General features: G+C 45.0%; 53 protein-coding genes, 1 tRNA gene and 2 rRNA genes (1 of these 56 running past the window's edge). 13 read left to right on the forward strand and 43 right to left on the reverse strand.

Going from position 1 to position 57,671, the window contains the following annotated elements:
• The 15 genes from A5883_RS12310 to pth form a co-directional block, all read right to left on the reverse strand.
• Positions 1-2,487 (reverse strand): 23S ribosomal RNA (locus tag A5883_RS12310); the annotation flags it as partial.
• A 179-nt stretch (positions 2,488-2,666) separates the two neighbouring features.
• Positions 2,667-2,739: transfer RNA gene (locus tag A5883_RS12315), tRNA-Ala, on the reverse strand.
• A gap of 76 nt (positions 2,740-2,815) precedes the next feature.
• Positions 2,816-4,374, reverse strand: a 16S ribosomal RNA gene (locus A5883_RS12320).
• A 661-nt stretch (positions 4,375-5,035) separates the two neighbouring features.
• Entirely contained in the window at positions 5,036-6,529 is a 1,494-nt protein-coding gene (gene lysS, locus A5883_RS12325) for a lysine--tRNA ligase (protein ID WP_005230758.1), read from the reverse strand.
• 96 nt (positions 6,530-6,625) lie between these two features.
• Positions 6,626-7,639 carry a tRNA dihydrouridine synthase DusB gene (gene dusB / locus A5883_RS12330; protein ID WP_086338746.1) on the reverse strand — a complete coding sequence of 338 codons (1,014 nt, stop codon included), beginning with the start codon at positions 7,637-7,639 and terminating at the stop codon, positions 6,626-6,628.
• Entirely contained in the window at positions 7,640-8,521 is an 882-nt protein-coding gene (gene hslO, locus A5883_RS12335; protein WP_005230756.1) for an Hsp33 family molecular chaperone HslO, read from the reverse strand. It abuts the gene before it with no gap.
• Positions 8,522-8,663: 142 nt separating this feature from the next.
• Positions 8,664-10,772 carry an ATP-dependent zinc metalloprotease FtsH gene (gene ftsH / locus A5883_RS12340; RefSeq protein ID WP_010749000.1) on the reverse strand — a complete coding sequence of 703 codons (2,109 nt, stop codon included), beginning with the start codon at positions 10,770-10,772 and terminating at the stop codon, positions 8,664-8,666.
• 73 nt (positions 10,773-10,845) lie between these two features.
• Positions 10,846-11,391 carry a hypoxanthine phosphoribosyltransferase gene (gene hpt / locus A5883_RS12345; RefSeq protein WP_005230750.1) on the reverse strand — a complete coding sequence of 182 codons (546 nt, stop codon included), beginning with the start codon at positions 11,389-11,391 and terminating at the stop codon, positions 10,846-10,848.
• A gap of 19 nt (positions 11,392-11,410) precedes the next feature.
• Positions 11,411-12,811 (reverse strand): tRNA lysidine(34) synthetase TilS, encoded by a 1,401-nt coding sequence (gene tilS, locus A5883_RS12350; RefSeq protein ID WP_086338747.1) that lies wholly within the window; start codon positions 12,809-12,811, stop codon positions 11,411-11,413.
• A gap of 100 nt (positions 12,812-12,911) precedes the next feature.
• Entirely contained in the window at positions 12,912-13,355 is a 444-nt protein-coding gene (locus A5883_RS12355; RefSeq protein WP_010748998.1) for a S1 domain-containing RNA-binding protein, read from the reverse strand.
• Positions 13,356-13,429: 74 nt separating this feature from the next.
• Entirely contained in the window at positions 13,430-13,876 is a 447-nt protein-coding gene (locus A5883_RS12360) for an FtsB family cell division protein (RefSeq protein ID WP_005230746.1), read from the reverse strand.
• Between the two features lie 83 nt (positions 13,877-13,959).
• Entirely contained in the window at positions 13,960-14,226 is a 267-nt protein-coding gene (locus tag A5883_RS12365) for an RNA-binding S4 domain-containing protein (RefSeq protein WP_005230745.1), read from the reverse strand.
• Positions 14,213-15,844 (reverse strand): polysaccharide biosynthesis protein, encoded by a 1,632-nt coding sequence (locus A5883_RS12370; RefSeq protein WP_086338748.1) that lies wholly within the window; start codon positions 15,842-15,844, stop codon positions 14,213-14,215. Before A5883_RS12370 ends, A5883_RS12365 begins: the two co-directional genes overlap by 14 nt.
• 15 nt (positions 15,845-15,859) lie before the next feature.
• Complete coding sequence (gene mfd, locus A5883_RS12375; protein WP_016608449.1) at positions 15,860-19,378, reverse strand: transcription-repair coupling factor; 3,519 nt, start codon at positions 19,376-19,378, stop codon at positions 15,860-15,862.
• Between the two features lie 11 nt (positions 19,379-19,389).
• A complete protein-coding gene (gene pth, locus A5883_RS12380) occupies positions 19,390-19,950 on the reverse strand; it encodes an aminoacyl-tRNA hydrolase (protein WP_015510502.1) in 561 nt (186 codons plus the stop codon).
• Between the two features lie 355 nt (positions 19,951-20,305).
• Here pth and A5883_RS12385 point away from each other — a divergent pair, with 355 nt between their 5' ends.
• From A5883_RS12385 to A5883_RS12395, 3 genes are all read left to right on the forward strand, one after another.
• Complete coding sequence (locus tag A5883_RS12385) at positions 20,306-21,289, forward strand: L-lactate dehydrogenase (RefSeq protein ID WP_005230720.1); 984 nt, start codon at positions 20,306-20,308, stop codon at positions 21,287-21,289.
• Between the two features lie 284 nt (positions 21,290-21,573).
• A complete protein-coding gene (locus tag A5883_RS12390) occupies positions 21,574-22,971 on the forward strand; it encodes a L,D-transpeptidase family protein (RefSeq protein WP_074536490.1) in 1,398 nt (465 codons plus the stop codon).
• A 155-nt stretch (positions 22,972-23,126) separates the two neighbouring features.
• The gene (locus A5883_RS12395) at positions 23,127-23,426 is read left to right on the forward strand and encodes a hypothetical protein (RefSeq protein ID WP_086338749.1); all 300 of its coding nucleotides are present in this window, start codon (positions 23,127-23,129) and stop codon (positions 23,424-23,426) included.
• A gap of 62 nt (positions 23,427-23,488) precedes the next feature.
• On the opposite strand, the gene A5883_RS12400 is transcribed toward A5883_RS12395, so the two are convergent.
• On the reverse strand, positions 23,489-23,857 hold the full coding sequence (locus A5883_RS12400) for a winged helix-turn-helix transcriptional regulator (RefSeq protein WP_016608452.1): 369 nt from the start codon (positions 23,855-23,857) through the stop codon (positions 23,489-23,491).
• 97 nt (positions 23,858-23,954) lie between these two features.
• On the opposite strand from A5883_RS12400, the gene A5883_RS12405 reads away from it, so the two are divergent.
• The 3 genes from A5883_RS12405 (at position 23,955) to A5883_RS12415 (ending at position 25,844) form a co-directional block, all read left to right on the forward strand.
• The gene (locus tag A5883_RS12405) at positions 23,955-24,833 is read left to right on the forward strand and encodes an aldo/keto reductase (protein ID WP_375838819.1); all 879 of its coding nucleotides are present in this window, start codon (positions 23,955-23,957) and stop codon (positions 24,831-24,833) included.
• Positions 24,834-24,872: 39 nt separating this feature from the next.
• Entirely contained in the window at positions 24,873-25,355 is a 483-nt protein-coding gene (locus tag A5883_RS12410) for a VOC family protein (protein WP_086338751.1), read from the forward strand.
• Positions 25,356-25,514: 159 nt separating this feature from the next.
• Positions 25,515-25,844 (forward strand): SdpI family protein, encoded by a 330-nt coding sequence (locus A5883_RS12415; RefSeq protein WP_016608455.1) that lies wholly within the window; start codon positions 25,515-25,517, stop codon positions 25,842-25,844.
• Positions 25,845-25,877: 33 nt separating this feature from the next.
• Here A5883_RS12415 and A5883_RS12420 read toward each other — a convergent pair whose 3' ends face one another.
• The 8 genes from A5883_RS12420 to arcA form a co-directional block, all read right to left on the reverse strand.
• On the reverse strand, positions 25,878-26,573 hold the full coding sequence (locus tag A5883_RS12420; RefSeq protein WP_086338752.1) for a YoaK family protein: 696 nt from the start codon (positions 26,571-26,573) through the stop codon (positions 25,878-25,880).
• 63 nt (positions 26,574-26,636) lie between these two features.
• On the reverse strand, positions 26,637-27,152 hold the full coding sequence (locus A5883_RS12425) for a VanZ family protein (protein WP_086338753.1): 516 nt from the start codon (positions 27,150-27,152) through the stop codon (positions 26,637-26,639).
• 214 nt (positions 27,153-27,366) lie between these two features.
• On the reverse strand, positions 27,367-27,873 hold the full coding sequence (locus tag A5883_RS12430; RefSeq protein WP_005230706.1) for an arginine repressor: 507 nt from the start codon (positions 27,871-27,873) through the stop codon (positions 27,367-27,369).
• A gap of 77 nt (positions 27,874-27,950) precedes the next feature.
• Positions 27,951-29,402 (reverse strand): YfcC family protein, encoded by a 1,452-nt coding sequence (locus tag A5883_RS12435; RefSeq protein WP_086338754.1) that lies wholly within the window; start codon positions 29,400-29,402, stop codon positions 27,951-27,953.
• 63 nt (positions 29,403-29,465) lie between these two features.
• Positions 29,466-30,155, reverse strand: a complete 690-nt coding sequence (locus A5883_RS12440; RefSeq protein ID WP_005230704.1) for a Crp/Fnr family transcriptional regulator — start codon at positions 30,153-30,155, stop codon at positions 29,466-29,468.
• A gap of 41 nt (positions 30,156-30,196) precedes the next feature.
• The gene (gene arcC / locus A5883_RS12445; RefSeq protein WP_086338755.1) at positions 30,197-31,132 is read right to left on the reverse strand and encodes a carbamate kinase; all 936 of its coding nucleotides are present in this window, start codon (positions 31,130-31,132) and stop codon (positions 30,197-30,199) included.
• 17 nt (positions 31,133-31,149) lie between these two features.
• Positions 31,150-32,169, reverse strand: a complete 1,020-nt coding sequence (gene argF / locus A5883_RS12450) for an ornithine carbamoyltransferase (protein ID WP_086338756.1) — start codon at positions 32,167-32,169, stop codon at positions 31,150-31,152.
• A gap of 19 nt (positions 32,170-32,188) precedes the next feature.
• Positions 32,189-33,412, reverse strand: a complete 1,224-nt coding sequence (gene arcA, locus A5883_RS12455) for an arginine deiminase (protein ID WP_010748983.1) — start codon at positions 33,410-33,412, stop codon at positions 32,189-32,191.
• A 399-nt stretch (positions 33,413-33,811) separates the two neighbouring features.
• Here arcA and A5883_RS12460 point away from each other — a divergent pair, with 399 nt between their 5' ends.
• Complete coding sequence (locus tag A5883_RS12460) at positions 33,812-35,617, forward strand: M3 family oligoendopeptidase (protein WP_010748984.1); 1,806 nt, start codon at positions 33,812-33,814, stop codon at positions 35,615-35,617.
• 47 nt (positions 35,618-35,664) lie between these two features.
• Here A5883_RS12460 and A5883_RS12465 read toward each other — a convergent pair whose 3' ends face one another.
• The 4 genes from A5883_RS12465 to A5883_RS12485 form a co-directional block, all read right to left on the reverse strand.
• Entirely contained in the window at positions 35,665-36,132 is a 468-nt protein-coding gene (locus A5883_RS12465; RefSeq protein WP_010748985.1) for a TspO/MBR family protein, read from the reverse strand.
• A 141-nt stretch (positions 36,133-36,273) separates the two neighbouring features.
• Entirely contained in the window at positions 36,274-37,107 is an 834-nt protein-coding gene (locus A5883_RS12470) for a glycosyltransferase family 8 protein (RefSeq protein ID WP_086338757.1), read from the reverse strand.
• 226 nt (positions 37,108-37,333) lie between these two features.
• Positions 37,334-37,855 (reverse strand): NADPH-dependent FMN reductase, encoded by a 522-nt coding sequence (locus A5883_RS12480; protein ID WP_086338758.1) that lies wholly within the window; start codon positions 37,853-37,855, stop codon positions 37,334-37,336.
• 36 nt (positions 37,856-37,891) lie between these two features.
• Positions 37,892-38,497, reverse strand: a complete 606-nt coding sequence (locus A5883_RS12485; RefSeq protein ID WP_010748988.1) for an NADPH-dependent FMN reductase — start codon at positions 38,495-38,497, stop codon at positions 37,892-37,894.
• A 201-nt stretch (positions 38,498-38,698) separates the two neighbouring features.
• Here A5883_RS12485 and A5883_RS12490 point away from each other — a divergent pair, with 201 nt between their 5' ends.
• Positions 38,699-39,553, forward strand: coding sequence for a MarR family transcriptional regulator (locus A5883_RS12490; protein ID WP_086338759.1), 855 nt, complete (start codon positions 38,699-38,701; stop codon positions 39,551-39,553).
• A gap of 59 nt (positions 39,554-39,612) precedes the next feature.
• Complete coding sequence (locus A5883_RS12495) at positions 39,613-41,364, forward strand: ABC transporter ATP-binding protein (protein ID WP_016608470.1); 1,752 nt, start codon at positions 39,613-39,615, stop codon at positions 41,362-41,364.
• A 41-nt stretch (positions 41,365-41,405) separates the two neighbouring features.
• Here A5883_RS12495 and A5883_RS12500 read toward each other — a convergent pair whose 3' ends face one another.
• Positions 41,406-41,771, reverse strand: a complete 366-nt coding sequence (locus A5883_RS12500) for a hypothetical protein (RefSeq protein WP_086338760.1) — start codon at positions 41,769-41,771, stop codon at positions 41,406-41,408.
• Between the two features lie 162 nt (positions 41,772-41,933).
• Between A5883_RS12500 and A5883_RS12505 the strand changes: the two genes are divergently transcribed.
• Together A5883_RS12505 and A5883_RS12510 are read left to right on the forward strand one after the other, a co-directional pair.
• Positions 41,934-42,266, forward strand: coding sequence for a helix-turn-helix domain-containing protein (locus tag A5883_RS12505; RefSeq protein WP_015510522.1), 333 nt, complete (start codon positions 41,934-41,936; stop codon positions 42,264-42,266).
• Between the two features lie 5 nt (positions 42,267-42,271).
• The gene (locus tag A5883_RS12510) at positions 42,272-42,748 is read left to right on the forward strand and encodes an ImmA/IrrE family metallo-endopeptidase (protein ID WP_034858679.1); all 477 of its coding nucleotides are present in this window, start codon (positions 42,272-42,274) and stop codon (positions 42,746-42,748) included.
• A gap of 68 nt (positions 42,749-42,816) precedes the next feature.
• Here the strand turns inward: A5883_RS12510 and A5883_RS12515 are convergent, their stop codons facing one another.
• The 5 genes from A5883_RS12515 to A5883_RS12535 form a co-directional block, all read right to left on the reverse strand.
• The gene (locus A5883_RS12515; RefSeq protein ID WP_010748973.1) at positions 42,817-43,629 is read right to left on the reverse strand and encodes a metallophosphoesterase family protein; all 813 of its coding nucleotides are present in this window, start codon (positions 43,627-43,629) and stop codon (positions 42,817-42,819) included.
• A gap of 4 nt (positions 43,630-43,633) precedes the next feature.
• Positions 43,634-44,416 (reverse strand): phosphonate ABC transporter, permease protein PhnE, encoded by a 783-nt coding sequence (phnE, locus tag A5883_RS12520; protein WP_010748972.1) that lies wholly within the window; start codon positions 44,414-44,416, stop codon positions 43,634-43,636.
• Positions 44,413-45,192 (reverse strand): phosphonate ABC transporter, permease protein PhnE, encoded by a 780-nt coding sequence (gene phnE, locus A5883_RS12525; protein ID WP_086338761.1) that lies wholly within the window; start codon positions 45,190-45,192, stop codon positions 44,413-44,415. Before phnE (A5883_RS12525) ends, phnE (A5883_RS12520) begins: the two co-directional genes overlap by 4 nt.
• Positions 45,164-45,955, reverse strand: coding sequence for a phosphonate ABC transporter ATP-binding protein (gene phnC / locus A5883_RS12530; RefSeq protein WP_005230661.1), 792 nt, complete (start codon positions 45,953-45,955; stop codon positions 45,164-45,166). Before phnC ends, phnE (A5883_RS12525) begins: the two co-directional genes overlap by 29 nt.
• Before the next feature lie 160 nt (positions 45,956-46,115).
• A complete protein-coding gene (locus A5883_RS12535) occupies positions 46,116-47,048 on the reverse strand; it encodes a phosphate/phosphite/phosphonate ABC transporter substrate-binding protein (protein ID WP_086338762.1) in 933 nt (310 codons plus the stop codon).
• Positions 47,049-47,244: 196 nt separating this feature from the next.
• Here A5883_RS12535 and A5883_RS12540 point away from each other — a divergent pair, with 196 nt between their 5' ends.
• Entirely contained in the window at positions 47,245-47,916 is a 672-nt protein-coding gene (locus tag A5883_RS12540; RefSeq protein WP_086338763.1) for a cyclic nucleotide-binding domain-containing protein, read from the forward strand.
• 187 nt (positions 47,917-48,103) lie between these two features.
• On the opposite strand, the gene A5883_RS12545 is transcribed toward A5883_RS12540, so the two are convergent.
• The 8 genes from A5883_RS12545 to A5883_RS12580 form a co-directional block, all read right to left on the reverse strand.
• Positions 48,104-49,975: a beta-glucoside-specific PTS transporter subunit IIABC gene (locus tag A5883_RS12545; RefSeq protein WP_086338764.1), complete on the reverse strand. Its 1,872-nt coding sequence runs from the start codon at positions 49,973-49,975 to the stop codon at positions 48,104-48,106.
• Positions 49,976-50,113: 138 nt separating this feature from the next.
• Entirely contained in the window at positions 50,114-50,956 is an 843-nt protein-coding gene (gene licT / locus A5883_RS12550) for a BglG family transcription antiterminator LicT (protein WP_016608476.1), read from the reverse strand.
• Positions 50,957-51,234: 278 nt separating this feature from the next.
• Complete coding sequence (gene rarD / locus A5883_RS12555) at positions 51,235-52,140, reverse strand: EamA family transporter RarD (RefSeq protein ID WP_086338765.1); 906 nt, start codon at positions 52,138-52,140, stop codon at positions 51,235-51,237.
• A 156-nt stretch (positions 52,141-52,296) separates the two neighbouring features.
• The gene (locus tag A5883_RS12560) at positions 52,297-53,733 is read right to left on the reverse strand and encodes an MDR family MFS transporter (protein ID WP_254777721.1); all 1,437 of its coding nucleotides are present in this window, start codon (positions 53,731-53,733) and stop codon (positions 52,297-52,299) included.
• Complete coding sequence (locus A5883_RS12565; protein WP_005230651.1) at positions 53,730-54,170, reverse strand: MarR family winged helix-turn-helix transcriptional regulator; 441 nt, start codon at positions 54,168-54,170, stop codon at positions 53,730-53,732. The genes A5883_RS12560 and A5883_RS12565 overlap by 4 nt, the downstream gene beginning before the upstream one ends.
• Before the next feature lie 150 nt (positions 54,171-54,320).
• Positions 54,321-55,307: a tRNA dihydrouridine synthase gene (locus tag A5883_RS12570; RefSeq protein ID WP_005230648.1), complete on the reverse strand. Its 987-nt coding sequence runs from the start codon at positions 55,305-55,307 to the stop codon at positions 54,321-54,323.
• Positions 55,308-55,442: 135 nt separating this feature from the next.
• On the reverse strand, positions 55,443-55,967 hold the full coding sequence (locus A5883_RS12575) for an SWIM zinc finger family protein (RefSeq protein WP_074934166.1): 525 nt from the start codon (positions 55,965-55,967) through the stop codon (positions 55,443-55,445).
• Positions 55,968-56,028: 61 nt separating this feature from the next.
• A complete protein-coding gene (locus A5883_RS12580; RefSeq protein WP_176324005.1) occupies positions 56,029-56,589 on the reverse strand; it encodes a TIGR00730 family Rossman fold protein in 561 nt (186 codons plus the stop codon).
• Between the two features lie 86 nt (positions 56,590-56,675).
• Between A5883_RS12580 and A5883_RS12585 the strand changes: the two genes are divergently transcribed.
• Positions 56,676-57,017 (forward strand): MazG nucleotide pyrophosphohydrolase domain-containing protein, encoded by a 342-nt coding sequence (locus tag A5883_RS12585; protein ID WP_015510530.1) that lies wholly within the window; start codon positions 56,676-56,678, stop codon positions 57,015-57,017.
• Positions 57,018-57,166: 149 nt separating this feature from the next.
• Here the strand turns inward: A5883_RS12585 and A5883_RS12590 are convergent, their stop codons facing one another.
• Positions 57,167-57,671, reverse strand: partial view of an ABC transporter substrate-binding protein gene (locus A5883_RS12590; RefSeq protein ID WP_010748956.1) — the 3' portion only. The gene runs 509 nt beyond the window's last position; 505 of the gene's 1,014 nt are visible here — the last part of the coding sequence; the start codon falls outside the window, past its right edge — the gene reads right to left on this strand; it ends in the stop codon at positions 57,167-57,169.

The raw sequence follows: 57,671 nt of genomic DNA on the forward strand, positions 1-57,671 counted from the left end.
CTCTTGGGGGAGATAAGCCTGTTATCCCCAGGGTAGCTTTTATCCGTTGAGCGATGGCCCTTCCATGCGGAACCACCGGATCACTAAGCCCGACTTTCGTCCCTGCTCGAGTTGTAGCTCTCGCAGTCAAGCTCCCTTCTGCCTTTACACTCTTCGAATGATTTCCAACCATTCTGAGGGAACCTTTGGGCGCCTCCGTTACCTTTTAGGAGGCGACCGCCCCAGTCAAACTGCCCATCTGACACTGTCTCCCAGCCCGATAAGGGCTGCGGGTTAGAGTGGCCATAACGCAAGGGTAGTATCCCACCATTGCCTCCATCGAAACTGGCGTCCCGATCTCTACGGCTCCTACCTATCCTGTACATGCGGTACAGACACTCAATATCAAACTACAGTAAAGCTCCATGGGGTCTTTCCGTCCTGTCGCGGGTAACCTGCATCTTCACAGGTACTAAAATTTCACCGAGTCTCTCGTTGAGACAGTGCCCAAATCGTTACGCCTTTCGTGCGGGTCGGAACTTACCCGACAAGGAATTTCGCTACCTTAGGACCGTTATAGTTACGGCCGCCGTTTACTGGGGCTTCAATTCGTACCTTCGCTTACGCTAAGCACTCCTCTTAACCTTCCAGCACCGGGCAGGCGTCAGCCCCTATACGTCATCTTTCGATTTTGCAGAGACCTGTGTTTTTGATAAACAGTCGCTTGGGCCTATTCACTGCGGCTGCTCGTTAGAGCAGCACCCCTTCTCCCGAAGTTACGGGGTCATTTTGCCGAGTTCCTTAACGAGAGTTCTCTCGCTCACCTTAGGATTCTCTCCTCGACTACCTGTGTCGGTTTGCGGTACGGGCCGTTGTTTTCTCACTAGAAGCTTTTCTTGGCAGTGTGACATCAGAAGCTTCGGTACTATTATTTCCCTCCTCATCACAGCTTGTCCGTATAGGTAGAAGCATTTGACTCCTACCAAGACTTACTGCTTGAACAGACATATCCATCAGTCTGCACTTCTTAGCCTCCTGCGTCCCTCCATTGCTCAAACAAAAACAACGGGTACAGGAATATCAACCTGTTGTCCATCGCCTACGCCTGTCGGCCTCGGCTTAGGTCCCGACTAACCCTGGGCGGACGAGCCTTCCCCAGGAAACCTTAGTCATTCGGTGGACAGGATTCTCACCTGTCTTTCGCTACTCATACCGGCATTCTCACTTCTAAGCGCTCCAGCAGTCCTCACGATCTGCCTTCAACGCCCTTAGAACGCTCTCCTACCAATGCACCTAATGGTGCACTCCACAGCTTCGGTAAACTATTTAGCCCCGGTACATTTTCGGCGCAGGGTCACTCGACTAGTGAGCTATTACGCACTCTTTAAATGGTGGCTGCTTCTAAGCCAACATCCTAGTTGTCTGTGCAACCCCACATCCTTTTCCACTTAATAGTTATTTGGGGACCTTAGCTGGTGGTCTGGGCTGTTTCCCTTTCGACTATGGATCTTATCACTCACAGTCTGACTCCCGGATATGAATGAATGGCATTCGGAGTTTATCTGAATTCGGTAACCCGAGATGGGCCCCTAGTCCAAACAGTGCTCTACCTCCATCATTCTCAATTCCGAGGCTAGCCCTAAAGCTATTTCGGAGAGAACCAGCTATCTCCAAGTTCGTTTGGAATTTCTCCGCTACCCACACCTCATCCCCGCACTTTTCAACGTACGTGGGTTCGGTCCTCCAGTGCGTTTTACCGCACCTTCAACCTGGACATGGGTAGATCACATGGTTTCGGGTCTACGACAACATACTCATTCGCCCTATTCAGACTCGCTTTCGCTACGGCTCCGTCTCTTCAACTTAACCTCGCATGCTATCGTAACTCGCCGGTTCATTCTACAAAAGGCACGCTATCACCCATTAACGGGCTCTAACTTGTTGTAGGCACACGGTTTCAGGATCTATTTCACTCCCCTTCCGGGGTGCTTTTCACCTTTCCCTCACGGTACTGGTTCACTATCGGTCACTAGGGAGTATTTAGCCTTGGGAGATGGTCCTCCCGGATTCCGACGGAATTCCTCGTGTTCCGCCGTACTCAGGATCCTCCTAGGTGTTATCCAAATTTCGCCTACGGGGTTTTTACCCTCTTTGACATACTTTTCCAAGTATTTCGACTATCTGAATAGACTACCATATCGGAGTCCTACAACCCCAACAAGCAAGCTTGTTGGTTTGGGCTTTTCCCGTTTCGCTCGCCGCTACTCAGGGAATCGAATTTTCTTTCTCTTCCTGCAGGTACTTAGATGTTTCAGTTCTCTGCGTCTACCTCGACTGCGCTATGTATTCACGCAGACGTAACATCCTATAAAAGATGCTGGGTTCCCCCATTCGGAAATCTCTGGATCATAGCTTACTTACAGCTCCCCAAAGCATATCGGTGTTAGTCCCGTCCTTCATCGGCTCCTAGTGCCAAGGCATCCACCGTGCGCCCTTATTCACTTAACCTTTGACCTTACGGTCGGTTTTGAGTACTTCTTCTAGCGATAGAAGGTTGCTCAAGAAAATAAGCGTTGAACTTATTAAAAAACTCTTTTAACATTTCAACTCGGTGTGTGTTACTTGTTTTGATTATTTCTTCGATATCCAGTTTTCAATGAACAAAGCTTAACGACCATTGTCGTTAATGGAGCCTAGCGGGATCGAACCGCTGACCTCCTGCGTGCAAAGCAGGCGCTCTCCCAGCTGAGCTAAGGCCCCGGGTATTTACTTGAGAGTAGACCTCTCAAAACTGAACAAAGGCAAACGATGTGTAGTCTTCCGAAATATTCCTTAGAAAGGAGGTGATCCAGCCGCACCTTCCGATACGGCTACCTTGTTACGACTTCACCCCAATCATCTATCCCACCTTAGGCGGCTGGCTCCAAAAGGTTACCTCACCGACTTCGGGTGTTACAAACTCTCGTGGTGTGACGGGCGGTGTGTACAAGGCCCGGGAACGTATTCACCGCGGCGTGCTGATCCGCGATTACTAGCGATTCCGGCTTCATGTAGGCGAGTTGCAGCCTACAATCCGAACTGAGAGAAGCTTTAAGAGATTAGCTTAGCCTCGCGACTTCGCAACTCGTTGTACTTCCCATTGTAGCACGTGTGTAGCCCAGGTCATAAGGGGCATGATGATTTGACGTCATCCCCACCTTCCTCCGGTTTGTCACCGGCAGTCTCGCTAGAGTGCCCAACTAAATGATGGCAACTAACAATAAGGGTTGCGCTCGTTGCGGGACTTAACCCAACATCTCACGACACGAGCTGACGACAACCATGCACCACCTGTCACTTTGCCCCCGAAGGGGAAGCTCTATCTCTAGAGTGGTCAAAGGATGTCAAGACCTGGTAAGGTTCTTCGCGTTGCTTCGAATTAAACCACATGCTCCACCGCTTGTGCGGGCCCCCGTCAATTCCTTTGAGTTTCAACCTTGCGGTCGTACTCCCCAGGCGGAGTGCTTAATGCGTTTGCTGCAGCACTGAAGGGCGGAAACCCTCCAACACTTAGCACTCATCGTTTACGGCGTGGACTACCAGGGTATCTAATCCTGTTCGCTCCCCACGCTTTCGAGCCTCAGCGTCAGTTACAGACCAGAGAGCCGCCTTCGCCACTGGTGTTCCTCCATATATCTACGCATTTCACCGCTACACATGGAATTCCACTCTCCTCTTCTGCACTCAAGTCTCCCAGTTTCCAATGACCCTCCCCGGTTGAGCCGGGGGCTTTCACATCAGACTTAAGAAACCGCCTGCGCTCGCTTTACGCCCAATAAATCCGGACAACGCTTGCCACCTACGTATTACCGCGGCTGCTGGCACGTAGTTAGCCGTGGCTTTCTGGTTAGATACCGTCAAGGGATGAACGTTTTACTCTCATCCTTATTCTTCTCTAACAACAGAGTTTTACGATCCGAAAACCTTCTTCACTCACGCGGCGTTGCTCGGTCAGACTTTCGTCCATTGCCGAAGATTCCCTACTGCTGCCTCCCGTAGGAGTCTGGGCCGTGTCTCAGTCCCAGTGTGGCCGATCACCCTCTCAGGTCGGCTATGCATCGTTGCCTTGGTGAGCCGTTACCTCACCAACTAGCTAATGCACCGCGGGTCCATCCATCAGTGACGCAAAAGCGCCTTTCAACTTTCTTCCATGCGGAAAATAGTGTTATACGGTATTAGCACCTGTTTCCAAGTGTTATCCCCTTCTGATGGGCAGGTTACCCACGTGTTACTCACCCGTTCGCCACTCTTTTTCTTTCGGTGGAGCAAGCTCCGGTGAAAGAAAAAGCGTTCGACTTGCATGTATTAGGCACGCCGCCAGCGTTCGTCCTGAGCCAGGATCAAACTCTCATAATGATTTGTTTGAATGACCATACGGTCATTAAGCTCATAAAAATTAACTTTGCTAGCTATTGCTTGCATGTATTTGTTTCAATAAATTGAAACGTCCTACACATTGGTTCGTTTGCTTGCTTTGTTCAGTTTTCAAAGGTCTACCGTGCTGTGTTAGCAACTTTTATATCATATCAGAGTGACATTTAATTGTCAACTCTTTTTTAAAAGTTTTTTTCGCTCGTTGTTTTTCAACTTCGTAGCGGCTGTCTCAGCGACTTAATTAGAATAACAAATGATTTGTTATTTGTCAACAACTTTTTTCAATTAATTTTGTTGATCTATCAACATCAATTAACTATTTTAAAATTGCGACTTCGTTATAATATCATCTGTCGAGCTGTGCGTCAACTACTTTTTTCAATTCTTTTTAGGAATTCATTTAGTCATTTGGCACATGTAATAATATACCAACTAAATCCCTTGCGGTCAATCATTTTCTATGGCTTTTTTCAATTTTTACAAACCCGTCTAATCGCATTGGATCCAGCTTTTATCGTTCGCATTTAATCCGTTTTCTGGCAACTTTCGTGGCGTTTTTCCCTCTAATTCCTCGCTGTTTTTCTCCCTGATCCAGCAGACAAGAAAAAAAGCCGCCCACCTCTTGCGAGTGGACGGAGTTTTTTTATCTCATTGTTGGGAATAATAAAACGTCGCGAATCGATTGCGCATCTGTCAACAGCATCACTAAGCGATCGATCCCGATCCCTAATCCACCAGTTGGCGGCATACCGTATTCAAGTGCTTCTAAGAAATCTTCATCCACCCCATGGGCTTCATCATTTCCTGCTTCGCGCTCTTTTTCTTGCCCTTCAAAACGTTCTCTTTGATCAATTGGATCATTTAGTTCCGTGAAGGCATTCGCAAATTCACGACCAACGATAAATAATTCAAAGCGGTCGGTAAAGCGTTCATCTTCTGGATTCTTTTTCGCTAATGGCGAAACTTCCACTGGATGACCGAAGACAAAGGTTGGCTGCTGTAACGTTTCTTCAACAAATGTCTCAAAGAATTCATTGATGATATGGCCAACAGTCATGGCATCAGTGATTTCAACATGATGTTCTTTCGCTAAGCTGCGGGCTTCTTCAACGGACATTGGTTGCCAGAAATCAACACCTGTTTGATTTTTGATTGCATCGACCATATGGATTCGTGCAAAGTCGCTAGCTAGATCGACTTCTTGTCCATCGTATTGGATCGTTGCTGTATGCAAGACTTTTTCAGCAGCATTACGGATAATGCCTTCGGTCAGATCCATCACATCTTTGAAATCTGTATATGCCGTATACGCTTCTAGCATTGTAAACTCAGGATTATGGGTCGTATCGATCCCTTCATTTCGGAAAACGCGACCGATCTCATAGACTTTTTCCATGCCGCCCACGATCAATCGTTTTAAGTGAAGCTCAAGAGCGATCCGTAAATACAGATCCATGTCTAAGGCATTGTGGTGGGTAATGAAGGGACGAGCCGCTGCACCACCTGCTTGATTATGCAATACTGGCGTTTCGACTTCGATATACCCATGACCGTCAAGGTAACGACGAATTTCGCTGATGATTTGGCTTCGTTTCATGAAACGATCAAAGCTTTCTTTATTACTGATCAAATCCAAGTAACGTTGACGGTAGCGTTGTTCTACGTTCGTCAAGCCATGGTATTTGTCAGGCAATGGACGCAATGCTTTTGATAAGATCACGATTTCTTTGGCTTTGATGGTCACTTCACCGGTATCGGTCTTCATGATTTCACCAGATACGCCGAAGAAATCACCTAAGTCTGCGTGTTTGAATACTTCGTAAGGTTCATCCCCTACTTGGTCTTTACGTACATATATTTGAATACGGCCTTCGCGGTCTTGTAAATGTGCAAAACCAGCCTTACCTTTTCCACGTTTTGTAACGATTCTTCCTGCAATGCTTGCTGAAAGATTCATTTCGGCTAATTCTTCTTTGGTTCTTTGATCAAATAACTCATGTAACTCGGCAGAATTATGGGTGCGTTCGAATCGCTTGCCAAAAGGATCAATGCCTTCTTCCCGTAGTTTTTCCATCTTTTCACGGCGAACCAACATTTGATCATTCAATTCTTCTTGTGTTTGTCGTTCCTCTGTCACGAGTTTTCCTCCATTCTTAACTTGGGTTTCCTTCTTATAATGCCAATGATGACGCAAAAAATCAAGCCGAACTTTCGAATCGACTTGATTTGTTTCTTATTCCTTAAGAGTTGCTAGCGGCTGTTTTTCGGTCTTTTCCACAAATGCATCTAATAAATCAAAAATCGTCTGCTTATCTTCCGCTTGGTTGATAGCTGCCTTCACTTTGGCTGCCCGCGAAATACCTTTTAAGTAGTACGCAGCATGTTGACGGAATTCTCGCGAAGCGATTTTTTCCCCTTTTAGCTCAGCCAAACGTTCTAAATGAAGTTTCGCTGTCGAAATTTTTTCTCGCGGTGTTGGTTCTGGCAATAACTCGCCTGTCTCCAAGTATTGCTTGGTGCGGTGGATCATCCATGGATTGCCTAACGCTGCCCGTCCGATCATCACTGCATCTGCACCGACTTCTTCCAACATTCGCTTGGCATCTTCAGGGGTTTTGACATCGCCGTTGCCCATAAAGGGAATCGTGATACTTTGCTTCACTTGTTTCAACACGTCCCAATCAGCCGATCCTTCATACATCTGTACACGGGTTCTGCCATGCATACCGATCGCTGCGGCACCCGCTGCTTCTGCGGCTTGGGCATTTTCAACCGCAAAGATGTGCTGCTCATCCCAGCCGATCCGCATTTTTACGGTAACGGGCTTGCCGATCGCACTGGAAACAGCATGGACCATTTCATAAACCTTGTCGGGATCTAAAAGCCACTTCGCACCAGCTTCTGCTTTGATGATTTTGTTTACAGGACACCCCATGTTGATATCAATGATATCGGCAGTTGTGTTTTCTGCGACAAATTGCGCTGCTTCTACTAAGGATGCTTTATTCCCACCAAAAATCTGAATACTAAGAGGATGCTCGGTCTCGTCAATAAATAGCATCTCAAGGGTCTTCTTGTTCCGCAGTTGAATCCCTCGATCACTGATCATCTCACAGACGACTAAACCCGCGCCAAATTCTTTGACTGTCACACGAAACGCAGAATTGGTGATCCCTGCCATTGGCGCAACGACGACGCGGTTGGGAATCTCAACCGAGCCGATCTGCCATGTTTGTCTATCTTTCACTTACGCTTCCGCCTCTTTCTTCAATGCCGCCAATTCCGTTTCATCAAAATGATACTTGTTGCCACAAAACGAGCAGACTGCCTCTGCCCCGTGGTCTTCATCGATCATCGCTTGGATCTCATCAGCCCCCAAGGTAATGATCGCCGTCGCAAATTTTTCTTTCGTGCAATCACAATGGAACTGGACTGGCATTTTTTCTAGTACTTCGATCGTCGTGTCTGGCAACAATGTCGCTAAGATCTCTTCTGGTGATTGTCCTTCATCGATCAAGGTTGATACTCGAGGCAATTCTCCCAAACGTTTTTCGATGGCATCAATGATCTCTTCACTGGCACCAGGCATGATCTGCAGCATAAAGCCACCGGCTGCCCGAATTGAATCATCGGTTTCTACTAATACACTCAGACCAACAGCAGAAGGAATCTGTTCTGACACTGCTAAATAATAAGTAAAGTCTTCCCCAAGCTCCCCAGAGACGATCGGTGTTTGTCCAGAGAAGGGTTCTTTTAGCCCTAAGTCTTTGATCACGGTAAAGATCCCTTGGTCACCCACTGCGCCCCGAACGTCCAATTTCCCTTGAGGGTTCAACGGCAGACTGATCTGCGGATTTTTTATGTATCCTTTTACGTCCCCACGGCCATTGCTGTCTACGACGATTGCCCCAGCAGGACCATTTCCTTGAATTTTGACGGTCAATTTGTCTTCCCCTTTTAAGGTACTGCCTAATAACAAACTTCCCACCATCGCTCGCCCTAAAGCAGCGGATGCCGTATTCCATGTTTCATGGCGTCGTTGTGCTTCGGCGATCGTTTCTGTTGCCGATACTGCATATGCTCGGACGAAGCCGTCATATGCTAGTGCTTTTACTAAATAATCCTTCATCTTGATTCTCCTTTTTATTCATTAATGAATCATACTAGGAAGCGCCGCTTTTTTCAACTGAATGTGTTTGAATTTAAGGAAAGTCTTCTTAAATAGAAACAAAAAGGCACCGAGTTTCCTCGGTGCCTTGATACGTCTTGTTTTAGGCGTTATCATCTTTGTTTTCTTGATCAGTCGGTTGACTTTCGCTATTGCGGCGAACGTCTTCCAATTGTTGATCAAAATCGTTTGATGGTGCATCTTCGCTGTGTTTTTCTGCAGCTTGCTTCTCTGCATCTTTTTCTTCCAGCGCACGTTTCGCTTCTTCAAACGTTTGAGCTTTTTCACTAGGATACTCAGAGCTTTCGGTTCCTTCAGGCATTTTGCCTTCTTCAAACAAGGATTTGATTGCTTTGGCATCTAATGTTTCATGTTCAAGCAGTTTTTCAGCGATCAATTTGTGCTGTGCACGGTGTTCTTCAATGATTTCATGGGCTTTTTGATGAGCATCCATTAAAATCTTGCGAACTTCTTGATCGATTTCAAAGGCAACTTGTTCAGAGTAAGCTTTTGTTTGACCATAATCACGACCAACAAAGACTTGATGGTTTCCTTCATATTGAACTGGACCTAACTTGTCACTCATTCCATATTCTGTCACCATGCTTCTTGCAAGCGCAGTTGCTTGTTCAAAGTCATTGGAAGCACCCGTTGATTGTACACCGAAGATGATTTCTTCAGCCGTACGACCACCAAGCAACCCAACGATTTGTTCAAACATATCTTCTTTGGTCATCAAGAATTGATCTTCTTTCGGCAAGGCGATCATGTAACCACCCGCACGTCCCCGAGGAATGATCGTTACTTTGTGTACCACACGGGCACGACTCAAGACTAACCCAACAATGGTATGTCCTGCTTCATGGTAAGCAACCATTTCACGTTCGCGTTTGTTGATGACCCGGTCTTTCTTCGCAGGACCAGCGATCACGCGGTCTTCTGCTTCATCGATATCTGAAGCATCGATTTTTTTCTTGTTACGACGAGCAGCAACTAATGCCGCTTCGTTCAAGACGTTTTCCAGATCCGCACCGGCAAAGCCTGGTGTTTGTTGGGCAACGACTTTCAAATCAACATCATCTGATAAAGGTTTGTTGCGGGCATGGACACGGAGGATCGCTTCACGACCTTTCACGTCTGGACGACCAACCAAAATCTGACGGTCAAAACGACCTGGACGTAGCAACGCTGGATCTAAAACATCCGAACGGTTCGTTGCGGCAATGACGATCACGCCTTCATTCCCATCAAAACCATCCATTTCAACCAACAACTGGTTCAATGTTTGTTCCCGCTCATCATGTCCGCCACCCATACCGGCACCACGTTGGCGACCGACGGCATCGATTTCATCGATAAAGATGATGGCTGGTGCATTTTTCTTCGCTGTTTCAAATAAGTCACGCACCCGGCTTGCACCGACACCGACAAACATTTCAACGAAATCTGAACCAGAGATCGAGTAAAACGGTACGCCAGCTTCACCAGCAACGGCTTTGGCTAGTAATGTTTTCCCGGTTCCTGGAGGCCCCTCAAGTAAGACACCTGCTGGGATACGAGCACCTAATTCAACGAAGCGTCGAGGGTCTTTCAAGAATTCCACGACTTCGACAAGCTCTTGTTTTTCTTCTTCTGCACCGGCTACGTCTGAAAAACGCACGCGGTTGGCTTTTTTATCCGCTTCTTTGGCTTTAGATTTGCCAAAGTTCATCACACGGCCGCCACCGCCACCGCCGCCACCTTGTTGGCTCATCATCATGTAGAAGAAGAAAATGATGATCACAAGTGGTAAGAAGCTAACCAAAAGCGATAACCAAATGCCGCTGTTGGATTCTTCTTCGATCGTGGTTTTGACCCCTTCTGCCGAGGCCAAACTGGTGACTTCGCTTAGTGTGGAATCATTCGGTAAAATGATCGTTGAAAAGCGGGTCGAACTCGCCTGTGTATTACCTAAAACAGACAAGCTGTTGTCATTGCTGACGGTTTGTTCTTCATTGTATTCACCCACGATTCGATACACACCGTTAGCGGGTTGAACAGTAAACTGTTTGATCTTCCCGTCTTTCAGCTGCTCTGTAAACGTGGAGTACTCGATCGTTGGGGTCTGCTGATTGCCATTTCCAAAAATGAAATATACGACCATGACCATCGCCAACAAGACAAGTACATAATATAAGGTATTTTTTACCATACCGTTATTTTTCTTATTCATGCGTACCTCCCTGGCTATTTTGTTTTATCAATCCTGACCATTTAATTGTATCACAATTGATTTAGAACAGTCACTAATTTGACTGATAAACACTAGGTTTTAAGACGCCAACGTAAGGTAAGTTTCGATATTGCTCTGCATAGTCCAGTCCATATCCAACAACAAACTCATTTGGCACATCGAAGCCGACATAATCTGCATCGATCTCAACGACACGACCTTCTGGCTTATCTAATAACGTTACGATTTTCACTGATTTCGCTTTACGGTATTTGAATAGATCCACCAGATAAGCCAATGTGCGACCGCTGTCAATGATGTCTTCAACGATCAAGAGATCACGGCCCTCAACATTTGTATCTAAATCTTTGATGATCTTGACTTCCCCAGATGAAATCATGGCATTGCCATAACTTGAGACATCCATGAAGTCTAACTCCAAGTAACAATCCATCTCACGAACGATGTCTGCCATGAAAGGAACGGCACCTTTCAGCACACCTACGACTAGAGGATTTTTATCCGCATAAGCCGCCGTTAATTCTTGACCAAGTTCCACACAACGATTTTTGATTTCGTCACGGGAAATCAAAATTTTCTCAATATCTTTATCTAGCATAAAGTTCTCCTTCCAACTCTTACTTCTGGTATTTATAAAGAAGTATGTAGTGTATTTTATCAGTTTCTGGCGCAATACTCAAATAGGAAAATGTATGAGGTAGTAAGGCAATCACCTCTTTTTCAAGGTTTGTGACGACCCAACTTTTTTCTCGCGCTTCATTAGGAATTTTTGAATCGATAAAAAAACGACTGATCTTTTTGGTCAGACCACGCGCCAAGCGGATTCGGTCTCCCGGCTGGCGCTTACGCACCACCAGCTCAGAGGAATAGTTTAGCGGTAAATCTCGGGAAAACTCTGACCAATTTGTGATTTTTTTGGGAATATGCTGTTCATTTATCGGAAAATACCCAATCCATTCCTTTTCAGAAAGATAGATCCCCTCCCCTAAAACCAGTCGCTGACTGACTTCTGTCAACGGCGCTGCAGGCTTTTGGGGAACAGTAACAGGTTCCAATAACAATTGGTCATAACTGCGCCGCAGCTGCCACTGTTTGTGCAACGCCAATTGCCATTGCCCTTTCTTTTCATCTAGCAGACGCAATAACTGCGGCAGCTGTTTTTGATTGAGGGGCTGCTTCGTAAAAGCCTCTGCTTGCTGTAAAAAACCCGCATAGAAAAAATAGCGTTGCGCTGGCGAAAATGTCGGCAGCTGCTGCAGATCGATCACTAAGCGAGCAGCTTGCTGTTGAACGAACGCAGACAACCATTGCTGCTGCTCTTGTTGGATCAGCTGATTGGCGAACTGTACTTCTTCAGAAAGCTGTTGAAAATGCGGCAGCAGCTGCGGATTTTCCACTTTTAAGGCTGGCACTACTTGCTGGCGTAGTCGGTTTCGCAAATACAGCGGTTCGTGATTGCTTTCGTCTTCAAAGTAGGGAATCTGCTGTGCTTGCGCATAGTCGTAAATCGCTGCCTTGCTGACAGTAAGCAGTGGACGCAACAAGATCCCTGTGTGAAAAGGCTGCTGCTGTTTCATCCCGCCAGCCGATCGCAAGCGACCTTCTCGCATCATCTTCATCAACATCGTTTCTACTTGGTCATCACTGTGGTGAGCAGTCAGCAAAACATCATAGCCTTCTTGAGACATGACGTCGGAAAAAAATGTATAGCGAAAGTTTCGAGCGCTAGCTTCTACGCCGGTTTCTGGCGGATTTTCCCAGCACCGTTCATAAAAAGGAATACCGCGTTCTTGGCAGTACTGCCGTAAAAAAGCCGCTTCCTTGGCAGATGCTGGACGCAATTGATGGTTCACATGCGCCACACTAAAACATGGCTCTTTTTGCATTTCAGGAAACAACTGACAAAAGATCTGCAACAAGACCATCGAATCGACGCCCGTCGATACCGCCAGCAAAAAGCGGCGTTTTTTTTCAGGATCGATGGCAGTGAGTTGCGCTTGAACGGTTTGAATGACCATCGTTTGACCTCCTTCTCATTTGGTAATCCCACAAGAAAGAAAGCTGAAACAAAACGAACCAACAGTTTTGTTCCAGCTTTTTCCAACTTGCTATTCATGTTTAGTTACGGCGTCCGCCGCGGCCACCGCGTTTTCCTTCTGTATTTCGACGTAATGACGAAAGACGATCATCACTATCTTTTAGAAAAGAACTCATCAATGAATCGAAGTCTTGTTTATTTACATTCGTATTTTGATTGCGTGAAAAAGATTTTTTCGGATTTGGTCGATTGAATTCTTTTTTCGGGTATTCACGTTTTTCTTCCGGTTTATCTTCTGCTTTGCGGATCGATAGGCCGATTTTTCCATCGTTGCCGATTGCCGTAACAAGTACTGTCACTTCATCCCCAACAGACAACACGTCGTGAATGTCTTTGACGAATCCGTTTGATACTTCACTGATATGCACCAAACCAGTTTTCCCTTCACCAAGATCAATGAACGCACCAAAATTTGTAATACCAGACACTTTGCCCTTTAGTTTCGCTCCAACTTCGATTGACATATAAAAAATGTTCCTCCTAATTTTTACCCATTTAAAATAATTCAAACTACTGCGCTGAGTAGGTATGACATTGCTTAATCTTGTGACTCTGTGGATGATGATTCTTGTCCGCTTTGCGAAGAACGCTCATTGGTGTTTTGAGAATCCGTCCCGTCTGGCAAGACTGGATAGATTTTTTCGCCATCTTTTGAGTAGAAGAATCGGCTGCGGGCCAATTTTGCCACATACTCATCGTCTTGCAACAAGGCAACGTCTCGCTCCAGTGAAGCCACCTTTTGTTCTGCCTCTTTTTGTTCGGCGACTGTTTCCGCCTTATATTCCTTTAGCTTTTGCAGGCGCATTTGATCGTTGAACATTTGAATCCCTACGATCGCAAATATCGCTAATGCCGCCACGAAAAACGCCACCAGCCGACGTCGGCGAAACACGACTTGCCGCCGCTCTTTTTCAAACTTGGCAAATTGCTCTTTCGCATAATCGGTCTGCAATAGTTCTATTTTTTTATTTGATTCTTTTGCCACCTGAACTCGCTCCCGTCGCTGTCTTTGTTTTTTACATTATACCAACATCCGCAAAGCTTGTCTAACTGAAAATGCCGTAAAAATCAAGCATTTTCTGAGATTCTTTCCTCTGAAACGATCTCATACATTTTTGCAGCGTCTTCTTTTTTCGTCGATTCATGCAATTCATTGACTTTTACTTCCAAGACCTTATTCCCGAATTGAATGCGCATGGTATCGCCTACTTTGACGTCACTGCTTGACTTGGCTAATTTGCCGTTGATCTGAATGCGTCCCTTGTCTGCCACTTCTTTGGCCACAGAGCGACGCTTGATGATGCGGGAGATTTTAAGAAATTTATCTAATCTCATGTTTTTCACCTCTTCTTAATAGTTTCTTTCCAAATGGAACTAACAGCCATTCGCGAATCGTTAACAATTTGATTTTGATCGCTGCCCCGATAAAGGCTGCACCTCCCAGACCGACACCGCCTAGGCAAAAAAGCAGTGCCTGTAGTCGATGGGTCAAAGGACCGTTCAATAAGATCGCAACGAAGCTATAATATAAGAATAGCACGCTTGCCATGATCCCTAAACAAATAAATAGTTTTTTTCCATAATTTCCTTCATGCCAAAAGTGATTGATGCTGCTTTTTGCTCGACGCTGTTCGGAAACCACAAAACAGCATAAGGTCGCGCCTAACCCCAACAGCGTACTGATACTCGCTCCTGCAGTCCCATAAGAAGCAGTCAGCGGCCACATCGATAGACATTTGATCAAAAGACCGATCCCCGCAGCCAGCAAGCCGAAGGTATAGGTATTACGACTTTGTTGAATGCTTTGATAGGCTTGGATCGTCGCCATCAGAGCGATGGAAAAGACAAACAATACCAGCGCCGCATTGCCAGAACCGTCTTTGAATAAGGCAAAGTTAATATAAGGCAGCAAAATCGCTAAGCCCACGGCGGAAGCCGAAGCAATCCCGATCGTCAGGCGCAAATACATTTTTGCCGACTTTTCAAACAGCTGCTGATTTTTTACCGTCAAATACTTGGTCAACGTTGGCAAAAACGTCGAGCTTAATGCCATCGCCACCACAAGACCTAGTTGGACGAGGGGTTGTCCGCGATCATAGATCCCTTTTGAAATTCGGGCTGCTTGTGCCGTCATCCCCCCCGCTTCTAGCGCATTGGTCAATAAAAACGAATCCGCTAACTGGAACAAGATCAAATAGCCGCTATAAATCGTCAACAGACCGCCTTCTAAGAAGAACCGTTTCTTCAACGAGGCGGATAAACCAGCGGGATTTTCTCCTGTACTGGTGACTGGTTTATGCCATAGCGATAGGCGTTTGCCGTTGATTTGTCGGCTATAATAACTTAAGATCCACCACGCCGCAAGGCCCCCGACTAAGGCACCCATCATGGCGACAGTCCCCGTTTGATAAATCGTCCAGCCCAATTGCTGGAAAGCTGCCGCAGCACCTAAAATCACACCAACTCTAAGCAGCTGCTCTACGACTTGGGAAACTGCTGTCGGCACCATTTGCAAATTTCCTTGAAACATTCCTCGATAAAAGGTCAAAGGCGGGACAAATAAGAAGGTAAAAGAAACGACTCGAATCAAGCCCGCCAGTTGGTGGTCCCCCATCACTTGTGCGATCGGACCAGCAAATAAAAAGGTCACCGCCCATAAACCGATCGCAGACCAAAGCACGAAAGGCGTCAACGCTTGCAGCCGTTCCTTGCTTTTCAAAGGATCGGGTTCTTCAGCGACGATGCGGGAGATAAACTGTGGCAACCCTGACAACGCTAACGTCATCGCCAATCCATAAATCGGATAGACTTGTTGATACACATAAAACCCTTCGTCCCCTACCAGGTTCTGAAAAGGGACCCGATAAACGGCACTTAAGATTTTTGCGATAAAGGAAGCGATCGTTAAAATAAACGCCCCTTCCATCGTACGCTTCAATTGTGATTTCGGCATCCCGCTGGTTCCTTTCTAGCCTTGGCTGGCGTATTTTTGTTCCCGTAACGCTTTGACAAAATCTTGGATTTCTAATAGCCAGGTGCTTTCCTTCATCACTGGCGGAATCTGTAATTTGATGGTCATTTGCTCATGATCGACACCCATCGTGGCTTTTAATTTAGTAGCTTTCAATGCTTCAAACAGCTGCTCCACCGAATAATTTTTCGTGCCGACTTTACTCAAAGTAAACGACACCGTCTGCTGCTGCTTGCGGATAGTTTCTAACAAGGCACGATCGCCGTTCATTTTGATCTCGCCCACCGTTAAGAGATGTGCCACTTCTACAGGGTATTCACCGAAACGGTCTAATAGATCATCTTGAAGTTCATCAACTGCTTCTTGGGATTCCAGCTCACGAATTCGTTTGTAGATCTCGATTTTTTGCCGTTCGTCTTCAATATACGAAGTCGGTAAGTAGGCATCGATCCCCAGATCGATCTCGACGGTCGTTTTTTCTGTTTGGGTATTTTTCCCTTGTTTCCGAGTGACTGCTTCAGACAGCATTTGCGAGTACATGTCAAACCCGACTGCATCGATAAAGCCGTGCTGCTGCGCCCCCAATAGATTTCCCGCTCCACGAATCGAAAGATCTCGCATCGCGATTTTGAAACCTGACCCCAACTCGGTAAAGTCCTTAATGGCTTGCAGCCGTTTTTCACTGACTTCATTCAACACTTTTTGCTGTTCATACATGAAATACGCATAGGCGACCCGATTGCTCCGACCGACACGGCCGCGCAGCTGATACAACGTCGAAAGCCCCATGTAATCGGCATTTTCCACAAACAACGTATTGGCATTGGGAATATCCACACCGGTTTCAATGATCGTCGTCGTCACCAACACATCGTATTGCCCTTCAATAAAGTCAAACAGGGTATTTTCCAATTGAATCTCGGTCATTTGCCCGTGGGCATACGCGATTCGTGCGTCTGGCACTAACGCCTGCAGTTCTTCGACTTTCCGCTCGATCGTATCGACACGATTATAGAGATAAAATACTTGACCTCCCCGTGCCATCTCCCGTTGGATCGCTTCTCGCACTGCTCCTGGATTCATCTCCATCACATAGGTTTGGATCGGGTAACGATTTTCTGGTGGTGTTTCGATCACAGATAGGTCCCGTACCCCCAGCATCGACATATGCAATGTTCGTGGGATCGGCGTTGCCGTCAACGTCAACACATCGACTTGCGAACGCAGTTGTTTCAAGCGCTCTTTGTGTTTGACCCCAAACCGTTGTTCTTCATCGATCACCAACAAGCCCAAATCAGCAAACTCGACATCTTTTGACAATAATCGGTGGGTCCCCACCAAAATATCGACTTGCCCTTTGCGCACTTGCTCGATCGTTTCATTCTGCTGTTTTTTCGTCCGAAAACGACTCAGTACCCCAACATTGACGGGGAATCCTTCAAAACGATCGACCATCGTTTCATAGTGCTGCTGCGCCAAGATCGTTGTCGGTACTAAGAAAGCCACTTGTTTGCTTTCTTTGATCGCTTTAAAAGCAGCCCGCAGCGCCACTTCTGTTTTCCCAAAACCAACATCCCCGACTAACAAACGGTCCATCGGCTTTTCTTTTTCCATATCCCGCTTGATCTCTGCCGTACTGCGCAGCTGATCATCGGTTTCCGAATACGGAAAGGCATCTTCAAATTCTTTTTGATAGGCATCGTCTGGTTGAAAGGCATAGCCTTTTTCTGATTCGCGTTTGGCATACAATAAAATCAAATCATCTGCGATGTCTTCAATTTTTGCCGTCACTTTGCGCTTGGTCTTCGCCCACTCGCTGCCACCTAATTTATTGATTTTCGGTGTTTTCGATTCGGAAGCCACATATTTTTGAATCAAATTCAATTGGGTGACTGGAATAAAGAGCTTGTCTTCGTTTTGGTACAAGATCGTCATGTAATCTTGGTGGACGCCATCGACTTCTAAGGTTTCCATGCCGATGTACTTCCCGATCCCATGATTCGCATGGACGACATAATCGCCCGCTTTTAACTCATTGTAGCTTTTGAGCCGTTCCGCATTGGTGACATTTTGCCTGCGGGCTCTTTTTTTGTTCATCTTTTGGAAAATTTCTTTTTCCGTAACCACCACTAGCTTGTCTTGCGGCATTTCAAAGCCGCTTTGCAAACGTTCCACCACGATTTGGGTGCGTCCTGTAAACAGGCGGTCTTGTTGCGTCTGCACGGCATAGATATCATGATCTCGCAGATCTTGCTCTAACTTCTTGGCCCGCTCTTGGTCACTGACCAGAAAAATCACCGTCTGCTGCTGCTTCTCCCAGCGATCGATTTCAACTTTCAAGAGACCCATTTGGCTGAAAAACTGCTGCATCGGCCGGTATTGGAATTGATGGATCGCTTGGAAGCGAATGTTCCCCATTCCTTTTTGGAATAAAGAAAAGAAGCTGGTCACAAAGGTTTCTTTTTGCAGCAGCTGATGGACATCGATCCCGAATTGCTGTTCAGAAAAGACCCGCAGCTCCGCTAATTTTTGGGTATGCCACTCCGCCTCTTCCCGTTCGATCTCACGATTGGTCTCCATGATCCGAGCATAATCATCGATCATCAAAAAGGCATCTTCAGAAAAATAATCTAAGACACTCGTTTGCTGACGATACAGTAAATCCGTGTAATAACGGGCACTTTCACCAGGAATCCCCGCTTGCCATTGAGAAGCCAACTGGCCAAAATAATCTTCTAAAAAGGCGCGATCGGTTGCTTCTTTGGTGACTGCCAACCGTTTGTTCAATAATTCTTGCAGCTGCTTTTGCCCCGCAGCTAAATCTTCCGCTGAGAAAACCAATTCGGTAGTGGGTAAAATAGCCACTTGCTGCAGCGTTTCCACTGAGCGTTGCGTTTCCACGTTGAAAGAACGCATCGAGTCGATTTCTACATCGAATAACTCGATCCGTACGGGATATTCGGCGTTTAATGGATAAATATCGAGGATGCTCCCACGAATACTGAATTCGCCAGGTTTGCCAATCATTGACTGACGTTCGTAACCCATCAAGATCAATTGTTGCGGCAAACGCTCTAAATCGATCTCATCGCCGATCTGCCATTGAAATTGATTGGCTAACCAGGTTTTCTTTTCAGGCAAATACTTTCGCAAAGCCGCCACCGGCAACACATAGATCCCCGTTTTCCCTTGAGAAACAGCATTCAGCGCTGCCACGCGTTCTTCTCTGGCTTCTGGTGAAGAAAAAGCCATTTCGGCTGACAACACTTCATCCACTGGAAAAACGTAGACATCTTCCGTCACATTGCGCAGATCTTCGGCTAGTTGATTTGTATAATAGAGATTAGGTGTCACGACGATCACTTGTTTTTGAAATGCCTGATACACACCAGTGATCGCTAATGTTTTTGCCGATCCAGCTAGACCGGTCAGTAATTGCCGGGGGGCCTGTTCACGTAAACCTGTATGCCAAGCCGCCACTGTCGGCACTTTATTTATTAATTCAATTAAATCCATCTCGGCCCTCCTTAGTTAAATCGATTCATTGTGGCAAGAAAGTCGCCGTTGGTCAAGTAATCACTACTTGCCTCGACCGCTTTATCAATACTTTGTAAAACGATGGGCAGATCGTCTTTTGCAAAAGGACTCAGGACATGATTGACCACGGTTTGTCCTGGACGTGGACGATCGATCCCGATTTTGATACGGTCAAAGACTGTTGAATCCAAATGAGCGATCAAACTCTTGATCCCATTGTGGCCACCTGCACTGCCTTTTTGGCGCAAACGAATTTTCCCTAACGCTAAATCGAGGTCATCATAGACCACCACTAGTTCTTCTTGGTAGATGCCAAAATAGGTCATCAACGGGCCTACCGCACGACCGGATTCATTCATGAAGGTTTGTGGTTTGACCAAAAGGATTTTTTCACCCTTCAAGAAAAACTCTGCCACCTCTGCTTCAAAAGCCGACTTTTTAAAGGTTGCTTGGTACTTTTGTGCCAACGCATCCACTACCATAAAGCCAACATTATGTTTGGTTTTTTCATATTTTTTGCCAGGATTTCCCAAGCCTACAATCATTTTCATTTTTTATTTACGCTCCATTATTTCTAGTTTCAAGCTGATTCTTCATCTATTTTATCGGTTTTCTTATCCAAACACAAAATACTGGGCACACAAATGCGCCCAGTTCTTTTGCTTAGGTAATTATAACACGAAATGGACTGTTATGGTGGCACCCTCTTGCTCAGTTTTTATCTTTCTTAACGAATCTTAATAAAACCTTGATATATCTTCTTTTTGACGTAATAACAAAGAAAGCATTTACAACTGAAACAGCGATATTTTGTGTAATATTGTTGTGCAAATCACATGACAAACATACTTGAAAATGGTAGGATGATAGCGAGTAAAACAATTATGCGGAAGGAATGATACACAGATGACTGCAAAAACGAACAAAAAAGATCACCAAAAGGTAATTCTTGTTGGAGACGGTGCGGTTGGTTCTAGTTACGCGTTTGCGCTGGTGACCCAAAACATTGCGCAAGAAGTCGGAATCATTGATATAAATACAGCAAAAACAGAAGGCGACGCAATTGACTTGTCCCATGCTTTGGCATTTACTTCCCCTAAAAAAATCTATGCCGCTTCTTATGAAGATGCACATGATGCTGATTTAGTCGTTATTACTGCTGGTGCGCCTCAAAAACCAGGCGAAACCCGTTTAGACTTAGTTCATAAAAACTTGAAAATCAACCGTGAAGTAGTTACCCAAATCGTTGATTCAGGCTTTAACGGAATTTTCTTAGTTGCAGCAAACCCAGTCGATATTTTGACTTATTCTACTTGGAAATTCTCAGGCTTCCCGAAAGAACGCGTTATCGGTTCAGGTACCTCATTAGACTCTGCCCGTTTCCGTCAAGCATTGGCTGAATTGGTCGATGTCGATGCCCGTAATGTCCATGCCTATATCTTAGGGGAACACGGCGATTCAGAATTCCCTGTTTGGTCTCATGCCAACGTAGCTGGCCTACAAATCTATGAATGGGTCAAAAACAACCCAGACATCGATGAAGAAGCAATGGTCAACATTTTCTTCAGTGTTCGTGATGCAGCCTACACCATCATCGAGAAAAAAGGTGCGACCTTCTACGGGATCGCGGTAGCCTTAGCACGGATCACTCGTGCGATCTTAGACGATGAAAATGCTGTTCTCCCATTATCTGTGTACATGAACGGCGAATACGGCTTAAACGACTTGTACATCGGTGCGCCTGCAGTCATCAATGCCCAAGGGATTCAAAAAGTAATTGAGATCCCATTAACAGATGGTGAAAAAGACCGGATGGCCGCTTCGGCAAAACAATTAAAAGATATTCTTGATGAAGCTTTTGCAAAATTAGATGCGGAAGACAATCAATAATTTCTTTTCCCTCGTGTTAAATAGTCAATTTTAGTTAGTCAATTATGCGACTGAACGAATCCTCCAGCTCACTCTTTTTCAGAATCCTTTGATCAAGATGGCTTGCTGCCGATTCGTTCAGTTTTTTTATCGTAAGAAATGCGTTTCTACAGCTTGCCTAAAGATAGTTTAAGAATTTTCTATTTTTCATGGAAGTTTCATTTGCCATATTCGCTTTCCCGTGGGAATATGGTATGATTTAAGCGTTATTATCTATTATGCCATTAGAAAAAAGGAGTAGTTGAATGACTCGTTCAAACAAACATACTGACGCCAAGAATAATACGAAGAAAATTGTTCTGATCGTTGTGGCTGCTTTACTCGTAGTGATCGCTGGCGGCTATACCTACCGAAGTACATATTATGCAAACCGTTTTCTACCAAAGACTGAAATCGATGGGATCGACATCAGCAACAAAACCGTTGCCGAGGCCAACGACCTGCTGCATGATCGCTATTCACAAGAAGACTTTACCATCAAAGATGGTGATAGCGAATGGAAAACAGTCAACCTTGCTCAATTTGGTTTGCAGACGGATTTCACCGATGAGCTGCAATCATTAAAAGATGAACAAAATCAGTGGAGCTGGGGAATGGCTTACGTTTCGGCTGCCGAAGAAAAGAAGCTAGACAATCTCTCAGTAGACCAAGACACCTTGACTAGCGAGACCAACACGATCCAAAAAGAACTCGAAACCTTAAATGAAGATCGTACCAAATCGGCTGATGCCACGTTGGAAAAAGGCGAAGACGGCTTTTCTATCAAACCAGAAGTTGACGGCGATGCCATCGATGTTGACAAAGCAGTGGCAGACTTGCAAGAAGCCATCGTCAGCGGCGAAAAGGAATTGAATCTCGTTGATTATGTCACAAAACCAAGTGTGACCGCCGATGATCCAGACTTAACGAAAGAAATGGATTCGTTGAATAAAATCGCCAAAGTAACCGGCAATTATACGATCAACGGAAATACGTTTCAAATCCCAAGAGAAACGATCATGGATTGGCTCTCTTATAAAGACGGCAACACAACGATCGACGAAGACAAAGTAAGAAGCTATGTCACATCGATCGGCGAACAATACAATACTAGCACCAATTCTTCGACCTTCCAAAGTACCAAGCAAGGCGAAGTGACAGTCCCAGCCGGTACTCTTAGCTGGACGATCCAAACCGATGCGGAAACAGAAGCATTGATCGAGGCGTTAAAAGCAGGCGAAGACTTCACCCGCACACCGATCGCTCAAGGAAGCACCGATGCAGGCAGCCCGCTGTTTGGCAACACCTATATCGAAGTTGATCTAAAAAACCAACACATGTGGTATTACAAAGATGGCGAGTTAGTGTTGGATACGAAAATTATCTCTGGGAAACCAGCCACACCAACACCAACTGGCGTCTTCTATGTCTGGAACAAAGAAGAAGATGCAACCTTGACTGGTGAAGATTATGCGTCCCCTGTTGATTACTGGATGCCCATCGATTGGACCGGTGTCGGTATCCATGATTCTGATTGGCAGACGGAATACGGTGGCGATCTTTGGAAAACCCGTGGTTCTCACGGCTGTATCAATACTCCGCCAGGCGTGATGAAAGAATTGTACAGCAAAGCCGAAGTCGGTACACCCGTGATCGTGATTTAATCAAAAAAAGAATCAAACCTTTTTATAGACGAACCAAAAGCCGCAAAAGAAAAATCTTTTGCGGCTTTTTTGTTGTCTCCCAAATGTTCCTATTTACAAAGAACGGTTTAATTAATATACTTAATTAACCAATTTAATTAATAAGGAGAAACATTTTGGAAAAAGTCATTTTTATTGATCGTTCTACTTTGGCTGGAAGTCTGATCAAAATTTTCGCCCGCAACATCCAACTGCTGTCCGAGGATCAAATCAGCGTAACTGTTGTGACACCAGAACGTCTGGCGAATTATCGTTTTTCGCAAGAAAAACTCGTTTTGGTCGATCCCTTGCTTTCTTTAACAGATCCGATGATCAAGCAGGCCATCCCACCACGCATCAACCGCCTTTCGTTTCCCGTCAATCATTACAGCGGGATGAATACTGAAGCCATTCTAGAATTGATCCAACAAGCATAACCTAAAAAGGCGGACGGAAACCAATGGTTTCTGCCGCCTTTTCTCATGCCACTTCCCCTTTGCTAGACTATCGCTTCTTCTTGTTCTAACAAAGTAACTTGCTCTCCTTTGTCTTGCAGTGCAGCAACGTGCATCGTGCCCCATTGGCAAAGTGTATCCAATAAGCCGCCTAAGGTTTCTCCATATTCACTCAAGGAATACTCAACTTTAGGTGGTACTTGATTATATGACTTGCGAGTAACGATGTCAGATTCTTCTAATTCCCGCAATTGCTGGGTCAACATTTTTTGACTGATGCCAGGGATCTTCCGCCGTAAATCACTGGGACGTAATGCCCCATGGCGTAAATTACAAAGAATGATTGGTTTCCACTTCCCGCCGATGACATCCATGGTTGCTTCAACACCGATATTATAAATTTTTTCTGCCATTTTTTTCACCTCATTACGCTTGATACCACACAAAGGTTACCAAAAGGTGGGTATCAAACAAAAAAGTACGTACTATACAGTATTACCACCTCATTATATGATGATACCAGAAAAAAATAAAGGAGATGTTTTTATGATCGAAAAATTATCAGATACCGTCACCCTGAACAACGGCAGTGAAATCCCCGGGTTGGGGTTAGGTGTCTTTCAAATCCCTGAAGCTGACACAGCAGAGGTCGTGAAGCAAGCGATTATCAATGGCTATCGCTTGATTGATACAGCAGCGATTTACGGCAACGAAACAGGAACAGGGGAAGGAGTCAAACAAGGCTTACAAGAAACGGGGTTGGCTCGTGAAGAACTCTTTGTCACTTCCAAACTTTGGAACGATCATTTAACTTATGATGAAACGATCCACGCCTTCAATGAAAGTTTGGCCCGCTTAAACCTTGAGTATCTCGACTTGTACTTGATCCATTGGCCAGGAAATCAAGCATTTCAAGAGTCCTGGCGTGCCTTGGAAGACCTCTATGCGGCAGGAAAAATCAAAGCGATCGGAGTCAGCAACTTCCAGATCCATCATCTGGAGCAATTATTGTCCATTGCTAAGGTCGTTCCTGTTATCAATCAGATCGAGCTGCATCCCAAACTGACGCAGCAAGATCTGCGGGCTTTTTGTGCCGAAAAGGGGATTGCGATCCAAGCCTGGTCACCTTTGATGCAAGGCAAACTGCTGAAAGATGACACCGTCTTGGCGATCGCCGATGCACAGCAAAAATCAGCGGCACAAGTGCTTTTACGCTGGGCTATCCAACAAGGGATCTTAGTCAATGTCAAATCGACACACCCCGAGCGAATGATCGCCAATGCAGCGATTTTTGATTTCCATTTATCAGAAGCTGACATGGCCCGCTTGAACGCATTAAATGAAGACTTACGAGTGGGTCCAGATCCAGACACATTCGATTTTCATTAACCAAACGATATACTAAACAAAACCTTAGGAGGAAGTATAATGACAAACACAAACACAGGCTTTTCAATGGTTAACCACGTGGGAATCACCGTCAGCAATCTCGAACGTTCCATCCAATTTTATGAAGCATTAACGGGAAAGAAAATCGCCAATCAAGATACGATCGGCGGCAAACGCATGGCGCAAACGCAAGGATTAGCAGATACACTGATCAAATATGCCAATCTTCATTTAGACAATCTCAACATCGATCTTTTAGAATACGTCGAACCAAAATCCAACAAAGCCAGTTATTCCAATGAACAAATCAGCGCCATGCATCTTTGTTTTGAAGTCGAAGCGATCGATGAAGCCGTTGCTCGTCTAAAAGCCATTGGCGTTGAGCCTGACGGCACCCCCATCGTTTTTGAAGAACAAGATGGTTTAAAAAGCGGTTTCGGGACAGGTGTTGCCTACTTTACAGATCCAGACGGTACCAATCTTGAATTGATTGCACCAAAAGGCCCTTTTCAACGGGGATAAAAAACCGGATGGCGCTGCAAATCGCCATCCGTTTTTTTGCTAGAAGCACGTATTTTTCGATTGTTCCCCTTCATAGAAGCGTTCATAGCGGATACAATAAGTATGTACTCCTCTTTAGTGGCTTCACTTACTTATCCAACAAATCGCACGTGAAAGGTAGTGATCTCGATCGATATTGGACTTTTGTTGTTGATTTTTACGGGTATTTTTTTCATCGTCTTCTGGTGCTTTTACCGAGAAGAACCCAATTATGTATTCGGCTTTCGCACCAAGCGCAGTACAGCCAGTGTCAGCAATTGGCGTTTTGCCCAGCAGTGGTTCTCCTTGTTAGCGATGCTCTTTCTAGGCGGGGTCGTTTTATTGCAGCGCAACGAGCTGATCGCAGAGGCTTTTTACCAAGTAGCCGTTTTTGGCAGCTATCTTCTAGCAGCGCTACTCGTAGAAACGGCACTGTATCTCAAAGATTCACGCACAAGCACCAAAAAGTAAGACAAAAAAGACATTCCAGCGAATGTCTTTTTTCTATTGTTTATTTTGATGATGGATCGTGATCCCCAACACCAAGGCTAAAATCCCTGAAACCACCCAGATAGTGCGGTGGAATAAGATAATCCCTAGCAAGCTGCTTAAGACTGCACCAAAAAAGAAGCCGCCGATGATCAAGGAAATAGAAATGATCTTGGGTGTCACTGATCGGTCCTTCTTAAACCAGCGCATATACAAATAATCAGCCAGTGAACGTAAGTTGCCGGTGGTCATCGTGGTGGCATAGGGCATCCCTGCCAATCGACGATAGGCGGCATATTGAATCGCTGCAAAAAAAGATAACCCCGAATCGATCATGACATTGGGTAATGATCGAGCAAAAAAGCCCAGAACCAAAATACCGATTGCTTCAAAGATCAATGCGGCATTTTGCCAAACGATCCAGCCCCCTGTCGGAAAATGATGCTGCAGATAATTCGTCACTACGATCCCCACTAAAAACATGAAGATTGGTGGCAGATACCGAAAGGCTTGTTCAAACTGCCCCGTTGAAAGATTGATCCCTAACAAAATGACATTCCCCGACTGCATACTTGCAAACACTTCCCCGTGAAACAAGTAGGTATACGCATCTAAAAAACCGCCCGCCATAGCAAGAAGAATCCCCACTGGTAAACTTTCATGCACGACAAACTCCGATTTTCTTTTGGCACTGCTCAAACTTTTTTCCATTGGTTTCGCCTCTTGTTTTTTATACTTTCTGACAGCTTAACGCTTAAAAACGCCGACAACTCGTTATCTTTTGCGGCGTTTAGGTGACTTTTTCGATAGCTGACAAATCAACCACCCCAAAAGAACGGCGGTCAGTGCTCCAGCTGAATCTAGCATGACATCTTGAAAAAGCGGCGTCCGTCCTCCCGTCAGCATTTGATGGTATTCATCGATCCCAGCGTAGCCGGTGGCTGCCAACCAAGCAAAAAAAGCGGCTAGCCAAAAAGGCTGTTTTCGCAAACTAAGCGTTAAGAACAAACTGCCCCCTAAGACAAAATAAGTGAAGAAATGCGCACCTTTGCGAATGAAAAATTCCACAAATGAGAAATAGCCTTTTTCCGCAATACTGATCTCCGACCCAGCATAGGAAAAAGAGATCGTCTCCAGCCAATCTTTCAATGGTTCATTTTTTAAGATTCGTGAAAGCAACCCGATTTGTGATTGCTGCTCATAGGTTTGTGAAGAGCTGATAAAGAGGATGACCATTACCGCAATTGCGATACAAAAGTAAAAGTTCGGTTCTTTCAGTAATTTTTTCATAGTTTTCACTCCTCATTTTCCTATCTTACCATTTTCATTTGGTGATGCAACTGTTTTTCCCGCAAACCGTGGAGACATTGCACACACAAAAAGAGTGCTTCCATGAAGATTAGAAGCACTCTTTCTTTTTAAAAATAGCCATCGGTATGAAAAGCCGTCACCCGTTTGGTTGTGAGATCTTTGGGCTTGTGGCGTTCAGCTCCTTCAACGATTCTCAGGGCTGTTTTGCGTTTTTTTCTCCAGTAAATAATGACGAACCCATCTCGTAGCCTTCTACATAATGATTCAACCGCTCGACGACCTCTGCTGCCGCTTCTTGTGACGGCGTGATGATCAATAAAATATCAAACCCTGCAATCGTGCCGACAATTTCTGGCAGCTCCATTTCATCAAGATAATTGGCGATTACATCGGCGCCATTTTCAGCCGTATGAACGACAACTAAAAAGTCAATCTGCGTAATCTTTTTTAGGTACTCATACATCGAAAACGCAATTCTGTCTTCTAGATCCTGCTCTTTGGATTCAAAGATCGAATAATACGGTCGGCCATTTTTGGCATAGGTTTTAGCGATGTTCATTTCCCGCATGTCCCTAGAAATCGTGGCTTGGGTAGCTGAAACATTTTCTTTTTTTAATAAATTCATCAATTCTTCTTGAGACTCAATCCGATGTAGGACAAAGAGTTTTTTGATAATTGCTTGTCGCTCTTTTTTTTTCATTTACTTGATCCGCTCCTCTCACGTCGCCTCGCTTATTGAAATAGTTGATTCATCTTGTTCACTTCTTGAAACGCAGCTTACAAGAACAACATCGAGAAGATTAAAATGGCAAGATTGGAAATTCCGATAACCAGTAACGGTTTGCGCATAAAGCGAGTCCAAGTAGAATAGTTGACCCGCGCCAGCTCCAATCCGCCCATCACGACGCCAGAAGTTGGTGTGATCAAATTCACTAATCCACAACCAGCAGTAAAGATCATGACCATGACGTTCGGATTGAGTCCGATGCTTTGCGCCAAAGCACCCATGATAGGGATCGATACATATGCCAGTCCTGAAGTTGATGGAATCAAGAACGATAAGAGCAGATACAAAATATAAGCGCCAATTACGAACAGGACAGGTGATAACCCTTCTAAAAGATGGGAAGCCCGATCCAAAATAAACAGATCCAAGTACGTTGTTTGCATAATGTAGGAAGCCCCCCGTGCCACAACGATGATCAAGACAACGGATAAAATGTCTTTGACCCCATCGATAAAGTTGGTCACGATTTCTTTTTCTGAGAATCCTTGAATCAATGCAATGATGATACTGATGTAGAAGAACCACATAGCCAAATCACCAAAATACCATTCACCGAAGCTATTCCCGGTCAAAAAGGCGGTCCAACCGTCAAACACATGGATATCAAAGTCGCCCCAAGGAATCAAGGAAACCACCATGATCACAAAGGATAAGCCAAAAATCGTCAAAATCAGGCGATGCTTTTGCGTAAACGCCAAGGCTTCGTTCGTGTCTTTGACAAAATGCTCTTCCATTTCTTTTTGCTCTTGCAGCGATAAGATTGTGGAGCCTTTGTCGGCTTTGACTTTTTTGGCATAAGACATCACCACAAAGATACAATACGCGGTCGTGACTAACCAAAGCAATGCGCCAACTACTAGGATCGTGCCATTATTCGGAGCAATATCGATGCTTCGTAAGGCATCCATTGCCACTCCCGTAGCAAAGGGGTTAACGGTGGAGCCGATCACACCAGCACCAGCACCCAACATGACGGTTCCTGCTGCGACGATCGTATCAAAGCCCGATGCCACCATTGTGATTGCTAATAAGGAATAGAACGGAATCGTTTCTTCCGCCATTCCATAAGTTGAGCCACCAATTGAAAACAACACCATCAAAATCGGGATCAAAATCAACTCGTTGCCTTTGAGTTTTTTGACCAAATGCTGAATACCAGCTTCTAAAGCGCCTGTTCGTGTGACAATATTCAAAAAGCCACCCAAACAAAGAATAAACACACAGATCTCGATCGCATCACGAAATCCGTTAAAAGGCGCCATAAAGAAATCAGAAAACTTGGCACCGACGACTTGGCTGACCATCTCTTCTTGGCCTGCTGGTAATGAAGGTGCAAAGGGCTGACCGGCTAGTAGCCAAGAAGCGACCGTCAACGCAATAATGATCAGAAATAAGATACTGAAAGATGTCAGCGACTTTTTTTCTTTTTGCTTTTTTTTCATCTTCGTTCCTCCTCTATTGAATCAGTCTTAGGTGCAAATTGCCAACAGCTAGTCTGTCTGTGGTCAATTCGCAACATGGGAAAAATAATCTTTGTCATAAATAATGAGTTCTTTGTAACGATAATAAATCTTTCTTTTATGCACGAGCGCCTTGATGGTTTGACTGACCGTCTCTCGGGTCGTTCCACTGTATTTAGCAATATCATTGATAAAAACTGGAAAAGGAATGCGAATCTGCTCTCCTTGTGACTGTCCGTGCTCAATCATCAAGAGACCGATCGTATTGACGACTCTTGTCTGCGCGCTAGAGGTGACACAGTACTCCACTCGGCGTCTTTGCTTCTCCAACTGCTGGCTCATTTGCTGATTCAGCCACAGCAACTGACTTGTAGATGAAACAACCAGCGGTTCAAACAGCGACATCGCTGCAAACTGCACGACAATGTCTGTTGCAGCGAATGCCGATACATCATAGTTGTCTCTTTCAAACAAGCCAATCAAAGGAAATAACTGATCAGGCCCAACAAAATCTACATAACAATAGGAATCAGTTCCGTCGGTTTTTTCGATCCGTACGAGACCTTCGATCACATGGAATATCCGATCTCTTACGTCGCCTTCATAAAAAAGCACTTGGCCTTTTTTGTACGTACGGCAGTAAATATGCTCCTTCAATCGCTGTTGATTTTCTTCTTCCAGCCATTGAAAGCTATTCGCTCTTGTTGATGGATCTTTTATTTGGTAGTCGATCATTTCTCTCACTCCAATGTTTTGGACTTGCTTTGCTACTTCGCTTATTTCCAGGTGATCTGTGTACCAGCGTCTTCAATTTCTGCCAGCTTATCTAAGGAAGTAATCACTGCTCGTTTTTCTGTGCCCATTTTGACAAAATTCAAAGCTGCTTGTACTTTCGGTAACATGCTTCCCGGTGAAAAATGCCCTTCATCGACATAGGTTTCCAATTCAGCGGCGGTCACATGATCCAACCACTGCTCATTTTCCTTGCCAAAGTTCAAAGCGATTTTTTCCACGCCCGTCAAAATGATCAGCTGATCCGCATCGATTAAACGAGCCAATTTTTCAGAAGCAAAATCTTTATCGATCACGGCTTCAACCCCCAGCCCATTATCTAACACGGGAATGCCCCCACCGCCTGCGCAAATAACGATCGTGTTTTGTTCAATCAGCGCCTTGATGCTGGCAACTTCTTGAATCGCTTGTGGTGCTGGACTGGCAACGACTTTCCGCCAACCACGACCAGCATCTTCACGATAGATGGCATCTGTTGCCGCCATGGCTTCTTTGGCAGCTGTTTCCGTTAAGAAAGGACCGATCGGTTTGGTCGGATGGGCAAATGCTGGATCTTGTGCATCGACTGTAATTTCCGTCACCACTGTCACCACCGGCTTAGCCATTTGGGCTTCTTTCAACTGGATTCTCAGCTCATTTTGTAACCAATAGCCAATACTGCCTTGCGTCATTGCCACGCAGGTATCTAAAGGCATCGCTGGGTTTTTGCTAGAATCACTGGCTTGTTGCTGCAAAACCAAATTTCCCACTTGAGGCCCATTCCCATGGGTAATGATCAAATGAACGTCTTTTTGGATTAGGGGAATTAAATACTCGACGGTCTGTTTAAGCCGTTCTTTTTGCCCTTTGGCACTGGCATCATCTGCTAGGATAGCGTTGCCGCCAAGGGCGACAACGATCGTTGGTTTCTTTTCACTCATCTGCTCACTGCTCCTTCTTACACGCTAGGAATAAAGAGATCGCCTAAGGTTACTGCCATGATTGCTTTGATCGAGTGCATTCGGTTTTCAGCCTCTTCAAATTGACGGCCCCATTGACTGCGGAAAATGTCGTCTGTGATCTCCATTTCAGAAATGCCGAATTTTTCTTCGATCATTTTTCCATACGTCGTATTCGTATCATGGAACGCTGGCAAGCAGTGAAGCACGATCAAGCCATCGTCTTGTTTTCCAGTCGCCATTACCATTTCGCGGTTGATTTGGTAATCTTTCAACAGCTTCACCCGTTCTTCAAACTGGTCTTCTTCCCCCATTGAAACCCAAACATCGGTATACAGAACATCGGCATCTTTGACGCCTTTTTGAATATCGTCTGTTACCATCAGCTGACTGCCAGATTCTTTGGCAAATTTGTTGGCATAGTCTGTCACTTCTTCAGCTGGGAAAAGTTCTTTTGGTGCACAGATGCGAACATTGACACCTAAAATCGCCCCCGTCACTAACAAACTATTCGCCATATTGTTTCGGCCATCGCCCACATAGACTAACGTAATGTTTTCTAATGTACCGAAGTTTTCTTTGATCGTCATGAAGTCAGCGATCATTTGGGTTGGATGCCATTCATCGGTCAAGCCATTCCAAACAGGAACGCCAGAGAATTTGGCTAAATCTTCAACGACTTGTTGGCTGAACCCGCGGAACTCAATGCCATCAAACATGCTGCCTAAAACTCTGGCGGTATCTTCAACGGATTCTTTTTTGCCTAGCTGGATATCATTCGCACCTAAAAATTCTGGATGGGCACCAAGATCGATGGCAGCCGTCGTAAATGCCGCCCGTGTCCGAGTCGACGTTTTTTCAAATAAGAGGGCGATGTTCTTGCCTTCCAAATAGCGATGAGAAATATTTTGCTTTTTCAACTGTTTCAAATAGATTGAAAAATCAATCAGGTATTCTAACTCGGCTTTCGTAAAATCTTTTTCTGCTAAGAAGCTTCTTCCTTTAAATACTTGTTTCATTAGTAATTCCTCCTCTAGATTAAATATCTTCTCTAATAAATGGCATGCTCATGCAGCGAGGGCCGCCACGGCCGCGAACCAATTCACTGCCGGAGATTTTATGCAATTTGATGCCGGCTTCAGTTAATTTTTGATTGGTGATCGTGTTGCGGTCATAGACCACGACTTCGCCAGGTGCGATCGTCAAGGTATTGGAACCGTCATTCCATTGTTCCCGAGCTGCAGCGACCAAATCGTTCCCCCCACAGCGAATCAATTCCACTGCATCTAATTCTAAGTAGCGGCACAAAATGTTTTCTAACGTATCTTTTTCTTCTTTGATGGTTACGCCATCCCCGTCACGTGAGATTGAATAAACGGTCAGTTCTCCTTCAATTTCTGGATGGATCGTAAATTTGTCATAATCAACCATTGTAAATACCGTATCTAAATGCATGAATTTGCGTTCTTGACCAATATCAAAAGCTAAGACGTACTCAAAACTTGGTTCATGTTGGAACACATTACGAGCCAACTGTTCAATGGAAGTGGCATCTGTTCGTTGGGAGATCCCGATCGCTAACACTCGTTTTGACAGAACCAATTCATCGCCACCTTCAATTCGTGTTGGCTGATCACGGTCATAAAGCAAGTGCGGTGGCTGTTGTTGGAACATTGGATGATGAGCAAAAATGTATTTGCCATACAACGTTTCACGACGTCTTGTTTCTGAATACATGCGATTCAAGGAAACCCCGTTACCGATCGTCGCAAACGGATCGCGAGTGAAATACAAATTCGGCATTGGATCGATCAAAAACGGATACTGGTCATCCACAGCACCAGCTAGGCTTTGACTATGGGGCAATTTCAATTCATTTTTCGCTAGACCTGCCATCGTTTTATCGATGAATTGACGGTTATCTTCAAAAGATAAGAAATAATCGGTAATTTCAGCAATGATTTCTGGGCTTTGTAACGTTGTTTCTTCTAAATATTCCTTGATAAACTGCTCTTTGATTTCTTGACTAGTTAACGCTTCTGCTGCTAAATCTTCTAAATACAACACCTCCACATTATTATTACGCAATACATCGGCAAATTGATCATGTTCAGCCCTTGCTTGTTCCAAAAAGGGAATATCATCAAATAACAAGCGATTTAAATGATCGGGCACGAGGTTTTCTAATTCTCGACCAGGGCGATGGAGCATGACTTGCTTCAAGCGGCCGATTTCTGAAAAAACATGAATAGCATTTGACATTTCTTTACATCCTCCTTTGTTTTGATTACGCCTACATAGTACAAGAATGTATGCGCTTACCAAGCGACGTATTTCGCCTTCATTATGCAAAGCATTTGTCATTATGCAATAAAGAGTGAATATCTTCTTGCGAGCGTTTTTTTACTCGTTGTTATTTTTTTTATGTAATATTTATTCAGCAATTTTTAAATAAGAATTTGATGAGAATTAAAATTTGATCGATTTTGTTCTTTTCTTTGATTTTGACGTCCCCGACCAATGCAGGCAAAGTTTACGAAAGAAAAGAACTTTTTCAACCAACAGCTTTCCTTTTTCGATTAAAAAAATCCGATGGTTGCGACTAAATGTGGCTATGCTATACTTAATAAGATCGTAGGAAAAGAAAGGGGTTTGATAGGAATGACCTATTCAATCAATTGGGATCTAGAAACAATTTTTCCAGGAGGCAGTGATTCTGTTCAATTAAAAGAACGCATGAGCCAGCTGGAAGAAGAAATCAAAACTTACCGTGAAAAAGTTGACGCTTGGGCACCAAACGCTACAGACAATGCGACAAAATTAGAGGAATTAATCGAACTTTCTGGCACAATCAATCAGGGATTTTCACAATGTGGCAGCTTTATCAATGCCTTGCTTTCAGCGAATGTCAACGACAGCAAAGCCAAAATCCTGACAGGCGACCTCTACGCAAAACTGCCAGCATTGCAAGCAGCACAAACCGTTTTCTCGAAAAAATTGACAGAAATTTCTGAGGATGATTGGACTGCGTTACTTACCGCGGAAAACTTAGCACCAATCGCCTTTCGTCTAAGCGAGATTCGTCGCGACGGCAAAGAATTGTTATCTGAAGCAGAAGAAACCATCATCAACACGTTAAATTTAGATGGCTTAAATGCTTGGAGCCAACATTACGATACGATCGTTGCCTCGATCGAAATTCCTTTCCTTCAAGAAGACGGCACGACGATCAACTTGTCCGCTGGTCAAGCCTTCAATAAAATGATGGGTGATCCAGATCCAGAAGTTCGTGCACGTTTATTTGACACTTGGGAAAAGACTTGGGCAGAAAAAGAAGACCTCTTTGCAGATACCTTGAACCATTTAGACGGCTTCCGCCTTTCTACCTTCAAGCTTCACGGGGTCACTGATTACTTGAAAGAACCATTAGAATACAATCGTCTGCAAAAAGCGACATTGGATGCTATGTGGGGCACGATCCAAAAGAACAAACAGCCGATCGTTGATTTCTTGACCCGCAAAGCCCAGCTTTTCGGCAAAGAAAAAATGGAATGGCAAGATCAAGATGCGCCGATCATCCTTGGGGACATGGAAGAAAGAACCTACACCTTTGATGAAGCAGCTGACTTTATTTTGACCAACTTCCGTAAGTTCAGTCCGAAAATGGCTGACTTTGCCCAAGTTGCTTTTGAAAAAAGTTGGATCGAAGCAGAAGATCGTCCTGGCAAACGTCCTGGTGGCTATTGCACCAGCTTGCCAGAAACCAAAGAGTCACGTATTTTCATGACCTACAGCAATTCAGTCAACGAAGTAGCGACGCTTGCCCATGAGTTAGGTCACGCGTTTCACAGCAGCGTTCTTTGGGAGCTACCAGAATTAAACCGCAACTATGCCATGAACGTCGCCGAAACAGCAAGTACCTTTGCTGAATTGATCGTTGCTGATGCAACCCTCAAAGAAGCGACAACGAAGGAAGAAAAAATCAATCTATTGGATGCCAAAATGCAAAATGCGATCGCGATGTTCATGAACATCCATGCACGCTTTATTTTTGAAAACAGCTTCTACCAAGCCCGTCAAAACGGCTTAGTTTCAGCGGAGCAAATCACGGAAATGATGACAGCGGCGCAAAAAGAAAGCTATGCGGATGGGTTAGCGACTTATCATCCACATTTCTGGGCAGCCAAATTGCACTTCTTTATTGATGATGTGCCATTCTACAACTTCCCTTACACCTTTGGTTACCTCTTTAGCATGGGGATCTATGCGTATGCCAATGAAAAAGGGTCTAGCTTTGAAGAAGAATACATTGCTTTATTGCAAGATACTGCTTCAATGACGACGGAAGAACTGGCACAAAAGCACCTTGGTGTTGATTTAACAAAACCAGACTTCTGGCAAGCAGGGATCGACATGGTCCTAAAAGATGTTGCCAGCTTTATGGAATTGACTGAAGACTATATCTAAAAGAAAAAACCCTCTTCCAACACGACGCTTGGAAGAGGGTTTTTCTATCAGGCATTCAATAAAGTTAAGCCAATCGTTAAGTAGCCTGCGTACAGACACCAAATCAAATAAGGAATAAACAAGTACATTGCTTTTTTGTCGATGCGAGCAAAGAGGATCATACAAATAATCACTGATAGGACTAACAAGACAATAATGACCGTTCCTGCCCAGTAAGCATTCCAGCCAAAGAAAACGATACTCCACAAGAAGTTTAGTACTTGCTGGATCGCAAAGAAGATATAGGCATTCTTTTTAAGCGCTGGATTGACTTTGGCTACGATCAACAGATACAATGCTGTTCCCATAAAGGCATACAAAATCGTCCAAACGATCCCAATGATCCCACCAGGAGGGGCTAAAAAGGGTTTTTCCATTTGCGCATACGTTCCAGCGATGTCTCCTGCAAACAAACTCGAGATGATTCCTGTTGCTTCGATGCCGATCACACAGACCAGCCAAATCAAAAATTTCATGTTCTCCACTCCTTCTTTTTTTCATGACGCTCTCATTTAATCGTACCATCGAATCGAAAAAAAGCAGAATAGAACGCTTAAAAAAAGAAACGCCCGTGTGGACGTTTCTTTCAAGGTAATTTTGATTATATTCAATGACAGCTACTTTGATTGTTCCTCTTCAAACTTCCGTCGTTCATTTTCCACATACTTGTATAGGGCCCCGTAGCGGCTGCGGTAGCCTTTTTTCCATGGCTTCTCTTTACCGCAAAAATGTAACAAAACGGTATGCTCGATGACCCAATCCAAACTCCATTCCCCTAAACTGATCGTTTCATAGGTACGGTTTTTTCGTACGTCATAGTTGTAGAGCTGATCAGGGATCGCCAGCACCCGATCGCCGTACAACCCATTCAAAATGTCTTGATCTGGCAAAAAGAGGTTCAAATGATTTTTCTCAATGAACGCAGCGATCTCTGTTTCTTTGACCTCTTGCCGCAGCTGGTGCACATTCATCAGCAAAACGCCTGAATTATAGTAGCCTTCCGACTCATAATTGCGCAAACGGACTTTATTGATGACTGTTGTTACTTCTGTCAGCTTAGAATGGCTGGCGGCGGCATACAGAAAATCCCCTAACGTCAGTTCATACAAGGGGCGCAAATCATTGATGCACAAAATATCCGCATCCAGATACAAGATTTTTTCCACCTGCTGCGGCAAGTAATTTTGTGCCAATAATCGATAGTAGATCGACTCAGGGTAGCGATCACTGACTGGCGCGGTTTTAAAAATCGAGCCAGAACCAATAATGATGGGATGATAGGTCATCGCCAGCTTTTGACAAAAAGCCTCCAGCTCTGCAGCATGGCTCAATTCTTTTTCTTGTAAGACATAGACATCAAAGGATGCTACTGTCGTATGACGTTTGATTGAATATAACGTTGTTTTTAATTGTTCACTGAATCGATCATCAATCGCAAAAAGTAGATTCATGCTCTTGTTCACTCCTCTGTTACTGGCAGCGTGCAGGTTTTTGGAAAAAAATCGATTGCTGTTGCACGCAGCTTCTGTTCTTCTAGTATACCCGATTTTTGGTCTTTCTTTCAGTGAAACACCCTTGCCAATCGAACCCTTGCTTGGCAGACGCCAAAAAAGCTGTTCCATCCATGGGATGAAACAGCAAAGGATCGCTTATAAATGATTGTGTCTTAAAAACAGATCAGCGGATCGTTGCAAAAGCTTTTGACCACAACAATAATTCATCTAGCATATCATTGACACCCGCAGCCATGTGCTCACCGGGTTTGAAGGTACTGAAACTTTCAAAATCAGTAAATAAGTTGAAGGCTGGGTTGGTCCGCACGGTGGCAACTTTTTGTTCAGCTAATACGTTGCGCAATTGTTCAGCGGCCCGAATCCCACCGCCAGAACCGTAGCTGACGATCCCAGCAGCTTTATCAAACCATTCTTCCCGAGCAGAATCTACGGCATTTTTCAAGGAAGCTGCAAAACCGTGGTTGTATTCTTGCACGATAAAGATATAGCCATCTAATTCAGAAATTTTTTTGTTCCATGCTAGGTTTGGCTCAGCCGTTCCCATAAACGGTAAATCAAATGCCTTTACATCAACGATCTCGAACTGATGCTCTGACCGTTGATTAGCAATTTCTTGAATATATGCTCCGACTTGCGGACTTACGCGTCCTTCTCTTGTACTGCCTAAAATAATACCAAATTTCATGATAGGTTCCTCCTAAGATTGTTTTCGTTTGTTTTTTTAACGATTGGCAAATGTGTCTGCCCAGTCCAATAATTCCGTCAACATGTCGTTCATTCCTGCAGTCATATGCTCGCCAGGGGTAAAGGTGGCAAAGTTTTCAAAATCAGTAAATAAGTTGAAGGCAGGATTGGTGCGCACCGTGGCTACTTTTTGTTCCGCCAAAATCAAGCGAACTTGCTCAGCGGCACGAATCCCTCCTGCCGAACCATAGCTGACGATCGCTGCTGCTTTGTTGAACCATTCCTCTCGAGCGCTGTCCAACGCATTTTTCAAGGAAGCTGATATGCCATGATTGTATTCTTGTACGATGAAGAGGTAGCCGTCTAACTCAGCGATTTTTTCGTTCCACGCTTGGTTCACTTCACCTGTCCCCATAAATGGCAAGTCATAATCTTTGATATCAATGATTTCAAACGAGCGGTCGCTATGCGCGCGTGCTGTTTGTAAAACATAATTGGCTACTTGCGGACTCACACGGCCTTCTCTCGTACTGCCAACGATGATCCCGATTTTTTGCGCTTTTTTCTTTTCCGGGGTGCGATACACCTCTTTAATTACTTCTTTTTCAATTATTTGTTCTTTTTTCCCAAATCCAAAGACCATTCTTTTGTACTCCTTTTGTTGTGGTTTCTTTAACGATGGACTCAGCATACCAAACTTACTTTTAGTAAGTCAATCATTCTGCTTACTTTTTGTTAGAAAAAAATCTCAGCTGCTTCTTATTGACATTCGTTCGGTACCGAACTATAATCAACTCATCGATATAGTTAGGTACCGAACGATAAACCAAAAGGAGTGTACACCATGAGTACAATGACCGACCACTTAATGAAACAGCTTCGTTTTATCAGCGAAGCCAGCAATGCCTTTATGAGTCAAAACAACCAGCGCCTTTCGGGACAGCAACGTGTCCTGGCCGTATTAAATTTAGAAGACGGCTTGGTGCAAAGTTATCTTGCAGAAGTCTTAGACCTACGGCCAAGCTCTCTAGCGGAACTATTGAAGAAAATGGAAAATAGTGGCGATATTCATCGCAAAGAAGATGCTGCTGACAAACGGATCAAACGAATCTACCTGACAGAAACTGGAAGAAAAAAAGCGGAAAAATTACTAGCACAAAAAGAAGCCACCAGCAGTCAGTCGTTTTTTGCTGGGCTCTCAGAGGAGGATCAAACCGAGTTTGCTCGTCTGCTTGAAAACATCGCCGCTGGGTGGGAGACGGACTTCCAACAGCAGGCACAACGCTTTATTGACCCAATGGATCGTTTGCAAGCCATGCAAGAGATTCGGGAAGAAATGATGAAGCAATGGGGCGGAAATTGGCAGGAAATGACGAATGACGAGCGCCGAAAAATGAGGCAACAAATGAAAGATACTTGGCAAGAAATGGGCGTTGATGAGCGACGCAAAATGAAAAAACAGATCAAGGAAGCCATGCGGCAAATGCCGTTTCCTGGACATCGCGGCATGGTTGGCAATCGACCATTTGAGCCGTTTGGGCCGTTTGGGCCATTTGATAGTAGCGAGGCGAATGATCCACGGTACACATGGGTAAAAGGCAACTTTTTTGATGCCTACGGGTTTAGACAAGACCGCAAAGCAAGACCGACTTCCGCTTCTAAAGACGAAGCAGCCGAGGAGGATTGGCAGGATTTCTAATAACACCTAATTAAAAAGAAAAAGCGGTGAGCCATCTTGCTTGCTGCGGAGAAAAACGAATGGAAACAACGACACCAACAGTGAACAAAAACAAATTTAAAATGAAAGACTTTATCCACCTGATCGTCAGTGTCAATCCTAAGAAAGGCTTGTTTCTTTTAGGGATGCTCTTTAGCCTGATCACAAGTGCCGCCAGTTTGGTCGTGCCGCAGCTGACGAAAACACTGGTCGATGCCAGCGGCACCCCCACGTTCAGCACCTCCATGCTGGTCGTTTTGATCCTAGCCTTTGTGCTGCAATTAGGCGTAGGGACTTTAGGCGGCTTTCTCTTGCGCTATGTGGGAGAAAGTGCTGTGAAAACGTTGCGGGAACGTCTTTGGAAACATCTGCTGCATTTGCCAGTCAGCTATTTTGATGACCACAAGTCGGGGGAAAGCAGTTCGCGACTCGTCAATGATACGTCAGTGATCAAAGAACTAGTCACCTCGCAATTTCCCAGCTTTGTCACTGGCTTGATCCAATTGATCGGTTCGATGATCATCTTGTTTTTGATGGACTGGAAGATGGCTGCGATCATGTTCAGTGCGGTGCCTTTGATCACCTTGATCATGTGGCCAATCGGCAAGATCATGTCAAAACTGGGACGCCAGTTGCAAGCAGCGACCGCCGATTTCAATGCGGATGCCAGCGAAAAGCTCTCAGAGATCCGTTTGATCAAAGCCAGCAACGGAGAAGCCAGTGAACAAGAAAACGGTCGGCGCAACATTGGGGCAATTTTTACCCTCGGGGTCAAGGATGCGAAAGTCAGTGCGATTTTGCAGCCAATCATGACGACGGCCATGCTGGGCTTACTCGTAGGAATCCTCGGTTATGGCGCGATCCGTGTGCAAGCCGGCACCTTGACGAGCGGCGCATTGATCGCTTTTCTACTGTATCTCTTTAATATTATTGCGCCTGTAACGACGTTTGCGATGTTCTTTTCACAAGTCCAAAAAGCGATGGGTGCTACGGAACGGATCCAAGAAATTTTGGATACGCCGCTGGAGCCGATCCAGGCAGCACCCAAAGCCGCCATCGATGGCGCAGTCTTACGAGCAGAACAAATCGATTTCAGTTACGATCCCAAACGGCCGATTTTGCAAAACATTTCTTTTGAAGCCAAACCCAACACCGTGATTGCTTTTGCAGGACCAAGCGGCGGCGGAAAATCCACAATTTTTGCTTTACTGGAACGCTTTTATGAGCCCACCAGCGGGCGCTTGCTGATTGGAGATCAGCCGATAGCTGACATTGATCTGCAAAACTGGCGGGCACAGATCGGCTATGTTTCCCAAGACAGTGCGGTCTTTGCTGGTACGATTCGGGAAAACTTGCAATACGGATTGGGCCGAACGCTGTCAGAGGAGGAATTGTGGCAAGGACTAGCATTGGCTTATGCCGATCAGTTCGTCCAAGAGTTCCCCGAAAAACTAGAAACACAAATCGGCGAACGCGGCGTCAAACTATCTGGCGGGCAAAAACAACGGATCGCTATCGCTCGAGCATTCTTACGGGATCCCAAGCTGCTGATGCTGGATGAAGCGACCGCCAGCCTAGATTCTCAGTCAGAAGAAAAAGTCCAGCGGGCGTTGGATCATCTGATGGAAGGGCGTACGACATTAGTGATCGCCCATCGCTTATCGACCATCGTGGATGCCGACCAAATCTACTTTATAGAAAAAGGCACCATTACCGGTCAAGGTACCCATGCACAATTGATCAACAACCACCCGCTTTATGCTGCCTATGTCAATGAACAAATGATCAACTAATCGAAAAAACTGCTTATTGACGGATAAGCAGTTTTTTTCTATTAGCCAACGGCTGAATGTTGCTTCTCTTCACGCGTCCCAGGCATTTGATTTACTCGCTGTAATTCTTTCAGCACCTGATTTTCTGCCCGCAAAAAATCCCGTTCGCTTTGGGCAGTAGCAAGCTTTCCTTGATAAACTAAGACTTCTTCTTGGTAGGTTTTGGCGGTCTTTTGGACTTCTTCTTCTAACTGATCGATTTTATGGGTCAATTCTTGATTGATCTGTTCATATTTTAGGTAAAGCTTCTGGGCATTTTCGATATTCGTTTGTTCCAAATTCGCTTTGCTGGATACTCGGGTAGCCAAATAAGTAAGTACACCAGTAATGAGTGACGGCAAGACAACTGTTACGATCGATGTATCCATGATCCTCCCCCATTCTTTTGATACGATTCATATCATCTGTTTCCAGTATAAAAGATACGATTCGTATCGTCAACTGATGTGATATTTTTTATATCAAATAATACAAAAATAGATACAAATTATATCAAACGTGCTATACTACAAAAAAGGAGGCGATCACTCATGCTTGGCGAACGGCTAAGAACACTCAGACTACGAACCAATCAAACCCAACAGCAGATCGCAGATCAGCTGGGAATCACCCGCGCAGCCTATTCTCATTTCGAAAATGATCGTAACGAACCCGATGGCGAGACCATCGTCAAACTCGCGGAGATTTTTCAAGTATCCACCGATTTTTTATTAGGCAGACAAGTCCCGGCAGGCTTTACGCAGCCCTCTGCAAAAGTTCAAACCGTTGCGGCCCATATTGATGATGACGTCACCGATGAGCAGATGGAAGATATCCTCAGCTATATTGAATTTATAAAACAGCGGCACGCCCAAAAGGAATGATGGAAATGGATAAAGTAGAAGAACTGATGGCCGCCTACCCAGACTTGCACTTTATTTTCGATAAAAATATGCCTGATGGTCAGCAAGGATTGTACATCGATCACCATATTTACTTGAACCCTGACCAATCACAAGAAGACCTCTTGAGCACCATCGGTGAAGAAATCGGTCATTATCTGACCAGTGCTGGCGACATTACCGCCCAAGATACCAACGAAAAGCGCAAACAAGAACGCAAAGCCCGCGACATTGGTTCTGCGATCGTGGTCACGCCCTATGATATCATCGCTTGTTTTGAAGAAGGCTGCAAAACATTGGCGGCATGCGCTGATTTTTTAGGGGTTCCCCCACAAACCTTCAAAGACGCGGTCACCTATTATGCCCGCCGCTTTGACGGTATCAAAACCGAAGAAAATTATACCTTGTTTTTTCATATCGACGGCACGATTGAAGTTGTCAAAACCTTTGGCAATCAAGGCTAAGCCTTTTTCACACAAAAACAGACGTTCCTTTCCTGCTGCTAAAGGCAGCGTTGACGGAACGTCTGTTTTTATCCTTGCATGTTGACCCGCATCAATACACGGTTCGGTCGATAGTTTTCTGAGGATTGATGAACCAATGCACCTTCCTCAAAACGATACAAATTGTATCCATAGCGTTCTTCAAAACGGACCATTCCATCGCCTTCATCTTCCCCGACAAACGACATACTTGCCACAGTATAGTAAGGAATCCCTGCGATCGTTCCCGTAAACGCATGATGGGTATGTCCACTGAGAATACAAGAGATTTGATACTGCTGCAATAATGCCACCAAACGATTGGCACCGGCCCATGCCGGCGTGCTTGCTTGGTCGGGCAACAAATGATGGTGCGTCACAAAAACGATTTTTTTCTCTTTGAGCTGCGCCAGCGTGGCTTGCAGCCATTCAAACTGTCGCTCATCTACGATACCGTCGGCATAGCCATAGCAGGAATTATCGAAAGTCACGATCGCCAATGTCTCCGTTTCATAGACTTGATTAAAAGGTGTATCACTGGCGGTTTCTACTGACTTGCCTTGCCAGCCTTGGCGAAAATGCCGTTTGATATCATGATTACCTAGCGTTACTACGATGGGCACTGAGCCAAAGGCTTTTTCTAAATACTGCTTCAAAGAGGCATAGTCGGCAGGCGCGCCATCTTCGGTCAAATCGCCGCTGATCACCACCAAATCGATCGCTGCTCGCGCCTTGGCATCTTGGATACACTCTTCAAGAGGAATCAAGGGATTTTGCATGGCTGCCAGCATTCCTTGATACCCTTCTTCACAAGGCAGGTAACTTTCTCGAAAGTGGATATCTGATATATGCAATACATTCATAGGTTTATCTCAATTTCTTTCTGATGATTCCAGTCAACTGGTCTAATAAGAAGACGGTCACAACGACGCCCAACAAAATAATACTTACCTTGCTCCAGGTTCTGGTTTGAATAGCAAAAATCAATGGTGCACCGATCCCGCCAGCACCGACTAACCCTAACGTTGCCGCACTGCGGACCGCAATTTCAAAATGATTCAATGCAAAGGAACTATAGATGGGTGCTAAGTAAGGGACCCGCACGAAAAACATCGTCTGCCAAAAATTGGCACCGACGGCTTGCATCTCTTCCGTCAAGCGCTCATCCATGGCTTCCATTTCTTCGGTAAACAACTTGCCTAGCATACCGATCTGGTGGACACCGATCGCCATAACTCCAGCAAAAGGTCCTGGACCTACCACACGGACAAAAATAATCGCATAAACCAGCTCGGGAAATGCCCGCAAGATATTGCAGATCATTTTGCCGATTTTTGCGACCCAGGGTGTCGAGGTCCATAGGTTGGCGGCACTCAGCAAGGTCACTGGAATCGCGCAGACTGTTGCGATCATCGTTCCTAGACAAGCGATCCCGATCGTCAGTAACAACAAGCTCCACAGATCTTCCCCACTGCCGTCATAAAAGAAAGACCAGTCTGGCTGACTCAGCCCTTGCAAGACATCTCTTCCCATCGCTAAGGAAAAGGTGCTTAATCCAGAATAATCCAGCGTCGCAGCAGATAAAACTAGTAAGACAGCAAAGAGCCCCCATAACAGCCAAGTCGTTTTCTTCACTTCTCTGATCATCATAGGAAAGACCTCCTTACCCGCTCACTGAGAAAATCAACGATCGCTACCGTCAGCAAAATCGTCAAGATAATGATCGAGACCCGCTCATAATTCAACAATGCCAATGAGGCGTTCAAGATGACCCCGATCCCGCCGGCACCCACATACCCTAACACCGTCGAAGCTCGAACATTGACTTCAAAGGCATAAAAAGTATAGCTGGCAAACTGGCTGATGACTTGGGGAATGATCGCCCAAACGGTCACTTGAAATTTATTCGCTCCTACCGCCGCTGCTGCTTCAATCGGCGCAAAATCAATGGTTTCGATCGCTTGGAACATCAACTGTGAAACCATACCAAAGGTAAAGACCGCAATGGTCAAAACACCAGTGGCTTCACCGATCCCAAAAATCGCTACGAACAATGCCGCCAACAATAGATTGGGGATCGTCCGCACCAGCCCTAAGAGAAAACGCATCGGCACCGAGACCCCACGGCTTTCTGTCACGACTGTTGTCGCCAACAGACTCACCGGTATCGCTGCGACTACTCCTAAAACGGTGCCTAAAAAGGACATCTGCAATGTCTTGATCAAGGGCATCATCAGTTGCGGTAGATAACTAAAGTCTGGGTGCAAAAAGCGAGCCATGAATGCCGTCATCTGGCTGCGATTCGACCACACTTGTGCAAAATCAGCCCCTGTGATCCAGGCACTACTTTGAAAAAAGAGCAGCAATAAAAGAACCAGCAGCAGGTGTTTGTACCAATTAAAATGAACTGTTTCTTTCAGTTTCATCGATTTCTCCTGCCTTTTCTTCAAAAATTGCTTTGCCATAGATTTGTTCTAAACGCTGATCTGTCAAAGCGGCTGCGTTGCCGTCAAAAACGATCGCACCTGCTTTTAAGGCAATGATCCTTGTCGCATACTGACGAGCCAAGGGAATCGAATGCAGATTGATGACAATCGTTTTTCCCATTTCTTGATTGATCTTCTTCAGATCCTCCATCACTTTCTCTGTCGTGATGGGATCTAGTGATGCCACAGGTTCATCTGCTAAAATCACCGGCGCTTGTTGGACCAAGGCACGGGCGATGGATACCCGCTGCTGTTGCCCCCCACTCAACTGGTCGCTTCTCGTTTGCAGTTTGTCTGACAAGCCGACAGTCGCTAGCGCTTCTTTCGTTCTTTCGTAGTCTTCTTTCGTAAACAACCCTAAAATACTTTTCCAGGTCCCGTAATACCCCAAACGCCCAGACAAAACATTTTTTTGAACGGTACTGCGTTTGACCAAATTGAAGCTTTGCGAGATCAATCCGATTTGTCGACGAATCAAGCGCAATTCTTTTTTATTGGCTTTCGTGACTGATTTGCCGTCTACCCGGATATCTCCTTCAGTGATTGGCACTAAGCGATTGATCGAGCGTAAAAAGGTACTCTTACCAGCACCGCTCAAGCCAATGATGGCCACAAATTCACCTTGCTCAATCGTCACATCTATGTTCTGTAATCCTTTGACCCCATTTGGGTAGACTTTGGATACATTCTCAAAAGTTATCATCTGTTTTCTCCATTATGTAGGGACCGCGGCAAAGTTTCCCCAATCGGTCACGGTCTATTTCACTAAAAAATGCACTGGTACTGCGTATTCCACCTATTCCCCTAGTAAATCGCTGCACATCTCCGTGTCCCGTTATCCTTCTACCGCAATCCCTGATTTTTTACTCTGCTGCTCGTTGTGTATAATCGCGAATGGTATCGTAAGCAGAATCTGCTGCTTCTTCATACCCTTGGTGTCCCCACAAGCTCATTGCTTCGGCACCCTCTTCATCATCTGCCATGTTCAAGAACACTTCTTTGATCTGCTCTTTTAGTTCAGCATCCATTGATGGTTGGACGGCAATGGCGTCATTTGGAATATCCCCTTCAGTCAAGTAAAGGACTTTTAGGTCTTTGAATAAATCGTTGTCTGGAAAGCTTGATGCAAAGACATTTCGTGCCCCTTGGAACACAAAGGCGGCATCCATCTGACCATTCAAGACTGCAGTGATCTCACTTGGAATATCATTCACCGTCGTTAATGTAGCATCCGTCGTTGGATCAACTCCTGCATCTTTCAACTCGGCAACTGGGTAAATATAGCCGCTGGCAGAGTTTGGACTCAATGTGGCGATTTTTTTCCCTTTTAAGTCCGTCAATTCTGTCATGTCGCTATCCGCACGGACCAAGATTTCCCCTTTGAAGGTATTGGTTTTTTCCCCTTCTAATGGCAAGCCCGTCTCTGGATCATAAGCACCTAATTGAGAAGTCAAAATCGCTTCAGCTGCATCCATGTCTTTGGCTTGAACATAAGCGGCTGGCGGCATGATCCCTAAATCAACTTGTCCAGAAGCCATCGCTTCTACGATCGTCGAATAATCCGTTGCTAACGTTACTTCTACTTCACGGTCTAATTTTTTTGATAAATACTCAGCAAACGGTTTTGCTTGGGCTTGCATCGAGCCGTCATTATTGGTCGGTACGAATTGTACCACCAGCTTTTCTTTTTCGGCTGCGGCACTGCTGTCGCTGCTGCTGCTCCCATTCCCACAGCCGGTCAATGCGGCAACTAACGCAATTCCTAACATTCCTTTAACAATTCGTTTCAATGGCATTTTTTCTCCTCCTAATGGTTTGACGCTTTCTTACATTCAAATCATACCAAGTATCCCATCAAAATGAAGTGACACATGTCCTATTTTACCTTATTTTTACATACAATTTACATTAGATTTTATTTATCGTTCGTGTTGAGTCGAAAGGGGAACTAAGCTATACTTAAAGAAAACCATTCAGGAGTGGCTGATTTCCATGAAAAAAATCGATGATACCGTACGCCTCAGTAATTACATTGACACCTTCGATCTGCAATCTTATATGGACAATGATTTGTTAGCGATGGCCACTTTGCATTCCTTTGAAAAAGAAGAGCACCTGATTCGAACGGGTACGCCTTCTGAATACTTGTATTTTCTCGTAGAAGGAACCGTGATGGTCTATTCCTTCTCTTCGGATACCCAAACGATTTGTATTGATTACGCCAAGCCAGCTGCACCTTTAGGAGAAGCTTCCTCTTTATGGGAACTCTTGCCGAAAAGCAGTGTCAAAGCCGCTTCTGCTTGCGTCTGTGTCTGCATCCCTTTGAATCGCTACCGCAACACCTTGCAACAAGACGTCCGCTTTTTGCAAACCATCTGTCAGTTGCTCAGTTCCCGCTTGAATTCGGGGATCAACTTAGCGAATTCATTGACGGAACCTGTAGAGACACGGTTGGCCAAATTTATTCTTGCGCATCAAGAAAATCAACACTTCTCCTTCCAGTTGACCACCTGTGCGGCGATCTTGAATGTCAGCTATCGCCACCTGCTGCGAACCTTTACCAGCTTTCGAGAAGACAAGCTGATTGAAAAACAAAAACAGGGCTATGCAATTCTCGATTTCCCCGCTTTAGAGTCGCTTGCCGAAAATTTAAGCCATGTGTAAGGATCAGTTCCCAAGAATGTTCGGGTTTTCCCTGAGTAGGCATTCCTGATGTTGGTCTTGCTCTTAACTCGCGCTGTGACAAGCGTTTGCCACCGTGTCAGGCAAGCGAGAAGGGCAACTGCGCCTTATTTTCTTACAAAAAACCCGATCCTTGCTGATATTCAGTCGAGGATCGGGTTTCTTTTGCTTATTTCACGATGGCTAAGAAGTCTTCTCCTTGCAAGACATCGGTTTGGTTCATATCCATCACATCTAAATATTGCGGGGTGTTCGTCACAACGATCGGTGTGATCGTGGATAAGCCAGCTGCTTTGATCGTATCTAGATCAAACTTCACTAACAAATCGCCGCGTTTGACTTGATCGTCTTGTTTAACAAAGACCTCAAAGCCTTTGCCGTCTAGTTCCACAGTATCCATACCAATATGCATCAAGACTTCGGCTCCATCCGTGGTGGTCAAACCAACGGCATGGCCAGTAGGAAAGAGCGTCGTGATGGTGCCATCTGCTGGCGCATATAAAGCCCCGACGGTCGGTTCGATAGCGATACCTTTTCCTAATGCACCAGAAGAAAAGACTTGGTCTTTGACTTCTGCTAAGGGAACCACTTTGCCTTCTAACGGACTGCTGAGGATCACTCGTTCTTTAGACGAACTCTCTGTGGGTGCTGCTGGCTCTTTTGCTGGTGCTGCACTGGCATCAGTTGCTGGCTGATCTTCAAAACGTAAGAAGAAGGTCAAGACAAACGCTGCGCCAAAAGCGATAGCCGTGCCGATCGAAGCTGCGATCAGACCACTTAGATCTTTCGTATCTTGTGGGATAAAGGACGGCAGACTTAGTAAGCTGACTAACCCAAAGGTATAGTTTTCGACTTGGCTGAAGCCAATGAAGGCACCACCGAGGGCACCACTGATACACGCGGCGATAAATGGTTTTTTCAATGGCAAAGTCACCCCGTACACCGTCGGTTCTGTGATCCCAAAAATTGAGGTGATTGTTGAAGAAAGGGCCAAGCCTTTCAATTTCACATTTTTTGTCATAAAGAACACTGCTAGCGCTGCACCCCCTTGAGAAAGGACAGCTGGCAATAGCATTGGTACCATGGTATCGACACCAGTTTGGCTGAGATTCAACATGATGATCGGTACAAAGCCCCAGTGCATGCCAAACATCACAAAGACTTGCCATAAACCACCCATGACAGCCCCAGCGATCAGTGGGCTGAAGTGGTAAATGCTGTCATAGGCACTACCTAACAAGTTTCCTAAAATCGTTCCTAGTGGACCGACGACAATAAAGGTCAATGGCGCCATGATCAAGAAGACCGCTAAAGGCACACAGATGATCTGTAAGAAGCTAGGAATGACTTTTTTAAAGAAACGCTCCACATAGCTTTGTAAAAAGACCGCTAATATAATCGGAATGACGGAAGACGTATAAGCACTCGCACCAATAATGACCGGAAGGCCTAAGAAACTCAAGGTTTGCCCAGCTAAAGCGGTGATGTCTGGATGAACCAACGCCATCGCTAAGGAAACCGCTAGAAATTCATTGGTACGAAACTTCTTCGCTGCAGTAAAAGCCAACATCACTGGTAAATAGGTAAATAACCCATCGGCAATCGCATACAATACGGTGTAGACCCCAGAATCAGCCGCTAACCAATTCAAGGTGACTGCCAGCGTCAAGAATCCTTTTAAGACCCCGGCACCTGCCATTGCGCCTAAAAATGGCGTAAAGATCGACGAAATAATATCCACCAGTTGATTCAACAAATTGCCTTTGTCGCCTTTGCTGTCTGCTTCGCCATCAAAGTTCGCTACTCCATTCAATTCACGGTAAACGTCACTGACATGACTGCCGATCACCACTTGGTATTGTCCGCCGCTTTGAACGACTTGGATCACATCGTCGTCTTGATTCAAGCGTGCCGTATCCGCTTTGTGCTCATCTTTTAATTTGAAACGCAAGCGGGTCGCACAATGCACCACGCTGTTGACATTTTCTTTGCCGCCCACCGCATCAAGGACGCGAACGGCAATTTCTTTATTTGAACTCATTTTTTCAACACTCCTTTTTTTTATAAAAAAACCCAGATTGAAAAAACGACCGTCTAACGAGTTTTTTCCTCGCTGACTGTTGTCTTTTCAATCTGGGTATTGCCTGCCTGACAGTAACAATCCGTTAATGATTGAATGTTAATTGGTTTGATCATTGACGACACGTTCGATGTGGATCGTTAAGTAGATCATTTCTGATTCACCGATCGATTTGTCGTAGGTTTTGATCAAGTACTCGTTGATCCGTTGGACCGTTTGAAACGCTTTAGGGTACTTCGATTGCACAAGGGCAAATAAAAACTCATCTTTTTCCCCTGAAAGTTCATCGCTTAAATAACGCTGCGCAAAATACTGCAAATGCGTGGTGATCCGTTGATAATTCAAGGAATCTGGGTTAAAGACTCGTCCATAAAAGCGACTGATGATCGCCAGTACGTCACGTACGATTTCTACCGCTTGCATCGTGGTTTCCATCGTGCCATTGGCTTGTTCGCTATTGACGATATGAAAGGCGATAAAGCCGATCTCCGATTCTGGCAATGTAATCCCGAAGACTTTTTCAAAATAAGCAACGGCATCTGCTGCAACCGCATACTCTTTCGGATAAAACTTGCGGGTCTCAAACAACAATGGATTCGGCAGCTCAATGCCTTCACGTGCCCGAACCAGCGCATAATGGATATGGTCGGTCAGGGTCAAATAAATATTTGGCGACAGCTCGATCCCCAAGGATGCTTCCGCATCATCCACCACTTGCTTGACAGCTTCGACTTCTTCCACAGGAATGTCTGAAAACAATTGCTGAAACTGATTTGCAGTAAAGGTATCCTTTAACACAAATTCTTTTTCGACAAAGGCTTCATCCACTGGATCGCCGACTTTTTTCTTAAACGCAATGCCGCGACCCATATAGATCACTTCCTGACCGGCATCATTGGTCGAGATGACGACATTATTATTTAAAATTTTTCCAATAATCATCGCTTTCCCTCACTCCAAAATAAAAAAACCTAGAATCTCCCCGTTAGCGCGCTGCGGTCAATTCTGGTTTTGCCTGCCGAACAGTAACAATCCTTGTAACTGAAAGAATAATAACACACCCCTGTGGCAGATGCAACCCTTTTCAAGCAGAATTTCTACAACGGGTTTTTCCTTTGTTATACCATTGAAGGGTTCTCCTTGCAACATCCTTCACTACCTAAAATGCTTTGTTTTTTAATAAAAAAAGGAACGGCCCAGCTGCAGCCATTCCTGATGTATCAAAGTTGCTTTCTTTGCTGTCCCATGCGCCGCTCTTTCATCGCCGTTCCTAACGTACCATAGGTGAAGACAGCGATCCCCAGCCAAATAAACGCAAAGGCGGAAAATTGGGCCAGTGAATAGGTTTCGTGAAACAAAAAGATGGCTAACAAAAGCATGATTGTCGGGTTGACGTATTGAATAAACCCAAGCGTAATGTAAGAAACATTTTTCGCGGCTTCCGCAAACAGAAGCAGCGGAATAGCCGTCACGATCCCAGCACCCATCAATAAGAGATTGGTTTGCAAGGGATAATTCATAAAGCCGACGGTTGAAAATCCTAAAATATACACGAGCGCAAAGGGGAAAATCACCATCGTTTCGATCGTTAACCCAGTAACCGAACTAATGGGGATCCTTTTTTTGATCAAGCCATACGTACTAAAGGAAAAGGCCATGATCAGTGAGGCATAAGGAATCGTTCCTGTTTGGATCGATAATAAGATCACCCCGATACTTGCCAGCAGACACGCCAGCATGCCAGTACGACTAAGATGTTCCTTCAAAAAAACGGTCGCTAACAAGACATTGACAAGCGGATTAATATAATAGCCTAAGCTGGCTTGCATCACGTGGCCCGCACTCACCGCGAAGATAAAGGTGAACCAGTTGATGGAGATCAGCACAGAAGCTAAAACGATCAGTCCAGCAAATGCTTTGTTCTTCCACAGCAGACGCGCTTCTTGTAAAAATTGCGTTTTCTTCCCAGAAAGCACGATAAACAACACCATAAAAACAAAGGACCACACGATTCGGTAGCACATCGTTGCTAATGGCGAAACCCCAACGATTATTTTCCAATATAGTGTGACCAAGCCCCACAAGACATAGGCAGACAATCCAAAATAAACGCCTTTATTCTTCATTTTCTCCCTGATTTTTTTCCATTAAAGCAAGCCTTTAATGAAAAAAAATACTCCTCCTAAACCATAAGTTATCTTATTATATCGAATTTTTTGGTTTTTCATAGAGTTTCATGAAATAAATCAAGAAAAGCACCCTTCAAAGAAAGGTGCCCCTCTTTATTCCAGTGGTTCTTCTGCCCCTTCTAGCCAAACGGCTTCTGGCTTCTGATCACGAATCAAGAATAGCCCCGTTGCAAACAGCAGTCCAGAAGCGATCGTCATCAATAAGAAAGAAACATTCATCCCATGAAGCAGTGCACTTGTTCCTGTTAAGGTCGTGCTTTTTTGCGCCACACTATTCATGATCCCGACAAATAGTGCTGTCCCGATGGCGCCTGCCACAGTCCGCAAAGAAGTCAATAACGCTGTTCCATGCGCCGTCAGCTGCGGCGGAATATTTTTATTTCCCCATGTCACGAAGGGCATCAACAAACAACCTGTGGCGGCACAGCGCAGCATGTTCAAAACCACTGCTACCCAAATACCCGTGTGCATATGGATAAAATACATGCCGATGTTGCTCAAGACCAGTGAGCCGCCGCCAAAAAGCGTCAACAAACGGATGCCGACTTTGTCATAGATTCGCCCAGCCACGGGACTTAAGAAAGCCGAGACCAGAGAGCCTGGCAAAACGACTAATCCCGAAATCGTCGCTGATTTGCCTAAAATCGACTGCACGTATAGCGGCATCAGCATCGCCGAACCCATCAAGACCAAGTAAAGCATGATACTGCCAAAGACACTGATGGCATACTCTTTTGTTTTTAAGACCCGCAGATCCAAAAATGGAGTTTCCGCTCTTAACTGACGGAAGACAAAGAAGATCCCTGCTACCAAACCGAGCCCTAAGGTTCCTAAAACGGGTAAGCTGAAAAAGCCATAGCTGCCGATATTGCCAAAACCTAAAGTAATCCCACCAAAGGCGAAGGCACTCAAAACAAAAGAGGTCTGATCAAATTTGCTGTTGCTTACTGGCAACACATCATCAAAAACCTTTATGGCCCAAATCAGTGAAATCAAAACGATCACGGCAACGATATAAAAAATCGCATGCCAGTTCAAGCGGTCCACGATCACCCCAGCAAGAGTCGGTGCGATCACGGGTGCCGCGGTGATCGATAGTCCATACCAGCCCATCACGACACCGATACGATTGATCGGATAGATCGATAAGAGGATCACTTGCGCCATTGCGGTCAAGATTCCATTGCCTACGGCCTGCAAAATACGAGCAAGCATCATGACTAGAAAATTGGGAGCTGCAGCACAAAGCAGCAAGCCCACCAACGCAATTCCTAAGGCAGCGAGATACAGCTTTTTGGTTGCCACACGATTCATAAGATATGCCGTCAAGGGCATAACGATCGCCATCGCCAAGGAATAACCGCTAGTCAGCCATTGTCCCGTAGTGACGGAAATCTGCAGGTCAGTGACGATGGCGGGTAAAGCCGTCGTCAAGGCAGTCGCCAACATGGATACGGCAATACATGTAATCATTAAATTAATAAAAATCAGCGTCCGCTGACGTTCCGTTCGTTGGACTGTTTCACTCAATCAACGTCCGCCTCCTTCTCAAGATAAAACTGTTCGATTTTTGCTAAGGCTTGACCAAAGGCTTGTTTTTCTTCTGCCGTCAAATAGGTCAGCATTTCTTGGTGCGCCTTACTGCGTTTTTCTTTCATTCGCTGTGCCTCTTCCTTGCCTGCTTCCGTCAGCGAAATCAGATGGCTGCGTTTATCTTTCGGATCGACTTCTTTTTGGATCAGCCCTTTTTCAGCCAGTTTTTTTAGTAGCTCGCCAGTGGATGTCGAGCGAATCGCTAAATACGCGGCGAGATCTTTTTGGGTCAACGTCCCTTTTTCGTCCAATACCAGTAGGCAATTGAACTGTCCCCGACCTGGCATAAAACGCCCATATTTTTGTTCCGCATACCGCCGATTTAATTTATACACTTCAAACAATCGTTCCACGATTTCTTGTTCGGAAACCATCGACCTTCAGCTCCTTTCGCCTCTTCACTATTTAGATAGGTACCTAGTTAAAAGTCCGCTCTCCATTTTACATAGGTACCTATCTATTGTCAAGAAAGGATTGACAATGAGAGCGGGTACAGCAACCAAAAACAAAAAAAGCATTGAAACTTACGCTTCAATACTTTCCTCGTGGTTCTTTTTCTCAGCAAACTCTGCCAGCAGTTGCCGAACTTCATCCGTTGATTTAGTATTCATCAATTTTGCCCGCAAATCACTGGCTCCAGGGAAGCCTTTGACATAGATTTTAAAGAAACGATGCAATCCTGCGATCGAGCGTGGCACCATTTTGGCGTAATGGTCCTGCAAGTCTAATTGCAGCTGCAACAAGCCTAATAGCTCTTCTGAGGTATGCTCTTTCGGTTCTTTTTCAAAGGCATAGGGATTCTTGAAAATACCCCGACCGATCATGATTCCGTCTACGCCATATTTTTCTGCTAGCTCTAAACCTTTGGTACGATCAGGGATATCGCCGTTGATCGTCAGCTTCGTTTGTGGGGCGATTCTATCCCGCAAGGCAACCACTTCAGGAATCAATTCCCAATGGGCATCGACCTTGCTCATTTCTTTGCGGGTTCGCAAATGGATCGAAAGGTTGGCGATATCCTGTTGCAGGACATGGGTCAACCAAGCTTCCATCTCCCCTAGTTCGGTATAGCCCAGACGAGTCTTGACACTGACCGGCAGACCGCCAGCTTTGGCTGCTTGGATCAGCTCAGCAGCAACTTCTGGTCGCAAGATCAAGCCGCTACCTTTGCCTCGTCCAGCAACGTTCGGCACTGGACAGCCCATATTTAAGTCGATCCCTTTAAAGCCCATCTCCGCTAAGCCGATACTCATCTCACGGAAATACTCTGGCTTGTCGCCCCAAATGTGGGCCACCATCGGTTGCTCATCTTCGGTGAAGACTAAACGTCCTCGCACACTGTCGCGTCCTTCTGGATGGCAGTAACTATCGGAATTGGTAAATTCCGTAAAGAAAACATCTGGTGCGCCGGCAGCTTGAACGACATGCCGAAAAACGACATCGGTGACATCTTCCATTGGTGCTAGGATAAAAAAAGGCTTCGGCAATTCAGCCCAAAAATTTGTTGTCATGATTTACGCTCCATTTCTTTGTCCAAGGATCTTATCTTATGACCCCACTTGCAAAACAAACCCCATTATACTAAGAATGCGTCAAAGAAGCAAAAGAGCAAGATACGCGTATCAGACCTAGTACGAAATTTCCATTTAAGCTTCCCAGTCATCCTCCCATTCTTCTTCCCAATCTTCCTCTTCTTCATCCCAGTCATCCCAAGCTTCTACTTCTTTCTCCTCAGCGAAATCATCTTCGCTATCCGATACAACGTTCTTCACAAAAAGGGCTACAGAAGTATCGTCAACCATCAAACTGAGTAAAATCTGCCGCATATCTGCTTCATCTAGCTGATCCACCAGCTTCTGATAGACCTCACGGCGTCCTTTACGTTTTGGGGGAGTCAGCGGCTTATTCTTTTCTTTCGCTCTCGTATAGGCGAATAAAACAGCCGCAAGATGTTTGCAATTAAAACCAGCCGCAAAGTGAGGACAATTACAAAATTCCTCCACGACCTTGCCCTGTTTTAGCGCAATTTCTACTTCATAAAGCTCTGTGCCGAATACTTCGGCCAGAATAAGCTGATCATCCGCTCTCAGTCGCGCCACACAACCGCTTAAATAATACTCTTTTCCTCTTTCCAAAATATGGGATTCAAAATAATCTTGCCATTCTAGCATTACTTCTCTCCTCCTCATTCATTAAACTAGAGAACTATGATAGGATTTAATCGATTGCTTATTAATACTGCCGAATAACTGGCGGTTCGTAGGCTTGAATAAAGGCTTCAAGCTCCTTCGTTGTTTGCGCAAAGCCAATTTTTTCGCGATCGGCCTGCGTCAAGAACTCATTTTCCACCATATTGTCATACAAGGCTCTCGTTGCGCGGTAAAAATTGTTCACATCATAAAAAGCACACGGATTCGGGTTCTGACCGATTCTTGACCATGAGATCATCTCCGTGATTTCTTCCAGCGTACCAGGACCGCCTGGTAGTGCGACAAAGGCCTGAGATAATTCGAACATTTTCCGTTTTCTTTCTGACATCGTCTCGACGACATGGAGCTCGGTCAATCTAGGATGTGCTAGTTCCCGATCTTTTAAAAAGATTGGGATCACCCCGATCACCTGACCGCCATTTTCTAAGACAGCATCTGCCAATACGCCCATCAAGCCCGCTTTTCCGCCACCATAAACCAGCGTATTTTTTCGTGAGGCGATCCACTGCCCCAATTCTTGGGCGGCTGTTGCAAAACTAGGTTCATTACCGACACTGGCACCACAATAGACTGCAATTTTCATAAAACTCTCCATCATCCTTCTCAATCATTTTGAAATAGTATATCATGATTCTGATAAAGGTTCTGGGAAAGGATGGAAAAAAATTTATGAACATTGAGGAGTATCAACGATTTATCAGTGACTTCTACAAAGCCCGCAACTGGTATCAGTACGATCCGTTTATTCGGGCGAATTTTTTAGCAGAGGAAGTCGGTGAAGTGAGCCGTGCCATTCGGACATTGGAGATCGGTCGCGACCGTCCCGATGAACAAGAAGGCTTGCCAGAAGAAAAACTGGCAAACCTGACGGAAGAATTGGGTGATGTACTGGATAACTTATTTATTCTCGCCGATAAATATGATATTTCTCTAGAAACGATCATGCAAAAACACAAAGAGAAGCTATTATCTCGCTATCAAATGGACCACGTGACAGAAAAAAACAGCTAACGGGCTACTTGTTGCGGAACGGGCAGCGGCAAAGGTTGCTTTTCCCAAATACAAAAAACCAACGTTTCTGTGGTCGATCGGCCAGTGAAACGTTGGTTTTCTTCTATTATATAAAAAGTTGGTTCTCCTTTTTATGCAGTAGGAGGTGCTTATTGTGCCATTTGCTCTACCAGTTCTTCCAATCCAGTCAAGGCTTGGTAGCCGTAGCCAAAGAGATAATTGTAGTCCATGCTGTAGACTTGTTTGTTTTTGATGGCTTTCATGCTGGAGAGTTTGTCATTTTTGTACAAGCCTTCAATGATTTCTTGACCAGAAACACTGCCTTCGATCGTTGACCAGTCGCCGACGATCAAGACATCGGGATCCGTTTCGATCAAGGTTTCGACACTGACTTCTCCTGAATAGTCTTGAAACACATTGTTCAGTTTGATCATGTCAAAGTTGCTGTTGAAAAAAGACTCATCTTGAGCGGCATAGACACTGACCACACTTGGATCAGACATAAAGAGATGGGCAAAGGTTTGCTCTTCTTTGTCTGCTACTTTTTCTTCCAAGGCACTCTGGCGATCCTTTAATTCTTTTTCAAAAGCAGCGGCTGCCTCAGGGACATTGAAGAGCTTACCAAGGTTTTCAATGTCTTGATAAACGGAATCA

Origin of the sequence: Enterococcus sp. 5B3_DIV0040 (genome assembly GCF_002140755.1) — a bacterium.
Taxonomy (GTDB): domain Bacteria; phylum Bacillota; class Bacilli; order Lactobacillales; family Enterococcaceae; genus Enterococcus_D; species Enterococcus_D casseliflavus.

Excerpts from the sequence above, each read along its gene's own strand:
- A5883_RS12425 (WP_086338753.1), bottom strand. The coding sequence starts at position 27,152 with ATGAAAAAATTACTGAAAGAACCGAACTTTTACTTTTGTATCGCAATT.
- phnE (WP_010748972.1), bottom strand. The coding sequence starts at position 44,416 with ATGATGATCAGAGAAGTGAAGAAAACGACTTGGCTGTTATGGGGGCTC.
- A5883_RS12430 (WP_005230706.1), bottom strand. The coding sequence starts at position 27,873 with ATGAAAAAAAAAGAGCGACAAGCAATTATCAAAAAACTCTTTGTCCTA.
- arcA (WP_010748983.1), bottom strand. The coding sequence starts at position 33,412 with ATGTCAAATGCTATTCATGTTTTTTCAGAAATCGGCCGCTTGAAGCAA.
- A5883_RS12535 (WP_086338762.1), bottom strand. The coding sequence starts at position 47,048 with ATGCCATTGAAACGAATTGTTAAAGGAATGTTAGGAATTGCGTTAGTT.
- A5883_RS12390 (WP_074536490.1), top strand. The coding sequence starts at position 21,574 with ATGACTCGTTCAAACAAACATACTGACGCCAAGAATAATACGAAGAAA.
- A5883_RS12585 (WP_015510530.1), top strand. The coding sequence starts at position 56,676 with ATGAACATTGAGGAGTATCAACGATTTATCAGTGACTTCTACAAAGCC.
- A5883_RS12565 (WP_005230651.1), bottom strand. The coding sequence starts at position 54,170 with ATGGTTTCCGAACAAGAAATCGTGGAACGATTGTTTGAAGTGTATAAA.
- tilS (WP_086338747.1), bottom strand. The coding sequence starts at position 12,811 with ATGGTCATTCAAACCGTTCAAGCGCAACTCACTGCCATCGATCCTGAA.
- mfd (WP_016608449.1), bottom strand. The coding sequence starts at position 19,378 with ATGGATTTAATTGAATTAATAAATAAAGTGCCGACAGTGGCGGCTTGG.
- A5883_RS12435 (WP_086338754.1), bottom strand. The coding sequence starts at position 29,402 with ATGAAAAAAAAGCAAAAAGAAAAAAAGTCGCTGACATCTTTCAGTATC.
- A5883_RS12370 (WP_086338748.1), bottom strand. The coding sequence starts at position 15,844 with ATGCCGAAATCACAATTGAAGCGTACGATGGAAGGGGCGTTTATTTTA.
- A5883_RS12365 (WP_005230745.1), bottom strand. The coding sequence starts at position 14,226 with ATGAGATTAGATAAATTTCTTAAAATCTCCCGCATCATCAAGCGTCGC.
- A5883_RS12495 (WP_016608470.1), top strand. The coding sequence starts at position 39,613 with ATGGAAACAACGACACCAACAGTGAACAAAAACAAATTTAAAATGAAA.
- A5883_RS12465 (WP_010748985.1), bottom strand. The coding sequence starts at position 36,132 with ATGAAATTTTTGATTTGGCTGGTCTGTGTGATCGGCATCGAAGCAACA.
- phnC (WP_005230661.1), bottom strand. The coding sequence starts at position 45,955 with ATGATAACTTTTGAGAATGTATCCAAAGTCTACCCAAATGGGGTCAAA.
- phnE (WP_086338761.1), bottom strand. The coding sequence starts at position 45,192 with ATGAAACTGAAAGAAACAGTTCATTTTAATTGGTACAAACACCTGCTG.
- A5883_RS12505 (WP_015510522.1), top strand. The coding sequence starts at position 41,934 with ATGCTTGGCGAACGGCTAAGAACACTCAGACTACGAACCAATCAAACC.
- arcC (WP_086338755.1), bottom strand. The coding sequence starts at position 31,132 with ATGAGTGAAAAGAAACCAACGATCGTTGTCGCCCTTGGCGGCAACGCT.
- ftsH (WP_010749000.1), bottom strand. The coding sequence starts at position 10,772 with ATGAATAAGAAAAATAACGGTATGGTAAAAAATACCTTATATTATGTA.
- A5883_RS12540 (WP_086338763.1), top strand. The coding sequence starts at position 47,245 with ATGAAAAAAATCGATGATACCGTACGCCTCAGTAATTACATTGACACC.
- pth (WP_015510502.1), bottom strand. The coding sequence starts at position 19,950 with ATGAAAATGATTGTAGGCTTGGGAAATCCTGGCAAAAAATATGAAAAA.
- A5883_RS12485 (WP_010748988.1), bottom strand. The coding sequence starts at position 38,497 with ATGGTCTTTGGATTTGGGAAAAAAGAACAAATAATTGAAAAAGAAGTA.
- A5883_RS12355 (WP_010748998.1), bottom strand. The coding sequence starts at position 13,355 with ATGTCAATCGAAGTTGGAGCGAAACTAAAGGGCAAAGTGTCTGGTATT.
- A5883_RS12575 (WP_074934166.1), bottom strand. The coding sequence starts at position 55,967 with ATGCTAGAATGGCAAGATTATTTTGAATCCCATATTTTGGAAAGAGGA.
- A5883_RS12500 (WP_086338760.1), bottom strand. The coding sequence starts at position 41,771 with ATGGATACATCGATCGTAACAGTTGTCTTGCCGTCACTCATTACTGGT.
- A5883_RS12570 (WP_005230648.1), bottom strand. The coding sequence starts at position 55,307 with ATGACAACAAATTTTTGGGCTGAATTGCCGAAGCCTTTTTTTATCCTA.
- A5883_RS12470 (WP_086338757.1), bottom strand. The coding sequence starts at position 37,107 with ATGAATCTACTTTTTGCGATTGATGATCGATTCAGTGAACAATTAAAA.
- hpt (WP_005230750.1), bottom strand. The coding sequence starts at position 11,391 with ATGCTAGATAAAGATATTGAGAAAATTTTGATTTCCCGTGACGAAATC.
- A5883_RS12460 (WP_010748984.1), top strand. The coding sequence starts at position 33,812 with ATGACCTATTCAATCAATTGGGATCTAGAAACAATTTTTCCAGGAGGC.
- argF (WP_086338756.1), bottom strand. The coding sequence starts at position 32,169 with ATGAAACAAGTATTTAAAGGAAGAAGCTTCTTAGCAGAAAAAGATTTT.
- rarD (WP_086338765.1), bottom strand. The coding sequence starts at position 52,140 with ATGAAGAATAAAGGCGTTTATTTTGGATTGTCTGCCTATGTCTTGTGG.
- A5883_RS12410 (WP_086338751.1), top strand. The coding sequence starts at position 24,873 with ATGACAAACACAAACACAGGCTTTTCAATGGTTAACCACGTGGGAATC.
- A5883_RS12480 (WP_086338758.1), bottom strand. The coding sequence starts at position 37,855 with ATGAAATTTGGTATTATTTTAGGCAGTACAAGAGAAGGACGCGTAAGT.
- A5883_RS12400 (WP_016608452.1), bottom strand. The coding sequence starts at position 23,857 with ATGGCAGAAAAAATTTATAATATCGGTGTTGAAGCAACCATGGATGTC.
- A5883_RS12510 (WP_034858679.1), top strand. The coding sequence starts at position 42,272 with ATGGATAAAGTAGAAGAACTGATGGCCGCCTACCCAGACTTGCACTTT.
- A5883_RS12545 (WP_086338764.1), bottom strand. The coding sequence starts at position 49,975 with ATGAGTTCAAATAAAGAAATTGCCGTTCGCGTCCTTGATGCGGTGGGC.
- hslO (WP_005230756.1), bottom strand. The coding sequence starts at position 8,521 with ATGAAGGATTATTTAGTAAAAGCACTAGCATATGACGGCTTCGTCCGA.
- A5883_RS12440 (WP_005230704.1), bottom strand. The coding sequence starts at position 30,155 with ATGATCGACTACCAAATAAAAGATCCATCAACAAGAGCGAATAGCTTT.
- A5883_RS12385 (WP_005230720.1), top strand. The coding sequence starts at position 20,306 with ATGACTGCAAAAACGAACAAAAAAGATCACCAAAAGGTAATTCTTGTT.
- A5883_RS12580 (WP_176324005.1), bottom strand. The coding sequence starts at position 56,589 with ATGAAAATTGCAGTCTATTGTGGTGCCAGTGTCGGTAATGAACCTAGT.
- A5883_RS12515 (WP_010748973.1), bottom strand. The coding sequence starts at position 43,629 with ATGAATGTATTGCATATATCAGATATCCACTTTCGAGAAAGTTACCTG.
- licT (WP_016608476.1), bottom strand. The coding sequence starts at position 50,956 with ATGATTATTGGAAAAATTTTAAATAATAATGTCGTCATCTCGACCAAT.
- A5883_RS12405 (WP_375838819.1), top strand. The coding sequence starts at position 23,955 with ATGATGATACCAGAAAAAAATAAAGGAGATGTTTTTATGATCGAAAAA.
- A5883_RS12490 (WP_086338759.1), top strand. The coding sequence starts at position 38,699 with ATGAGTACAATGACCGACCACTTAATGAAACAGCTTCGTTTTATCAGC.
- A5883_RS12420 (WP_086338752.1), bottom strand. The coding sequence starts at position 26,573 with ATGGAAAAAAGTTTGAGCAGTGCCAAAAGAAAATCGGAGTTTGTCGTG.